The organism is Ruegeria sp. D6 (genome assembly GCF_056534365.1).
Map to the genome: position 1 here is coordinate 335,685 of NZ_JBQFPH010000004.1, position 44,375 is coordinate 380,059.

Sequence of the window (44,375 nt, forward strand, 5' to 3'; positions counted from 1 at the left end):
TTCGGATGAAAGCAAGCGTGAGTTTGTGATGGACCTTGGCGCCAAAGGCGTCATCAACCGCAAGGATTTCAACTGCTGGGGCCAGCTGCCCACGGTGAATACTCCGGAATATGCTGAATGGTTCAAAGAAGCCCGCAAGTTTGGCAAGGCCATCTGGGATATTACCGGCAAAGGTGTGAACGTCGACATGGTGTTCGAGCACCCCGGCGAAAGCACGTTCCCGGTGTCCACTTTTGTCGTGAAAAAGGGAGGTATGGTTGTGATCTGCGCCGGGACCACTGGCTACAATCTGACCTTCGACGTGCGTTACATGTGGATGCACCAGAAACGCTTGCAGGGCTCGCATTTTGCGCATCTCAAACAGGCCTCGGCTGCAAACCAGCTAATGGTCGAGCGCCGCTTGGATCCGTGCATGTCCGAAGTGTTCACTTGGCAGGATCTGCCTGAGGCGCACATGAAGATGATGCGCAACGAACACAAGCCGGGCAACATGTCGGTGCTGGTTCAGGCTCCGCATACAGGCATGCGCACCCTTGAAGAAGTATTGGCTGCCCGCGACTAACGGTCCCAGGCGAACAGCAGCTGCAACACCCGCTGGGCGCACACACGCCTTGCGGGTGTTCATCGTTTCTATCGATGATTATGTATTTTCAATGCTTTAAGAAATCGCCCCCCGCTATTTCTGGGGAGTAGAAAGCAGCGAGTAGGCCGAATTAGTCTGCACATGTTATGGTTGTGTTAACCCTTCGTTAACTATTTCGGGGACACCCTGATGGCGCAAAATGAGTGGATTTTGGACGTTCTGTCGGACCTCAACGCCTTTGCTGTGGCGAATGGGTTGAGCGCGCTGGCCGAGCAGCTTGACGACACAAGACTGATCGCCGCGGCCGAGATTGCGTCCTCAAAGGATGAGGCTTGCGCGCCCGCGAATGGGAAGAAAATTCGATTTGAGCCAGATCCTAGGGGATTTGGAAAGCACCAGCACGCTTGACGAGCTGACCAGCGTAGCAGTCCAGTTGCGGGACAAGCTGCAAATTGACCACATGACATATCATTGGGTTGATGGGGCCGGGGATCAATACGGGTTCACGACTTATTCGGATGCCTGGGATGAACGGTATCGAGACAGGAATTATCATCGTATTGATCCGGTTATTCTGGGTTGTTTTCAGCGATTTCACGCTGTGGACTGGAAACAGCTGAACTGGTCGGGCAAAGCAGTAAAGGCCTTCCTGCAGGACGCGCAGGAACATGGCGTCGGCAATCAGGGCTATTCGATCCCGCTGCGGGGGCCAGGCGGGCAATTCGCGCTGTTTACGGTCAACAACAGCTGTGATGACATCGCATGGCAGGCATTTGTCGAAACGTATGGCCGCGATCTCATATTGGTGGCGCATTTCCTCAATCGAAAAGCGCTGGAATTTGCAAAAGAACGGCAGCCGGACAACATGCGGGGGCTCTCGCCCCGCGAAATCGATGCAATGACATTGCTGGCGCTGGGGTATAGCCGAGCGCAGGTGGCGCACTCTCTTTCCATTTCTGAGCATACGCTCAGGGCCTATATCGAAAGCGCACGCTCAAAACTCGGTGCGCAAAATACGACTCATGCAATCGCCACTGCACTCAGTAGAGGATTAATAGTCGTTTAACGACCGTACGGTGGTCTCACCTTAAATTAACCACGTGTTCGTACCCCCTTTGTTCCAACTATGGACGATAAGGGGAACACGTCATGTTGCGTTATTTGTATGCCGATGAGCTGCATAAATTTCCGGAATTGGCCAGGGGGATGTTCAGGGATCGCGCGGATCAGTTCAAAACCCGCCTTGGCTGGGATGTTAAGGTTAATGAAAAGGGGGAAGAGCGGGATCAGTATGATGACCTGAACCCGCTCTATGTGATTTGGGAAGAGGCAGATGGCAGCCATGGCGGGTCCATGCGGATCCTACCGACGACCGGTCCGGTCATGGTGAACGACATATTCGGACATCTCACCGGAGGCAGTCCGATCCGAAGCCCACTAATCTGGGAGGTCACTCGCTTTTGCCTCTCGCGCAACGCCAGCGCTCATACTGCTGGGGCCATCATGCTGAGCGGCGGTGAGGTGATGGAAGGGTTTGGCCTGACCCACATAGCGGGGGTCTTTGATGCCCGCATGATCCGGATCTACCGTATGATCGGATCGTCTCCGGTGGTTTTGGGCACCGAAGGGAAAGGGCGCGATCAGATCTCGGTCGGCCTGTGGCCTTATTCAGCGGATGATTGCAACCGTGTAGCAGCGCGCGCAGGCATCCCGCGAGAGTTGTCGCGCCTGTGGTTCAAGACAGCATTTGGCCATGGCGCACAGCACCGGTTCGCTTTGTCGGCCTAAGCATACGGAAAAACCAATCCACATCTGGCAGCGCGCGGCGCGTCCCTGTAGGGTCGCGCCATGTCCTTGCCCCAAGTCACATTTTCCGAAGATCAGGCTGCCGCTTTTGATAACATTGCCGAGATGTTGCGAGGTGCTGGAGTAGACCTTGAAGACGACGCTCTGCTGAAACTGCCCGGCAACGGAAAGTCTGGTGTGATGGCTGTTATTGGCAAGGCTGGATCGGGCAAAACCCTGTTGCTGGCAGAGCTTTACAAAGCTTTGGCCGAGACGGGGGTCAACCTGATCTCGGGTGATTTCGAAAGCCGCAAATCCCGCGACAAGCGCAGCCTTGCGATCCTCGCGCCGACGAACAAGGCCGCCAGCGTATTGCGGCTGCGTGGGGTGCCCGCGACCACGATCCACCGTATCCTCTATACGCCTGTTTACGACCCTGAATACGAGCGGATCGCCGAATGGCTAGCGGGTAATGACGAACGGCCCGAGATCGAAGGGCTGACAGACGAAGCGCTGGACCGCGCAGCCGCGTTCTATGCCAACAACAAATCCATCCCCGGTGCGCTGGCCGCTGCTGGGTTGCGCGGTTCGGATTTCATCACCGGCTGGAAACGTCGGGAAGAGCCGCTGGATATCGGTTTTGTGGACGAAGCCTCGATGCTAGACGACCGGCAATTCGAGGATCTAAAGGAAATCTTTCCAACCTTGTTGCTATTTGGTGACCCGGCGCAGTTGGCGCCGGTTAACCAATCGGGCTCGATGGTGTTTGACGGGTTGCCAGAGCCGCGCAAGCAAATCCTGCATCGAGTACATCGGCAAACTGCGGATAACCCGATCCTAGACCTCGCCCATGCTCTGTCCGATCCGGCCATGGGGTTTGAGGATTTCGAACGTCTGATCGAGGACACTGCCCGAAAGGATGACCGCGTTGTCTGGGGACAGCGGGTAGAAGTTGATCTGATGGCGCGCAGCCCGGTTCTTGTCTGGCGCAATGCGACCCGAATCCGGCTGATTCAGGCGTTCCGCACCGTACATGGCGCGCCGGAAACTGAACTACTGGAAGGGGAACCGTTGATTTGTGACGGCATTGAGCTGCCGTTGAAGCACCGCAAAAAGCGACTGGACCTTGAGGCGCGCGGGCTGATCAAAGGCGCGCAGGTCATTTACCTTGGCCCTGGTCGCAAGCCGGGTTTTTCGCGGTTGCATGTGATGGGGGCCGAAGACCCTCAGGTCTCGGCGGCGTCGATCGTGCAGATTGAAAAGCCCGATGAGGAGGAGCCGTTCATTCCCTATGCTGCCCGTATGGGGGCAACGTTCCTGCATGGTGCCGCGGTGACGATCCATAAGGCGCAAGGGTCGCAATGGGACACGGTTCAGGTCTTTGCGCCAGACATCTACGCAGCCGCCCGCATGGGCCGTACTGAGGCCGGGCAACCTTTGTGGAAGCGCTTAGCTTATGTCGCCATAACCCGCGCACAGGAGAGGCTAATCTGGGTAGTGCGGAACCGCTTGTCGAAACCGACCCACCCGTTGCGTGTGGATGACCTGCGTGCGGTTGCGGCACCATCCCTGACATTGGAGGCGGAAGAGACATGAAGACGATCATAGTGACCGGTGCAAGCTCGGGCATAGGCCGCGCCACCGCCGAGCTGTTTCTGTCAGAAGGATGGACTGTCGGGCTTCTGGCCCGCAGCGCTGACAAACTTCATGCTATGACACAGCATAACGCCTCGGCGATCCCGCTGGTTGCCGATGTGACTGACCCGGATGCCGTTGCAAACGCCTTTACTGCATTCACCCGACAGACCGGGCGACTGGACGTGCTGTTCAACAATGCCGGGATTTTTGCCCCTGGTGGCACCATCGACGAGATCGCGCTTGAGGATTGGTACGGCTCGGTCAATGTGAACCTGAACGGCATGTTCCTATGTGCACGGGCTGCATTTGCTGCGATGCGGGCTCAGGCGCCGCAGGGGGGGCGTATCATAAACAACGGTTCAATCGCTGCTCATGTGCCGCGCCCGAACTCGGTGCATTATTCTGCGACGAAACACGCGATTACCGGTCTGACGCGCAGCCTGTCTCTGGACGGGCGGAGTTTTGGAATTGCCTGTGGTCAGATCGACATCGGAAATGCGCGCACCCCGATGGTGCAAGGGCTGGTCGATGAGGCGCTTGCCGAAGGCCGCGACCCTGATCCCACCATGGATGTCGGGGATGCCGCCCGCTCGGTACTGCATATGGCCGAACTGCCGCTAGAGGCGAATGTGCAGTTCATGACCGTTATGGCCACGACCATGCCCTATATCGGTCGCGGGTGACGATCAGTTCTCGCGCAGTAGGCGGAAGGCTGTCGAAGCGCCCCAACCGGCGGCAATCGCGATGGCCAGTGACATAAGCCCGTACCAAATGGGTTGTTCACGCGACATCGCGTACAAGAATCGCTCAAGCCCGACTTTGCGTACTCCGATCGAGGTTTCAAAGGTTGAGACCACCTTTCCGTCTCGCGTCAGGAAGATTCGGGCGCTGTAGTCGCCTTCGGTCAGGTCCGATGGCATGTCGATTGATGTGCGGAACAACGTCTGTTCGTCCACAGCCACTGTGTTTTCCCGGATCGAGTATAGCCCTTCATCTTCGCGGATGCGGATGACCGCCTCGGAAAAATCCTGTGCGCCCTGAATGCTCATGTCCGCACCGACCGACCGGATGGCACGCTCGATCGAAACCTTATAGCGTAGGTCTTCGGTCTGGGTCAGAACCTCGGAAAACGGGGCGCTGGTGGCAACGGCGTAGAAGCTTGGTGCCAGATCAACAACAAGGCTGTCGGTGTTCACCCAGATACCGAACCGTTTCTCTTTGCGGCGTACGGTGACAGGTTCGGATGGGCCGACCACCGATACGATGACCTCAAGCGGTGGACCGTCCGGGATTGGGGCTTCGCGCTTTACCGCGCCGAAAACCAGTATTTCGGACCCGTCAAAATTGGCGGTAATCGAGACGCGATCCTGACTTAGGCCCAGAACAACCTGTTCTTCGGCTGCGTAGGCTGGCAGGCAGATCAGACAAAGAAGAGCAATCAGGCGTAGCATCTTAGTGCCCTCCCGCATCGCCAAGCGAGTACAACTCGGCGGGTTGAAGCAGAAGATCAAGCGCCAGCTTGCCGCAGACAACAAGTACCAGAGCCGCCAACAAAACGCGCAGTTGTTCAGCCGGCATTCGGGCGCCGATGACTGTTCCGATTTGGGCACCAACTACCCCACCGACGAGCAGAAGAACCGCCAACACGACATCAACGGTATAGTTGGTGGTGGCGTGCAGCATCGTGGTGAAGGCGGTTACAAAGATGATCTGAAACAGCGAAGTTCCGACAACAACCTTGGTCGGCATGCCCAATAGATAGATCATCGCGGGCACCATGATAAACCCGCCGCCGACACCCATGATAGCAGACAGGACACCGACAAACAGGCCTACGACAAGCGGTGGAATGACCGAGATGTACAGGCCCGACGTCCGAAACCGCATCTTGAACGGCATGGCGTGCACCCAACCGCGCTGGCGTCGTTTCGGAGGCGGCGTGCCGCCTTTCCGCGTTTTTCTAATCGCGTTCAGGCTTTCGACAAACATCAGACTGCCGATGATGCCCAGAAATACGACATAGCAAAGTTTGACCAGCAGATCGACCTGTCCGAGGCTCTTGAGATAGTTGAAGACAACAACACCCAACGCAGCGCCTGTCAGCCCTCCGACTAAAAGGACTGTACCCATTTTAAGGTCCACGGTTCGGCGCCTGAAATGCGCCAGCACCCCAGAAAATGATGAAGCAACAATCTGGTTTGCCTCGGTTGCAACCGCCACTGCAGGCGGAATGCCGATGAAGAACAGCAGTGGGGTCATCAAAAATCCACCGCCAACGCCAAACATTCCAGACAGAATGCCCACCATTCCACCCAGTCCAAACAGTAGAAACGCGTTTACGGATACTTCGGCAATCGGGAGGTAAATCTGCATGGCTTCTTCTAGACAGGAGAGGCCGTACCACGCGGTGTGGCAAAGCCATTGGTAACATAAATCTCAACAGACGAAGCGCGCGTGCCAGGTGGGGCCATCTAGTTGTTTCCGTGGCTCAACCTGAAAATAGTCGATAGCATGGCTGCGGAACTGATGCGGGACACGTCCATACCCCCTTAGAGCGGTTGCGGCATACAAAATCAACTCTGTATGCCGCTTTGCAGCAAACAGGACTGAGGGGCAGTCCTGAACTGGCTCTATCAGCGTTCCTTTACATATGGTTCGCCGCCTGCGCGTGGCGGTATTGCCTTGCCGACGAACCCGGCAAGAATCACCACGGTCAGGATATAGGGCAGGGCGTCCATGACCTGCACCGGGATCACGACCCCGCCTAGATCGATGTTCTGGAACCGCAAGGCAATGGCCTGCAACAGCCCGAACAACAGGCATGCCCACATCGCGTGCCACGGACGCCATTTTGCAAAGATCAGAGCAGCCAGTGCGATAAATCCGCGCCCAGCAGTCATCTCTTTCACAAAGCCTGCTTGCAGCGCGGTGGCCAGGTAGGCACCTGCGATGCCGCAAAGTACGCCGCAAATCGCAACCGCTGCGTAGCGGAGACCTACAACCGAAACTCCAGCAGTATCCACCGCCGCAGGATTCTCTCCGACCGCGCGCAGACGCAGCCCGAACCGGGTGCGGAACAGAATCCACCAAGTCAGTGGCACCATAAGGAAAGCCACGTACACCAGAATGGAATGGCCAGACAGAAGCTCGGAATAGGCCATATGCAGGGGATTGGTTTCAGACATCAGCTCGGAAACTGGACGGCCTGTCAGTTCGGCGTCAGCCGGACCGATCGCATAAGGGAATTCTGCGGATTCAAACCGCCCTTCACCGAACAATGATGGCGTACGACCACCCTGCTTGAACCAGCTTTGGGCGACAAGAACGGTCATACCTGAGGCGAGAAAGTTGATCGCAACCCCCGAGATCAGCTGATTGCCCCGAAACGTGATCGACGCAAACCCGTGTAGCGCCGAAAGGACCAGAGATGCCGCGATCCCGGCCAGCAATCCCAGCCACACCGAACCGGTTACGGCGGCGACGGCAGCCGAGAAGAATGCTGACATCAGCATCTTGCCTTCAAGGCCGATGTCGAAGATGCCCGCGCGCTCGGAGTACAATCCGGCCAGACAGGCAAGCAGCAGAGGCGTAGCCAGTCGGATGGTCGAATCCAGAACCTGGATGAGTGTCAGGAAGAAATCCATCAGGCCGACCCCTTCCGAAGCGCCATGAACAGCTTTTCAAGCGGCATGCGCACCATGTTGTCCAGTGCTCCGGTAAACAGAATGACCAGCGCTTGGATGACCACGATCAGTTCGCGCGGAATCGATGTCCAAAGCGCCAGTTCGGCCCCGCCCTGATACAGAAACCCAAACAGAATAGCGGCTAGAAATACCCCGAATGGATGCGACCGACCCATCAGTGCCACGGCAATTCCAATGAAACCCGCGCCTTCGGTTGCGTTCAGCACCAACCGCTCGGCTTCGCCCATCACGTTGTTGACTGCCATCAGGCCCGCCAGAGCGCCCGAGATCAGCATGGCAATAATCGTGATACGTACAGGCGAGATACCAGCGTAGACGGCACCGGTTTCCGAATGGCCGTAGGCGCGGATTTCATAGCCCAGCCGAGTTCGCCAGATCAGCGCCCAGACAACAAAACACGCAAGGATTGCGACGAAGAACGAGATGTTGGCAGGCGCACCTCGGAAAACGATGTTTTCGGCGCTCGAGAACATCGACTGGAAAGTCGGGAGATGCACTGCCTCGGGGAAACGAGCCGTTGCTGGATCTTGCGACCCTTGCGGGCGCATGACGTTGACCAGCATGTAATTCAGGAAAGCGGCAGCAATGAAATTGAACATGATCGTGGTGATCACGATATGGCTGCCCCGCTTCGCCTGCAGATAGGCCGGGATCGCGGCCCAGGCTGCACCGAAGATCATCGAAGCAGCACAGGCGGCCAGCAAAGCTATTGTCCAATGCGGCCAAGGAACCGATAGGCAGACGATGGCAACGCCCAGTCCGCCCAGCATGGCCTGACCCTCGCCGCCGATGTTGAACAAGCGCGCGTGAAAGGCAACTGCAACCGCGAGTCCGGTGAAGATGAAGTTCGTTGCATAATAAAGTGTATAGCCCCAGCCGTAGGTTGACCCTAGGGCCCCAGTGACCATCAGATTTACCGCCTCAAGCGGATCCTCCCCGATGGCCAGGATCACGATTGCCGAAAGGATTGTGGCTAGAAGCAGACTGATTAGCGGGATCAGTACCACATCGGCCCATTTGGGCATTTTTTCCATGGTTCAGGCGGCCTCTCCTGCAACACCGGCCATCAGCAGGCCCAGTTCTTTTTCATCCGTCTCGGCGGGCAGACGCTCGCCCATGATATGTCCGTCAAACATAACCGCGATCCGGTCCGAGAGTGAGAAGATCTCTTCCAGCTCGACCGAGACCAGCAAGATTGCTTTGCCCTGATCCCTCAAGGCGACGATCTGTTTATGAATGAACTCGATGGCACCGATATCCACGCCGCGCGTGGGTTGGCCCACCAGCAGCAGATCGGGATTGCGCTCGATTTCTCGTGCAACGACGATTTTCTGTTGATTGCCGCCCGAGAAGCTTTTTGCCGTCAGCCAGCCATTGGGCGGGCGCACATCGAACTTCTCGATCTTGGCTTCGGTGTCGGCACGCAGGGCAGCGTTGTCCATGAACAGCCCGCGTTTGTAAGCAGGGTCGCGGTGGTAGCCGAACGCCACGTTCTCCCAAGCGTGAAAATCCATGATCAGACCTTCGCGCTGCCGATCCTCGGGGACATGAGCGATATGTCGGGCGCGCCGCGCTTGCCCGTCCGATCCGGGGCCGTGCAACGCCAGAGGTTCGCCGTTCAGTTTGATCGAGCCTACCCCGGGTCGCATACCGCCCAAAACTTCAAGCAGTTCGGACTGCCCGTTGCCAGCAACGCCCGCGATGCCAACGATCTCACCCGCGCGAACGGTTAGGTCGATGCCTTTGACACGCTCGACACCGGCCGAATCGGTGACACTGAGGTTTTCGATTTCCAGAACCGGTTTGCCCGGCTGTGCAGGCACCTTATCAACCTGTAGCAAGACCTTGCGGCCAACCATCAATTCGGCCAGTGCCTGCGGATTGGTGTCAGCTGTTTTGACGGTGGCGGTCATCTCACCGCGGCGCATAACCGAAACCGTATCGGTGTTCTCCATGATTTCGCGCAGCTTGTGCGTGATCACGATGATTGTTTTACCCTCGGACCGCAGCCGGTCGAGAATGCGAAACAGCTGGTCCGCCTCGGCAGGGGTAAGAACGCCCGTGGGTTCGTCCAGAATCAGAATTTCGGCCTTGCGGTAGAGCGCCTTGAGAATCTCAACCCGCTGCTGCATGCCCACACCGATCTCATCGATGCGTTTGTCAGGGTCGACGAACAGTTCGTATTCTTCCTCTAGGTCTTTCAGCTCTTTCCGGGCTTTCGCCAGCGACGGAGCCAACAGCCCACCGTCTTCCGCACCCAGAACGATGTTTTCCAGAACGGTGAAATTCTCGACCAGTTTGAAATGCTGAAACACCATCCCGATGCCCGAGGCGATCGCCGCCTGGCTGTCAGGGATGTCGGTCTTGGTGCCGTTGATCCAGATTTCGCCTTTGTCGGCTTTGTAAAATCCGTAGAGGATGCTCATCAGCGTGGATTTGCCCGCTCCGTTTTCACCGATGATCCCGTGGATCGCTCCGCGGGCGACGCTGATGGAAATATCTTTATTAGCCTGAACCGGCCCAAAGGCTTTGGAAATCCCTTTGAGTTCAATGGCGGGGACGGTCATATCTTGTCCTTGGGTTGCCGAAAGGGCCGCATGCGGCAGAGTGGTGCAGGGCGGAGGCCATGGCCCCCGCCCCCAGTTACATCAGAACTGCAGTGCAGGGCAGCTGTCGTTCTCGTAGTAGCTGACAACGCTTACGTTGCCATCGATGATGTCGCGACGGGCACTTTCAATGGCCGAGCTCATTTCTTCGCTCACCAGTTCCGCGTTGTTTTCATCCATCGCAACGCCAACGCCATCTTGTGCAAGACCCATGGTGTAAACACCGGTCTGGACGTCTTCGCCAGCTTTCATGGCGTCATATACCGCAACGTCCACACGCTTGAGCATCGAGGTCAGGACCTTGCCCGGGTGCAGGTGGTTCTGGTTGCTATCGACACCGATTGACAGGATGCCTTCGTCGGCTGCGGTTTGCAGAACGCCAACACCGGTACCGCCCGCAGCGGCGTAAATCACGTCAGCACCCTGGCTGATCTGTGCTTTCGTCAACTCCGAGCCCTTCACCGGGTCGTTCCATGCTGCAGGGGTGGTGCCTGTCATATTGGCAACAACGTTGATGTCCGGGTTTACGGACTTCGCGCCTTGTGCATAACCACAACCAAAGTGACGGATCAGAGGGATATCCATACCACCGATAAAGCCCACTGTGCCGGATTGGGACGCCATCGCCGCCATCATGCCGACCAGGTATGATCCTTCATGTTCGGCAAATCCGATCTGGCGAATGTTCGGGGCTTCCAGCCAGGTCACGTCGACCGCAACGAATTTGGTATCCGGATAGTCACCTGCCACTGCAGCCAATGGATCGGCCATGGCGAAGCCCATTGTGATAATCGGGTTTGCGCCCGCTTCGGCAAAGCGGCGAAGCGCTTGTTCGCGCTGCGCTTCCGACTGAAGCTCGATCTCGCGATAGCTTTTGCCGGTCTGTTCCGCCCAACGCTGAGCGCCATTATGCGCGGCTTCGTTGAACGATTTGTCGAACTTGCCACCCAGATCAAAGATAAGGGCCGGTTCTGCCATAGCAGCACCTGCTGTTAGTGCAACCGCAGCGGCTGCGCCCATCAAGGATTTCATAAATGTCATTTGTTACTCCCGTTGGCTGTTATCGGTCCGGGGCTTAATCCCCCGGTACCCACTCAGAGCGAGCATACCTGTTGTGATGGCGGGAATTGAAGCTGTTTGCAACAGCTTCGGTCAACACATTTTTGACCATATGGTCTAAAAAAGCGAATATTTTTCGCTCAAGGGGCGTTCCATGACGATCGCATCGGCGTTTGGGCCACTTTTGCGATGATAATAGGCTGCGCGATTGCCGCATGGCGTGTATCCGCTGGTTTGGTACAGAGATATCGCCGAATGGTTATCTGAGGCAACGTCCAGAAATGCACGGATTGCACCGAGTTCTCGTGCCTTGGCGTGCCAGTCTGCCATGATGCGCCGCGCCAGCCCGCCTCTTTGGTAGTCTGGGCGTGTCGCGATCGTGAGCAGCTCGGCCTCTTCACCGATCACTTGAATGAGGGCGAAAGACCGTTTGTCGCCAACAACATGGGTAAAGCGATTGGCGATCAGATTGCTGAATTCTTCAGCGCTCCACGGACGTGACTGTGTGAAGGCTGCGGCGTGGGTTTCTGCCATGTCCTGTGGTGTCATTCGTCCAAAAGCACCGGTGGTACATCGCTGGAAGGGGCCGCATCTGCAGGGCGGACATAAAGCGGAGCAGGTGGCGCTTGAACTGTCGTCCAACGACCAGCAGCCGCCTGGGCGATCGCACGAACCTGCTGTTCAGGGTCATCGCAGAAATACAATGGCCCAATATCGGACGCAGCATGACGTGAGGTCAGGTAAGGCAATTCCCCCTGAGGCTGCAGATAAACCTGATCGCGCGGTGCGACAATCGCCGGGAGATGCCCGTCGGGCGCAATTTCCGCAACTGCATCAAACCCCGACACCCCAACCGCCGGCACACCAAGCCCAAGCGCCAACCCGCGCGCTGCGGATACCGAGATTCGGATGCCGGTGAAATTCCCGGGGCCGATTCCGACGCCGATCGCGTCAAGGTGCCGCCATGTGCAATTGTTCCGGGTCAGGATTTCTTCAAGCAAGGGCATCAACCGTTCCGCCTGCCCACGAGTCATCGCCTCGGCGTGCGATGCGATAATCTTGCCCTCTCGCAGCAAAGCGGCCGCGCAATGCGCGGCCGATGTATCGAATGCCAAAATCGTCGGTTCAGACGGCAACAGGGCGAACCTCGGTCACTTCGGGGATGTAGTGACGCAACAGGTTCTCGATCCCCATTTTCAGCGTTAGGGTCGAGGACGGACAGCCCGCGCAGGCTCCCTGCATGTGCAGATAAACAACGCCGCGGTCGAAGCCGTGGAAGGTGATGTCACCGCCGTCCTGAGCCACAGCAGGACGCACGCGGCTATCCAGCAGATCTTTGATCTGGTTGACAATCTCTGCATCTTCGCCGGTGTGTTCAGCGTGGCCCGAGGCGGTCTCTGCGCCTGCGCCCATAACCGGTTGGCCGGACTGGTAATGCTCCATCACAGCGCCGAGAATTGCGGGCTTGATGTGATCCCACTGCACGTCATCAGATTTGGTTACCGTGACAAAATCGTTGCCGAAGAACACGCCTGTTACGCCGTTTACACCGAATATGCGTTTGGCGAGCGGAGATTTTTCTGCAGCGTCGGCGCTTGGAAAATCAGCGGTGCCTGCTTCCAGAACCGTCTGGCCGGGTAGGAATTTTAGTGTGGCCGGGTTGGGTGTGGATTCGGTTTGAATGAACATGGCGCGGCTCCGTCTAAGATGCACCTGATATGCGCGTCCGTGCGGGGGAAGTCAAGATTTGGAACCGTTCTAAATTGTGGCGGCGTAAGAAATCGCATCATCCAGACGATCATCACCCCAGAACAGCTCGTCCCCAATAACGAAACTCGGCGCACCAAAGATGTGTTTAGCCTTGGCCTGAGTAACTTGCTCGAACAAGGCAGCCTTGATCGCGGGGTCGCTTATCCGATCCATCAGATCAGTCGAAACGCCAGATTTGGTAAGGCACTCAACCAGAACCGCCGGATTCGATATATCACGACCGGAACCAAACTGCGCAGAATAGACAGTGCGTACAAAGGCTGCCCGTTGATCAGCTGGTTCGATCGCCAGCGCTAGCCTTGCTGCTTTCAAGCTGTTTTGCGGAAATGGCTCAGGCCGCCGAAAAGGTAAATCGCGCGCGGCGCAAAGCCGTTCCATGTCTCGCCACATGTACCGACCTTTTGCCGGGTAGAGGTTGAACGGCGAGTTGTTCCATCCCTGTTCAGCAAAGATCGGCCCCAGAAGGAATGGGTGCCATTCTATGGCAACTCCATATTCCGAAGCCGCCTGCTGGATACGCATCGCGCTGAGATAAGAATAGGTCGATGCGAAGTCGAACCAGAACTGCAGCTTCGCGGACATAAATTCACCTCAGGTGATGGCTTCCAGCTTCTCTTTGCTCAGATCGCCGGGCACGATAGTAATAGGAATGGGCAAACTTCCAGAGTTCCGGGTCAGTTGTGTCACCAACGGTCCGGGGCCTTTTTTGTCAGTACCTGCACCCAGAACCAATACGCCGATCTCGGGATCGGATTGGACATGTTCAATGATTTCGGCCACCGGATCGCCTTCACGGATTGCCAATTCGGGCTCGACACCCTGTTTGTCGCGCATCCATTTGGCGAACACCTCGAAATGGGCGTGAATACGTTCACGCGCTTCTTCGCGCATCACCTCGGCAACACCGATCCAGTGGTTGAATTCGTCCGGTGGAATTACCGAAAGAACCGTAACCCCGCCGCCAGTATGTGCCGCACGCATAGCGGCAAAGCGCATGGCGTTCAGGCATTCACGGCTGTCGTCCAGAACGACTAGGAACTTGCGCATGTTTGTCCTCGTTTGTTTTCGGGATCATGCCCCACAGGGTAAGCAGTGGCAACTGAAACAGAAAAGGAGCAGATCAGCAATTGCTTGCAGCCCAATCCCAGTACATCTCGCGTGTGCGACGGGCGATTGGGCCCACCTGATACTGGGTGTCATCCAGCGCGGTGATGGGCGTCACTTTGCTCATGTTACCGCTCATGAACACTTCGTCCGCGTCGTGAAAGTCATCGAAACTCAGCACGGTTTCATGCACGGTTACCCCGTCGGCGCGCAGGTTTTTAATATGCCGCGCGCGTGTAATCCCGGCCAAGAATGTCCCATTGGGGATTGGAGTAAAAACCTCACCATCGCGCGCCATGAAGATATTTGCGGTCGCAGTCTCGGCCACATGCCCCATCGCGTCGGCCACAAGGGCGTTTGAAAAGCCCTTGCTGCGTACCTCCTGCAACATCCGGGCATTGTTCGGATACAGGCACCCTGCCTTTGCGTTGACCACAGCGGATTCCAGAACAGGGCGGCGGAACCGAGTGGTTGTCAGCGTCGCCGAGGCGGTTTTGGGTGCCATTGGGATTTCTTCAAGACAGATGGCAAAGCCAGTGCTGTTTTCCTGAGGGACGATGGCGGTGTGATCCCCGTCGATGCCCCAATACATGGGGCGAATGTAAACGGCGGTGTCAGGTGCGTAACTCTGTAACCCTTCGTGAACCAGATCGACCATCTGTTCGGTTGTTACAGAAGGTGTCAGCATCAGCGCCTCGGCTGAACGGTTCACGCGGGCACAATGGGCATCCAGATCCGGGGTCATTCCATCAAAGTACCGGGCACCGTCAAACACCGATGAGCCCAGCCATGCGCCATGGTCAGCAGCGCGCATGATCGGTGCGTCCCCGTCATGCCATTGGCCGTTGAAATAGGTGCGGATGTTTTTACCGACTGCCATTGCGCCCTCCCTCAAGCTTCGGGGAAACCTAGGTTGGGGCTGACGCAAGGTCCAGCAGATTATCCATGGTGTTGAGGCAGCGCTTCGCGTTTGACCATGGTGCGCAAAGCGAAGTTTGATCGTAGGTTTCGAATGCCCGAAATTTTCATAAGCCGGTTTTCCAGAAATGCATCAAACGCATTGAGGTCTTTGGCAACCACGCGCAGCAGAATGTCGCGTGATCCGGTCATGAGGTAGCATTCCATCACCTCGTCGCAGCGACGAATGGCCTTTTCGAAGGAATCGATGGCGTTGCGATCCTGTTTCTCCAACTCGACAGACACAAAGATTGTGACGCCGAATCCAAGCCGCTCGGGGTCGACCTGTGCGGCGTAGCCGGTGATAATCCCGTCCCGTTGCAGCCGATCCAAACGCCGTGCGCAGGGTGTCGGGGACAGCCCGACATGCTCCGCCAAATCGATGACAGTCATACGGCCATCGTTTTGAAGGGCGCGGATTATCTTGGAATCGATATCATCCATGGCGAAAAACTCCACAAAAGTTTTCAATTTTAGATTTTAGCACCAAAAATTTCCCTGATATAGTGACAAAAGGGTGAAAATCACTCGACGATAGGTGGCAAACTCTCGGAAGCATTCCGGAGGAGAAGAATGGACATCACCATCGTAGACGCGCCAGAGCACGAGCGCGTGGTCGAATTCAAAGATAACTCACTTGGTCTATTGGGCTACATCGCGATCCACTCAACGCAACGTGGCCCCGCTGCGGGCGGTGTGCGCATGCGCCCTTATGGCCACCCAGCCGAGGCCCTGGACGATGCTTTGCGACTGGCAAGGGGCATGACGTTCAAGAACGCCGCGGCAGATCTGCCGCTCGGGGGAGGCAAGGCTGTCATTATCGGGGATCCTCATGAGGATAAATCACCTGAACTTTTGCAGGCCTTTGGGCGCGTGATTCAAGGTTTGAACGGTCTGTACTGGACGGCAGAAGATATGGGTATGACGCCTGCAGATATGGCGCATATCGGGTCTGAAACCGAATTTGTGGCTGGGCTGGCGGAAGGTGAGTTCGCCAGCGGTGATCCGTCTCCGATAACGGCGCGCGGGATATTCAATGCTATCCGGGTGACAGCGCAGCACCGGTTCAGGCTTTCTGGCCTTAAAGGCCTGACGGTATCGGTTCAGGGTCTTGGCCATGTAGGCGAGCATTTGTGCCAGTTGTTGCACGATTCTGGTGCGCAGTTAATCGTAGCTGACATCGACACCCGGCAAGCGGCCCGCGTGGCCGAACGGTTTGCGGCACGGGTCGTTGCACCCGATGCGATCTACGGCGTTGAAGCGGATATCTTTGCGCCTTGTGCGATCGGCGGCATCCTGAACGAAACGAGTATTCCATTACTGAAAGTCGGCGCTGTGGCCGGAGGGGCAAATAATCAGTTGTCCAGAGATCGGGACGCGCAGTTGCTCCACGAGCGTGGCATTCTTTACGCCCCTGACTTCGTCGCCAATGGCGGTGGTATCGTGAATGTGGCGACGGAAATCCTCCGTGTCGCAGAGCGTGAAGCTTGGGTCGCCGGTAGGTTGCAGGCGCTGGAGCAGACGATGGATCGCATCCTGACACGGGCCAAAGCCGAAGCGGTCAGCCCGCACGAAGTTGCGGAATCCATCGTGCACGAGATGCTGAGCCTGCAGGCGGCATAAGAGCCGACGGAACGAAACGCCGCCCGAGAAAGGGCGGCGTTCTTTTTCGATTGCGATCGCGTGGTCAGGACTTGCCCGCGCCGACCATCCCTACAATCTCGTAGGTCTGCTGCAGAATCGGGGCCGCGATTGCACGTGCCCGTTCAGCACCTCGGGCGAGAATCTGATCAATCTCGGCCTCTTCGCCCATCAGGCGCGCCATTTCGGTTGAAATGGGTGAGAGTTTCGAGACCGCAAGTTCTGCCAACATTGGCTTGAACTCACCGAATTGCTTCCCGCCAACCTCAGCCAGCACTTGTGCGGCCGTCTGGTCGCTAAGCGCGGCATAGATATTCACCAGATTGCGCGCCTCGGGACGGTCTTCAAGGCCATCGACCTCCGACGGCAAAGCGTCCGGATCGGTCTTGGCTTTACGGATCTTCTTGGCGATGGCATCGGCATCATCGGTCATGTTGATCCGCGTCATATCAGACGGGTCTGACGACGACATCTTCCGGGACCCGTCACGCAGGTTCATCACACGGGGCGCAGGCCCACCGATGACCGGTTCGGTCACCGGAAAGAAATCGACGCTATAGTCATGGTTGAACTTGATTGCGATGTCGCGCGTCAGTTCCAGATGTTGCTTCTGGTCTTCACCAACAGGCACATGGGTCGCGTGATAGACCAGAATGTCTGCCGCCATCAGCGCGGGATACGCGAACAAACCCAAGGATGCGTTCTGCGCATTCTTACCGGCCTTGTCCTTGAACTGTGTCATTCGCTGCATCCAGCCGATACGGGCGATGCAGTTAAAGATCCATGCCAGCTGAGTGTGCTCGGGCACCTGGCTTTGATTGAACAGGATGGATTTCTCGGGATCAAGACCAGCGGCAATGAATCCCGCGCAAACTTCGCGGGTCTTTTCACGCAGACGATCCGGATCTTGCCAGACAGTAATCGCGTGGAGGTCGACCATGCAGTAGACGGTCTCGTATTCCGGTCCCTGCATATCCACGAAACGTTTGAGTGCACCCAGGTAATTACCCAAGTGCAGGTTTCCTGAAGGCTGGATGCCGGAAAACACGCGCGGCGTGAATTGGGTCTCGGTCATCGAAGGAAACTCCTGTCTGGAAAAATCAGCCCCCGTCGCTTACCCATGAGGCCAAGGGACGTCAACAGCCGCGAAAGGCCAGCCCAATGAGCAGTGAGCATTATACACCGCCCGTGAACCCTCTGCCGCCGGTCGTGGTGGCGCTGGTTCTGTTCATCATCGGGATTGAACTGGTCTTCATGCTGGGCAGCCGAGGGTTGGTCGGTGGCCCGACTGCAGTTGGTTGGCGGCTAGACGCGCTGCAGCAATATACGTTTTCGCCCGATATTTTTGATTGGATGATTCAGAACGGACGCTGGCCGTTCGAACATGTGATCCGCTTTGTCACCTATCCCTTTGTTCAGGCCAATTTCACGCAAGCAGTGTTTGTCTGCGTGTTTGTGCTGGCGATGGGTAAGATGGTTGCCGAGGTCTTTGGCAGTTTCGCCATGCTGATCATATTCGTCTTGTCCGGTGTCGGCGGAGCGTTGGCCTATGCGGTGCTGTTGAACCCGCCATATCCACTGGTTGGCGGGTTTCCTCCGGTTTATGGGCTAATCGGTGCGTTCACTTGGCTGCTATGGCGCAAGCTTTCTCTGGTGGGTGAAAACCAATCGCGCGCATTCAGCCTGATCGCGGTTCTTATGGGCATTCAGTTGCTGTTCGGTCTGATCTTCGGTGGGACCTCGGATTGGGTCGCCGATCTGGGCGGTTTTGCCACCGGGTTTGGTTTGTCTTTCTTTCTGGCTCCGGGTGGATGGGCGCGTATTCTTAGCAAAACCCGGCGGGATTGATGCGCCTTAGCTACGGCGCAGCGCTGTTCGGAATTCCGAAATCCTGAAGGCCCCCAAGAGGTGCCCCAATAGGAAGTAGGCCACCGCCGCAGTTACAATGAGCACGATCAGCGCAAGGTAACGCCAGCCTGGTACGCCGAACGTCGAGCCGAAGAGGTTAATGGCCGTAAACAACACCACCCCCATGCCAGCCGATGCCGCCACGACCCGCCAGATCCGCTGTTTGAACCGGTCATCAAATCGGGCTTCGTCGCCCATTCTGCGCGCGCCGATTGCAAGCAGCGCAACCATGGCCCAGCCAGCAGTCGACGCTGCGATTGCGGGCGCAATCCACCCGAAAATGGGATAAAGCCCAAAGGCAAGCCCGGCATTCACCACCATCGCAACCACAGCGTATCGAAACGGTGATTTGGTATCCTCGCGGGCGAAGAACAACGGTTGCAGCAGCTTCTGCAGCATGAATGCGGGCAGCCCGATACCATAGATGGCCACGGCCAAGGCGGTCGCCGCTGTATCTTCGGCGCTGAACTGGCCACGTTGGAACAGGACCGAGACCAACGGGCCGGGGATGATCATAAAGGCGACTGTCGAAGGCAAGGTCAGCAGCAGAGTAAACTCTCCGGCTCTTGAAAAGGCGTTGCGTGCTCCATCTTTGTCGTCTGCGCGCAGGCGGCGCGACAGGTCGGGTAACAGCACGATGCCGACGGCAATGCCAACCACTCCGAGCGGCAGTTGATACAAACGATCTGCGGCAAACAACCAACTGACTGCCTTTTCGGTTTTTGATGCCACAAGCTGTCCGACTACAAGATTGACTTGCGTTACGCCCATCGCCAACGCCGCAGGAACCGCGATCCGCACCATGCGGCGCATTTCTGGGCTGAGCTTTGGCCGACCGAGCCGAATGCGAATTCCGGCGCGTTCAGTCGCAATCCAGACAAGCGCCAATTGCGCGATGCCTGCGACTGGGATGACCGCGATGAGCCAGCGTATGATGTCTCCACCAGATATCGCGCCAAAGATTAACGCGGAGCAGGCGAATATGTTCAGCAGCACAGGGGCGGCGGCTGCAGCGGCGAAGCGTCCGGTTGCGTTCAATACTCCGGAAAACAGCGCAGCGAGGGACATAAACAGGATGTAGGGGAACACGACGTAACCATAATCCACCGCCAGATCGAAGCGTTCATCACCATAGAATCCTTCGGCGGTTATCCAAACCAACGCGGGCATGAAGACCATCGCCAGACCGACTAGCGCCAACACCGCCACCGCCAACAGGTTAAACGCATCCTGTGCGAAACCTTCGGCGTCTTCGCCGCCTTCAAGGCGTTTTGAAAACATTGGAACAAAGGCTGCGTTGAATGCGCCCTCGGCAAAGAAGCGGCGGAACATATTGGGTAGTCGGAAGGCTGCGACGAAAGCGTCCATCACCGGTCCGGGCCCGATATAAGCGGTCAGCAGGATTTCCCGCAAAAAGCCCAGAATGCGGCTTGCCAAGGTCCAGAACCCAACGGTGAAAAAGCCCGAAATCAGGCGGATCGGCTTCATGATGCGGCCCGCTCGGCACCTTCGGTGATGGCCGCGCGCAGCTTGGCTTCCAACCCGCGTTGCTTGGCCTCAGAGTGGTATTTCAGGCCGAACATATCCTTGACATAGAACGTGTCGACCACCTGTTCTCCATAGGTGGCGATCACTGCGTTCGCGATATAGACATTGGCGGCTGCCATCGTGCGCGTCAAATCATATAGCAGTCCGGGCCGGTCGCGGGTGTCGACTTCGATGATCGTGTAAATCTCTGAACCTTCGTTGTCGAAGGTGATATGGGTCGGGACGTTGAAGGCGCGTTCGCGCTTCTTGATCTTGTCGCGGGATTTCAATGCGTCCCGTGCGACAACCTCACCCCTGAGTGTCTTGTGAATCATCTGGGTCAGCCGAGGCAGGCGCGTGGCCTCGAAGGGATGGCCCTCGGCGTCCTGAACCCAGAACGCATCAGTTACATATCCGTCTTTCGTCGTATAGCTGCGGGCATCAACCACGTTGGCTCCTACAAGGGCAAGTGCCCCCGCTATGCGAGAAAAAATACCCGGATGATCACCCATGGCAAAACACGCGCGGGTGGCGTCGCGATCCTCATCCGGATGCAGACGGATTTCTACGGCACCCGGATCGCCGCTGTCCTCCAGCGATTTCAACATTTCCGCGAATTCGACATGTGTCGAAAGGTTCAGTCCCTGCCAATACGGATCATAATGCCGCCCGGTTTCGGTTTTCAGGTCAGATTTGGACCAGTTTTCCAATTCGGCCCGCAACCGCTTTTTCGCCCCATCTCCACGATTGGCTCGGTTAAGCGCCTCCATCCCGGATTCCAGTGCGTGTTTGGTGTCAGCATGCAAAGCGCGCAGCAATGTAGCCTTCCAGTTGTTCCAGGTCGTTGGTCCGACACCGCGGATGTCACAGACTGTCAGCACCGTCAGCAAGTCCAGCCGTTTGACGGTTGCAACAGCTTTCGCGAAATCGCGGATTGTGCGCGGGTCTGAGATGTCGCGTTTTTGCGCCATATCGGACATCAGCAAGTGATAGCGTACAAGCCATTCGACGGTTTCCGAATCCGCCTTGCTCAGCCCTAGTCGTGGCGCCACTTTGCGCGCGATTTGCGCACCCAGAATCGAATGATCTTCGGGGCGTCCTTTGCCGATGTCGTGCAGCAACAGAGCCACGTATAGAACCTTTCGGCTAACACCACCCTCCAGGATGGATGACGCCAAGGGCAGTTCCTCGATTAACTCTCCTCGCTCGATCTGCGCCAAATTGACTATGCACTGGATCGTATGCTCGTCCACCGTATAGCTGTGATACATATTGAACTGCATCATCGCCACGATGTGCTCAAACTCGGGCAAAAAGGCTGACAGAACCCCCAACTCGTTCATGCGTCGCAGGGCACGTTCGGGGTTGCCGTGTTTCAGCATCAGATCAAGAAAGATGCGCCGCGCCTCTTTGTCGTTGCGCATCTCATCGTCGATCAGGTTCAGGTTGGCCGTTACCAACCGCATTGCGTCGGGATGGATCAGCATACCCGTGCGCAAACCCTCTTCGAACAACCGTAACAGGTTGACCTTGTCTGACAGGAACGTGTCAGGGTCCGCGATATCCAGACGGCCATGGACCACGCGGTAACCGGCCTTGACGCGGGGGCGACGGCGGAAAATACGTTCCAGCAAGGCCGCGCCCTTCATGTGCGAGGCTTCCAGTTTGGTCAGGAAAATCCGTGTCAATTCGCCCACACGGGTGGCTTCGCGGAAATAGCGTTGCATGAACACCTCGACGGCGCGCCGACCGGCGCGGTCTTGATATCCCATACGATCGGCCACCTCGACCTGCAGATCGAAGGTCAGTTGTTCCGTCGCGCGGCCCGTCACCAGATGCAAATGAGACCTGACGGCCCAGAGGAATTCTTCGGCTTGCGCGAACTCGTCAAACTCTTCGGGCGTAAAGAGGCCCATAGGGACCAGTTCGGCCACATCCGTTACGCCATAGATATATTTTGCGATCCAGTAGAGCGATTGCAGGTCGCGTAAGCCGCCCTTGCCCTCTTTGACATTGGGTTCGACCATATAGCGTTCACCCTGCTTCAGGTGCCGCTCATCGCGCTCTTTCAGCTTGGCTTCGATAAATTCCCGCTCGGTGCCTTTGAAAAGATCGGTCTTCAGGCGCGCTTCAAGTTCTTGCGCAAGGGGCTGATCCCCGACGAGATACCGTTGTTCCAGCATGGCGGTACGGATGGTGAAATCATCGGCCCCCAGACGCAGGCAATCTTTGATCGTGCGTGAAGAGTGACCGACCTTCAGCCGCAGATCCCAGAGAATATAGAGCATGGATTCGATCACGCTCTCGGCCCAGGCGGTGATTTTGTACGGCGTCAGAAAAAGCAGATCTACATCGGATGACGGGGCCATCTCACCCCGGCCATAACCTCCCACTGCCAGCACAGCGATTTTCTCGCCTTGCGTGGGATTTGCCAGCGGATGCAGATGCTCGCTGGCGATGCGCATTGCTGTCCCGACCATCTGATCCGTCAGATAGGTATAGGAATGCGTCAGCGGCAGTGCATCAAATGGGCGCTCGGCAAAGGCGTCCGCAATCGCCTTGCGGCCTGTCTTTTGCGCCTCTCGCAGAATGCGCACCGTCTCGGCGCGCAAGGCTGCGTTGTCCGAACTGATTTCAACAGCGGCGGACAGGTTGGCATTGACCTCGGCGTTGTTAAAAATCTCGTCAGCCGCGCAGATCAGATTGACATCGGGCGCAGAGCCCTGCGCCGGTCGATTAGAATCCGGCGCCAGAGAAGCTTTGTGGGGCAGGGTCAATCACAACCACCTGTTTGTTCTGGATCGTGGCAACAGCCAGACCGCGTTCGTTCGTACCGTTCGGCCGCAGGCGGAAAATACCGCCGACACCCTGAAAACCGGCGTTCTGGGTTAATGCTGCACCTGTCAACGCGTTCGATTTGCCCTGGCTAACCAAGGCTCCGATCGCAGCAATTCCGTCATAGGCAAGCCCGCTGATCGGGTGTGGTGCCTCACCGTAGGTGTTGTTGTAACGCTGGCGATACGCCTGTGCCTTTGCCGGATCGGGAAGTGCGAACCAGCCACCTTGTACGCCAGGCAATTCCAGCGTTTGGGCTGGAATGTCCCAACGTGTCAGGCCGATATACTGAGTTGTCGCAGGAGACACACCAGCCTCGGGCAACAACTGGCTGTAAAGCGGCAGCGCGCCTGCGGTTGTCGCGGTCAGGAAAATCGAATCTGCGCCGGTCGAATCGACCGTTGCTTTAATCGCCGAAACAGAATCGATCACGCCCTGCTGTGACCGGTCATATCCAACTGTGCCCGCATTGTTGACGCGGCTGTTGCTGAGCGCGGCAGCGATGGCAGACTGGCCTAGCTGGCCCGCTGAGTCATTGCTGTGCACAATGACAGTACTGTTTTTACCCTGCTGTCCGGCGTAGTTCACCAGCCTGTTGGCCGTGTTCTGGAAAGTGGGGCCAAGCACATAGACATTGCCGCCCGCAATGCTGGTGTTGTTCGAGAAGGACAGCACGTTCACATTGTTGTTTAGCACCGCAAGTCCTGCCGCGTTTGCGGCTTGTGCGTACACTGGCCCAAGAATGATCTTGGCCCCGTCCGCTACAGCTTGCTGTGCAACCGCCGAGGCCGTTCCGGCATTGCCGGCCGTGTCGTAGACGCGCAGATCAATCTTGACGTTCGGCAAATCCGCTATAGCCAGCCGCGCTGCGTTCTCAAGGCTACGGGCAAGGGCCGCATCGCCAGACTGAGGTGATCCGCTTGGGACCAACAGGGCCACCGGAACCGGGTCAGAGGTGTCGATCGAGGGGCCTCCGCTGATGCCGCCGACTTCACAGGCGGCCAGAAAAGCGGCCGAGGCCAGTACAATGGCGGATTTCGCCAGTTTGCGTGCGGGCTTGCAAACGGTAAACATCTAAAAGAAAACTCCCTGATCCGGCGTCTGAGGGCACCTTGGTCTATTGAACCGCGATAATAAACGTCACGCTGTGAGGGTCCAGCTTTGAATTTCCAAAAGATCAGATTGGCCACTGGGCTGTACTTTATTGCCACCCCAATCGGGACGGCACGCGATATTACGCTCAGGGCGCTCGATGTTTTGGCCTCGGCAGACATGATTGCTGCCGAAGATACGCGCAGCTTGCGACGTTTGATGGAAATCCATGGCGTGCCGCTCGAAGGGCGCCGCATATTGGCCTACCACGATCACAGCGGCGCGGGCGCGCGGGGCAAAATACTTGAGGCGCTGGAACAAGGGCAATCGGTGGCTTACGCGTCCGAGGCGGGAATGCCGCTGATCGCCGATCCCGGCTATGATTTGGGCCGTCAGGCGGCTGAGGCTGGGCACAACGTGACATGTGCACCGGGACCGTCTGCTGTTTTGACGGCGCTGACATTGGCGGGGCTTCCCACGGATGCATTTTTCTTTGCCGGGTTCTTGCCCAATGCCTCTGGCGCACGGCGTTCACGAATCGAATCCCTGCGCAGCGTCCCCGGAACGCTTGTCTTCTATGAATCGCCGAAGCGCGTGGCTGCCTGCCTCTCTGATCTCGCGGATATTTTGGGTGGAGACCGACAGGCGGCCCTGTGCCGTGAACTCACGAAGAAGTTCGAAGAAACGCGTCGTGGCACGCTCGCTGATCTGGCAACAGAGTACGAGGGCTTATCGGTTAAGGGCGAGGTGGTTCTGCTTGTGGATCGCGCCCATTCGCAATCTGTTAAGGACTCTGACGTAGAAGAGGCATTGATAAAAGCATTGCAAACGCATTCGGTGCGTGATGCGGCAGATCTGGTGTCAGAGATGTTCAGCCTGCCGCGCCGCCCGATCTATCAGATGGCTCTGAAGCTGGGAAAGGGATGATATGGCACAGAGATCCGTTCGGGGTTCTGTATCTTATCACGCTGGACAATCCGCCGAACTTTGCGTGGCCGCCGAATACGTGCGACGGGGTTATTCAATCGCAAGACGCAGGTGGTGCGGTGCTGGCGGTGAAATAGATCTGATCGCGCGCAACGCAGATGGGTTGGTCTTCATTGAGGTTAAGAAAAGCCGTAGTTTTGACCGTGCAGCCGCTCGGATTAGTCGCCGACAGATGGATCGAATTTGCGCATCCGCTGCCCAGTTTCTTGAACAGGAGCCTGCTGGTCAGCTGACGAATACTCGGTTTGATGCGGCACTGGTTGATGACACTGGAACTGTTCAAATCATCGAAAACGCCTTTGGTTTGGACTGACCCCCATTGAACCCGTCAAGCCTCTGCGCCATGTATCGAGCGTGGAATTGAGGGATACACCATGAAGATCGCCTTTCAGATGGACCCAATCGGGGCCGTGGATATCAACGCCGACAGCTCTTTCCGTCTGGCAGAAGAGGCTCAGGTGCGCGGCCACCAGCTGTTTTTTTATGGCCCGGATCAACTGGCTTACCAGGAAGGCAAGATCACGGCGCGCGGCCATGACATGACGGTGCAACGAGTCGCTGGCAACCCGGCAGTGTTGGGCCCTGAGCGTGAAGTGGACCTTGCTGAATTTGATGTCGTCTGGCTGCGCCAAGACCCCCCGTTTGACATGCACTACATCACCTCGACCCATTTGCTTGACCGGCTAAAGGGGCAGGCCCTGGTGGTTAACGATCCGTTTTGGGTGCGAAACTATCCCGAAAAGCTGCTGGTTCTGGATTTCCCTGAACTGACTCCGCCCACCACGATTGCGCGGGATTTGCGAACCATCAAGGCGTTCAAGGAAAAGCATGGCGATATCATCCTCAAGCCGCTTTACGGCAACGGAGGTGCTGGCGTATTCCGTCTTGATGCGAATGACCGCAACCTGACATCGCTACATGAGCTGTTCACCGGCTTTTCTCGTGAGCCTCTGATCGCGCAGAAATTCCTGCCCGATGTGCGCAATGGCGACAAGCGGGTCATACTTGTCGATGGGGAGCCAGTGGGCGCCATCAACCGGGTTCCGGCTGAGGGCGAGACCCGCTCGAACATGCATGTGGGCGGGCGCCCCGAGAAAATCGGCCTGTCCGAGCGAGATATGGAAATCTGCGCTGCGATCGGACCGTTATTGAAGGAACGTGGTCAGATCTTTGTGGGGATCGATGTAATTGGCGACTACCTGACCGAGATCAACGTGACCTCACCCACTGGTATTCAGGAGCTTGAGCGGTTCAATAGCGTGAACATCGCCGAGAAAATCTGGCAAGCGATTGAGGCGAAACTTTAAGCTCCTGCTTTGGCGCTGATGCGAAAGCTCAGCGCCTCGGCGACATGGGGGCGGCGCACATCCGGCTCACCTTCGAGATCGGCAATGGTGCGGGCCACGCGTAGGATGCGGTGAAAGGCGCGGGCCGACAGGCCAAAGCGTTCCGCGGCTTTCAGTAATAGTTCTTTGCCCTGGGCATCAGGGGCGGCGATTTCTTCCAGCACATTGCCTTCGACATCTGCGTTTTGACGGGTATTTGGCGTGTCGCGAAAGCGATCTGCTTGTATGGCGCGCGCCGCTTCAACCCGCTCTGCGACGGTCGCAGAGCTGTCGCCGGTAGGCGGCAGGTCGAGATCGGTAAATCCGACCGGAGGGACTTCGATGCGCGAATCGAACCGGTCCATCAACGGCCCTGAGATACGCCCCAAGTAATCCTCACCACAGACCGGCGCGCGTGAACAGGCGCGGGACGGGTCCGTAAGGTATCCGCATTTACACGGGTTCGCGGCGGCTACCAGCATAAAGCGGCATGGGTATTTCACATGGGCGTTGGCGCGGGCGACCATTACCTCGCCGGTTTCAATAGGCTGGCGCAGGGTTTCCAAAACGGTACGCGGAAATTCGGGGAATTCGTCCATGAACAGGACGCCGTTATGCGCCAGTGATATCTCTCCGGGTTTCGCGCCTTTGCCACCGCCCACGATCGCGGCCATCGAAGCGGTATGGTGCGGCTCGCGAAACGGTCTGGCGCGGCTGATGCCACCTTCGTCCAGTAAGCCGCAAAGCGACTGGATCATCGATGTCTCTAAAGCTTCGACCGGGCTCAGAGGCGGCAAAATACTCGGCAGACGCGCCGCCAGCATGGATTTGCCGGAACCCGGTGTCCCGATCATGATCAAATGATGCCGCCCGGCGGCGGCGATTTCCAAGGCGCGTTTGGCGCGCTCTTGCCCCTTCACGTCCCGCAGGTCCCGTGCATTGGGTGATAGTTTCACTTCGCCCGGTGTCGCAGCGGGCAGCGCAGACTGACCGGTAAAGTGCCGCACCACATCCCCAAGCGAGCCCGCTCCGATCACCTGAGTGGCGTCAACCCACGCGGCTTCGGCGCTAGAGGCGCTGGGACAAAGCAAGCTGCGATCATCGGCGGCTGCAGTCATGGCAGCGGGCAGCGCGCCGACGACGGGTACCAGAGAACCATCCAAAGACAACTCGCCCAACGCGACAGCGCCCTCAGCAGCATCCGCTGGAATGATTTCCAACGCAGTCAACAAAGCGACGGCGATAGGCAGGTCGAAATGGCTGCCCTCTTTGGGCAGATCGGCAGGCGAAAGGTTAATCGTGATCCGTTTCGACGGCAGCGCGATCGCCATCGAACTTAGCGCGCTGCGTACCCGGTCCCGTGCTTCGGAGACTGCCTTGTCCGGCAATCCCACGATGGAAAAGGCCGGAAGGCCCGGTGAGACGGCGCATTGCACCTCGACCGGGCGGGCATCGACCCCTTGAAAGGCAACGGTGTGAGCACGGGCGACCATGGCAATCCTGTCCTTGGTTAACAGGACGTTGCTGCCATGGCTGCAGTTTAAGAATCGTTAACGTCAGCAACCATCGCCGTAAATTTCGGCCACGCCTCAGGGTCAGAAACGGTCTTGTCTCGGCAAAACGGATTACAAAAGCCCCAAATCTTGCCATCGAGTTCCAGATAGTCTTGTACAGGCTTGCCGGAATAGGGGCAGGCTGTGTTGACCGAGGGGCCTGTGCTGACTGCCAATGCCCCTGAATCCCCGCCAATTGGCCAGCTGTGTGCGGGAAGGTCTTGCGGATACGGGAAGGGCTCATACGCGACCGTCATGCCCATGGCGCGCCATTGTCGAACTGCGATATCAGAGAGCAGGTGCATGCAGTATGCACGATTGACCTCGGACACGGGCAGGCCATAGCCGACAATCCGTGCAGCGACCGGCGTGTAGAAAACATCAGCCAGAGAATAGGCACCAAACAGCGGGCCCGACGCGGCACCAGAGACTTTCCGGGCATGGGCCCAGAGGGTTTCGATCCGCTGCAAATCGGCGATCGTATCAGCTGAAGGGTGGAACCCTTCCCAGCAATGTTTCAACTGCATGGGGCATTGCCCCCGCAGCGCTGTGAAACCGGCAACCATTTCAGCACAAAGCCACCGGGCTGTGGCGCGCGCGGCGGGGTCTGACGGCCAAAGCCCTGCTTCGGGGTGGCGTTCTGCCAATGTCTCTGCCATCGCGAGGCTTTCGCCGACCACGGTTCCATCTGGAAGACGCAGCGCAGGAACAAGGCGCACCGGGGCCAGTGGTTCCATATCCGCCGCCATGGTGCCGGAATATAGGCCAATCATGTGGGTGCGGTATGGCAGGCCGAATTTCTCAAGCATCAGCCATCCGCGCATGGACCAGCTGGAGAACAACCGGTCACCGATAAAGAGATCATATGTCATGCGGCAACGATGTCGGACAGAGGCCCATCGGTAAATCAGAGATTTGTGCGCACACTTATCACGGTCGGTGATTAATCCGACCTACAGTCCAACCATCGCTATGGCGCGTGATCTCGGTGACGGACAGGTTGTCGATGCGGTGACCAAACGCGTTTTGGGCGTCCACGTCCAGAGCGCGTTGGACCTGAGTCAGGATCACTCCGAAATGGGCGACCAGGACTAGGTCACATCCGGTATGGGCCGCGATCAGGGTGTCGACGACCCTATCGACACGCGCGCGGACCTCATTCCAGCTTTCCCCGTTTGGAGGCCTGACCTCGCCCGGATTATCCCAGTAGGCAAAGCAAAGCTCGGGGTCTTCCGCCTCGATCTCGGCGAAGGGGCGCATCTCCCAGTTGCCGAAATTGATTTCGCGCAGATCGCGGTTGTGCGGAAGGCGGAGGCGCGTGCCTTGAATGGCGCTGGCCGTATCGCTGGCGCGTGACAAGTCTGATGAGATTACGACGGCATTGGAAGGCAGATGCGCATCAAGCCGTGCAATCGCGGCCTCATCACTCAAGTCGGCAGGAAGGTCGGACCAGCCTACCATAGTTTTAGCATGGGTGGGGCCGTGCCGTACCAAATGCAGGCGCGTCATAGGGGTTGCCCTTTGAGAACCAGCGGCAGCCCGGCCGTAACCTGCACCACCCGATCTGCCTGCGCAGCCAGAGCGATGTTCAGCCGTCCCTGCGCCTCGCGGAATCGACGGGACAAGGCGTTGTCGGGGACGATCCCGTGGCCGACTTCGTTTGATACCACGACGATCTGGGCGGCACAGGTCTTCATCGCCTCAAGCAGTCCGGCCTGTGCTTCCTCTAGGTTATTCTCTGCCAGCAGGTGATTTGTTAGCCACATGGTTGCACAATCGATCAGGCAAATCTGATCATTCGTCAGCTTGGCGAGTTCCGGCAATAGATCAAATGGCGCTTCGATCGTCGTCCACCCGCTGCCGCGTTGTGCAATATGTTGCCTGATTTTTAGGCGCATCTCGTCATCAAACACTTGTGATGTCGCAAGGTAAACGCGGCTTTTCCCAGTTGAAACAGCAAGTTGCTCCGCAAAAGCAGATTTTCCGGATGCCGCTCCGCCCAAGATAAAGGTTAAATCGGCATGCACTTTTATTACCTTTCTGGTGATCCACCCGGTTTTGTCCTGCGTATCGACCACAAGTCGGCAAGGCAAGCCCGGCCCATCGCCTGTGATAAAAGGGGAGAATTGCATGGCACTCGACAACGCACATGATTTTTCGATGTCCCGGCAGGCAATGAAGGCCGAGCTGCTGGATGCGGAGACTGAATTGAAACTGGCCTATGCCTGGCGCGACGAACGCGATGAGCAGGCGCTGCACCGCCTCATTACGGCTTATATGCGGCTGGCGATATCAATGGCGGCGAAATTCAAACGCTACGGCGCGCCGATGAATGATCTGATTCAGGAGGCGGGACTGGGCTTGATGAAAGCCGCCGACAAGTTCGATCCGGATCGGGGTGTGCGGTTTTCAACGTATGCAGTGTGGTGGATCAAGGCCAGCATTCAGGATTACGTGATGCGCAATTGGTCGATGGTGCGCACTGGTTCGACCTCTTCCCAGAAATCGCTGTTCTTCAACATGCGTCGGGTACAGGCGCGTCTGGAGCGCGAAGCCGCGACTGAGGGGCTGGAGCTGGATCGCCATCAGTTGCATCAGAAGATTGCCGCCGAAATCGGAGTCCCGCTGCGTGATGTCGAGATGATGGAAGGCCGTCTGGCAGGGTCCGATTTCTCGCTGAATGCGGTGCAGTCTGCAGATGAGGACGGGCGCGAGTGGATTGATGCGCTGGAAGATGACAGCGAACAAGCCGCCGAGGTAGTAGAGAACAGCCACGACAACCAGCAACTGCGCGAATGGCTGGTGGCGGCGATGCAAGCTTTGAACGATCGCGAGCGGTTTATCGTTCGCGAAAGAAAACTGCGTGAGCCTGCCCGGACGCTGGAAAGTCTTGGGAAAGAGCTTGGCCTGTCGAAAGAGCGTGTGCGCCAGCTCGAGGCGGCAGCGTTCACAAAGATGCGCAAGAACCTTGAAGCGCAATCGCGCGAGGTGCAACACTTCTTCGCATGAAACCTCTTGCGATTCTTACAGCTTTTGTGTTGCTCGCCACTTTGCCTCAAACGGTTCGAGCTGCTGAATTTATCCCTCAGGACGTGTTGGCCGACATGCGGGCCGCGGATGTCGTCATTCTGGGCGAGATACATGACAACCCTCAGCATCATCTGGTCCAAGCCGAAGCAGTTGAGGCAATCACGCCCACGGCGGTTGTCTGGGAGATGGTGACCGAAGAAGGTGCTCAGCGGTTGGCTCAAAAAGCGGCAACCAATCCCGAGGAGCTGTCCCGAATTCTGCGCTGGGCAGAATCCGGCTGGCCGCCTCTCAGAATGTACTACCCCATTTTTCAGGCCGCGGATGTGCCGGTTTATGGCGCGATGGTTCCGCGTGAAGCGGCCCGCGCTGCTATGGAACGCGGGGCGGCCACAGCGTTGGGGGCTGATGCGGCCAGATATGGATTGACTGTACCCCTGTCGGATGAAGATCAAGCCGCACACGAGGCTGATCAACTGGCGGCACATTGCGACGCATTGCCCGCTGAAGTTCTACCGCAGATGGTAGCCATTCAACGTCTGAGGGACGCTGTGTTGACCCGAGCCATTCTGCGCGCCACCGACGAAACTGGTGGGCCTGTCGCGGTTATCACTGGCAATGGCCATGCCCGTAAGGATCGCGGAATTCCGACTTTTCTGTCGCGACTGCGCCCCGGTTTGAAGGTCTTTGTACTGGGACAATCCGAAGATGGGGTCGTGAGCGGGGATTTTGATGCTGTTATCGATAGCCCCACAGTCGAACGAGAAGACCCCTGCAAAGCCTTTGAGATGCAGAATTAACTGCTGGAACTGCCCGCCAGCGTTGCCTAATGTCAGGGCCGACCGGGAGGGGAAGGGCGAGCCATGCTGTCATCGAAACGTATTCTGCTGATCATCGGTGGTGGAATCGCGGCCTATAAGTCGCTGGACCTGATCCGGCGGTTGCGGGAACGTGGTGCAGCGGTCACGCCGGTTTTGACCCGTGCTGCCGAAGAATTCGTAACTCCGTTATCCGTGTCTGCCCTGGCCGGTGAAAAGGTCTATCGAGATCTCTTTGATCTGACCGATGAAGCGGAGATGGGTCATATTCAGCTTTCCCGTTCGGCTGATCTGATCGTGGTTGCTCCGGCAACGGCCGATCTGATGGGTAAGATGGCAGGCGGGTTAGCTAATGATCTGGCCTCGACCCTTTTGATGGCGACCGATACGCCGGTTCTGTGTGCGCCTGCGATGAATGTCCGCATGTGGGAGCATCCCGCAACCCGGCGTAACCATGCGCAACTGGAAGCAGACGGCGTGCGTTTTGTCGGCCCCAACGAAGGCGATATGGCTTGCGGTGAATACGGTCCGGGCCGCATGTCGGAGCCACTTGAAATTGTCGCTGCGATCGAGGCGCAGTTCGGGGATGGGCCTTTGGCTGGCAAACGTATTCTGGTGACCTCGGGCCCGACACATGAACCAATTGATCCGGTACGTTACATCGCCAACCGATCGTCGGGCGCGCAGGGGACAGCTGTCGCACGCGCGCTATCTGCGCTGGGGGCCGATGTTACATTTATCACGGGTCCGGCTGACGTGCCTCCTCCAGACGGCGTGAAGGTCGTGAGTGTAGAGACCGCGCTGCAAATGTCGGATGCGGTCGACGCAGCGCTTCCGGTGGATGCGGGGGTATTTGCAGCTGCAGTGGCCGATTGGCGGGTATCCAGTGCCTCGGACCGGAAGCTGAAGAAAAGCCGCGACGGGGTGCCCGCGCTAGAGTTTGCCGAGAATCCCGACATTTTGAAGCGCATCGCGCGAATGGGAAATGGCAGGCCCGTTTTGGTGGTGGGTTTTGCCGCCGAAACAGACAACGTGATCGAACATGCTACGGCCAAACGTGCCCGCAAGGGCTGTGACTGGATAGTTGCGAATGATGTCAGTCCCGCGACAGGTATCATGGGCGGTTCTGAGAATGCGGTGATTCTGATCTCAGAGCAAGGTGCCGAAGAATGGCCGCGTATGGGCAAGGATGATGTGGCAAAGCGGTTGGCAGCCAAGATCGCCGGCGCGTTGACCAGATAGCAGCCATAAAGACAAGAGGTACAGGTATGGTGGCAATTCGCGTGATCCGAGAGGAGGGGGCTGACCCGTTGGTGCCATTGCCTTCATACGAAACCGCGGGTGCTGCCGGGGCGGATGTGCGCGCCAATCTGCCGGATGGTGAGTCTGTTATTCTTGAACCGGGCCGTCGTGCGCTGATACCGACAGGCCTTAGGATCGAAATTCCGCAGGGGTTCGAGGTTCAGGTGCGTCCACGATCGGGCCTAGCCTTGAAACACGGGATCACCTTGCCCAACACTCCGGGTACAATCGACAGCGACTATCGCGGGCCGTTGGGCGTGATCGTGATGAATGCGGGTCAGGACCCCTTCGAGATTACGCATGGCGAACGTATCGCGCAACTGATCGTCGCACCGGTGGTGCAGGCCATGTTCCAGGACGTTGAGGCTCTGACCGAGACTGATCGCGGCGCGGGTGGCTTCGGCTCGACCGGGCGCGGCTGATGCTACTGGTTCTGATCCTTGCCACCGGGCTTTGGGGTGTCGGCTATATCGCCGGGGTGTCGCGCAGCGCGCGTCTGGTTTCCATTGGCGCGCTCCTGATAGGCGTGATTATTGCTCAACTTCTCCTGCCTGAGGGAAACCCGTTGCGTCAGGCGACCGGTGGGTCGGCAGCGATGTGGCTGATCCTCGCTGGAGCGGCTGTGCTGGTGCTGCTTTATGGGCGGGGTTTGAAGGCGTTGCGAAATCGCGCCGCGTCCGGCCAGACGTCGGAGCCCGCCAAGCCATCCGAACAGTTCAGCGAGACCGAGCTTGAACGCTATGCCCGCCACATCGTTCTGCGTGAACTGGGCGGTCCCGGCCAAAAGCGAATGAAACAGGCGCGCGTGCTGGTAATCGGTGCGGGGGGGCTCGGCGCGCCCGCCCTGCAATATTTGGCTGCCGCCGGAGTGGGAACAATCGGCGTGATCGACGATGACGTGGTCGAGAACGCCAACCTACAGCGGCAGGTGATCCACCGCGACGCAGATATCGGCATGCCCAAAGTGTTCTCGGCCCAGCAGGCGATGGTGGCGCAGAATCCCAACGTGGTCGTCTTGCCGTACCACCGTCGCCTGACCGAAGAGATTGCAGCAGATCTGTTTGCTGATTTTGATCTGATCCTCGACGGCACTGACAATTTCGACACCCGCTACCTTGCAAACCGTACGGCGGTTGCACTGGGAAAACCCCTGATATCTGGCGCGCTGTCGCAGTGGGAAGGGCAGCTCAGCGTCTTTGACCCTGCCACCACCGGCCCATGTTATCAGTGCATTTTCCCCGAAGCACCCGCCCCCGGCCTTGCGCCTTCTTGCGCCGAGGCTGGAGTAATCGGCCCACTGCCGGGTGTGGTCGGCTCGATGATGGCGGTTGAGGCGATCAAGGTGATCACCCGCGCCGGGCAGGCATTGCGAGGTGAGATGTTGATCTACGATGCGCTATACGGCGAAAGCCGCAAGATCACCCTAGCACGCCGCACCGATTGCCCGATTTGTGGGTCAGCACACTAACGCCGCCTCAAATTTTCGGGTAGCTCTGGATCATTTCGACGGACGGTCTTAGCTATGAGGTCAAAGGAGACCTCAATGACCAATCCGATCCTTTCTGACTGGAACACGCCCTTCGAAATCGCACCGTTTGACACAATCTCGGATGATGATTTTTCCCCCGCGCTGAAACAGGCGATGCACGCACATGATGCCGAGATTGAGGCGATAGCAGCGAGTCCGGATACGCCCACATTCGCCAATACGATCGAAGCGCTGGAGGCTGCAGGCGAGCAGATGGATAAGGTTCTGTCGGTCTTTTTCACCGTTGCAGGTGCGGACAGCAACCCCAAGCGTGAAGAACTGCAACGCGAATTTTCGCCCAAGCTGGCGGCACACTACTCGCGCATCTCATCAAACAAAGCACTGTTTAAGCGCGTGGCGGATTTATGGGACCGGCGCGATAATCTGGACCTGACCGATGAACAGGCGCGCGTTTTGATGCTGTCTCATCGCGGGTTCGTGCGGGCGGGGGCGGCGTTGACCGGCGCCGACGATGCAAGAATGCAAGAGATCAAGGCCCGTTTGGCGTCTCTGGGCACGTCCTTCACGCAGAACTTGCTGGCGGATGAACGCGACTGGTTCATGGACTTGACCGAAGAAGATCTGCAAGGCTTGCCGGATTTTGTTATCGATGCAGCGCGCGCAGCGGGTCAGGAAAAGGGGGCGGATGGCCCGGTGGTGACCCTCTCTCGGTCGATTATCGTGCCCTTTCTGCAATTCTCGCCCCGCCGGGATTTGCGTGCAAAGGCTTATCGCGCGTGGACTGCACGGGGGGCAAATGGAGGTGAGACCGACAACCGCGAGATTGCGGCGGACATCCTGCGCCTGCGCGAAGAACGCGCCAAGCTGCTGGGGTATGCCAGCTTCGCCGCCTACAAGCTTGAGACCGAGATGGCCCGCACACCAGATCGCGTGCGAGAGCTGCTGCTGGATGTGTGGGAGCCCGCCAAATCCCGCGCCGACGCAGATGCCGAGGTGCTGACGGCAATGATGCAAGAGGATGGCGTAAATGGCCCGCTGGAGGCGTGGGATTGGCGCTACTATGCCGAGAAACGCCGCAAGGCCGAACATGATCTCGATGAAGCGGCGCTGAAGCCGTACCTGCAACTGGACCGGATGATCGAGGCGTCTTTCGCCTGCGCCACACGGCTGTTCGGGCTGGAGTTCGCGCCGCTTGATGTGCCGCTCTATCATCCCGATTGCCGTGCGTGGGAGGTGACCCGTGACGGGCAGCATATTGCGGTGTTCATCGGTGACTACTTTGCACGCGGATCGAAACGGTCGGGTGCATGGTGCAGCGCAATGCGCGGGCAGGCGAAATACCCGAAAGAACAGGCTCCGGTCGTGATCAACGTCTGTAACTTTGCCAAAGGTGAACCAGCGCTTTTGTCCTATGATGACGCCCGAACGTTGTTTCACGAGTTCGGCCATGCCCTGCACCAGATGCTGTCCAATGTGACCTATGAGAGTATCTCGGGCACCTCGGTGGCGCGTGATTTCGTTGAACTGCCCAGCCAGCTTTACGAACATTGGCTGGAAGTGCCCGAGGTATTGGCTGAGTTCGCCACGCATGCCGAAACGGGCGCACCGATGCCGCAGGAGATGTTGCAGAAGGTGCTACAGGCCGCCAATTTCGATCAGGGGTTCCAGACGGTGGAATATGTTGCCTCGGCCCTGGTCGATCTGGCGTTTCATGAGGGGGCTGCCCCCGCTGATCCGATGGAGAAACAGGCCGAGGTGCTGGCCGAAATCGGCATGCCTCGGGCCATTGGAATGCGCCACGCCACCCCGCATTTCGCCCATGTCTTTGCGGGCGACGGTTATAGCGCAGGTTACTACAGTTATATGTGGTCCGAAGTCATGGATGCCGACGCCTTTGCGGCCTTTGAAGAAGCAGACGGTGCGTTTGATCCCGAACGCGCCAAGGCACTGGAGGAACACATCCTGTCAACTGGCGGATCCCGCGAGGCGGAAGAGCTGTATCTGGCCTTCCGTGGACGTCTGCCTGGCGTCGAAGCCTTGCTGAAAGGCCGCGGGCTGATCGCGGCCTAGTACCCAAGCTTTCGGTCGACGAGGTGGAGAAAGGGTTCACCCGCTTCACCTCGGCGAATGTTCTCGCAGATCACCTGAGCCGCGGTAACAGGTCTGGTTTCCGAGGCGATATGCGGCGTCACCGTCACATTGGGATGTGCCCAATAGGGATGCTCGGTCGGCAGGGGTTCGGTGCGGAAGACATCCAGCGTGGCGTGCCCGACCTGCCCTGAATTCAGCGCGGCCAGCAGGGCCTCATCATCGATAAGCGGCCCGCGACCCGGGTTGATGATCTTGGCCCCTTCCGGCAACAGCGCCAGTGTTTCGGCGTTGAGCGTGTTTTCGGTCGCCGGAGTATCTGGCAGCAGCAAAACCACTATCTCGGCCTGAGACAGTGCATCGCGCAGCCCGTTCTTACCATGCAGACAGGTCACGCCGGGAATAGTCTTGGCGGTACGGCTCCAACCGATGACATGGAAATTCAACGCTGCCAACGCGTGGGCCGATGCTTCACCCAATGCGCCCAAACCCAAGATGCAGACGGTGCGTTGCTGGGCCAGTGGTGGCGCATCAGGTGTCCAGACCCCATCCTGTAGCGTAATGTGTTGGTCCATCCCAAGGTGATAGCGCAGCACATGGCCCACCACCCATTCCGTCATGCCTTGCGTTAACCCCCCGTCAACCATACGCGCCAGTGGAACGGTCAAGGTTTCATTGCCCGAGATTTTCTCAACCCCCGCCCAGAGGCTCAGCACCGCCTTGAGCCGTGTGAAGGGCGTGAAATCCTGTACCCCTCCGTTCGGGGCGTAAACGATGTAGTCGACCTGATCTGCTGGGATGTCCGTGGCCAGATGAAAATCTAGCCCTGCGTCCGACAAATATTGATGCATCAGAGCTTCATACTCGGGCCACAACTCAGGGCGCGCGGAAAACAGGACATTCACGGGCATGGGAAACCTTTCAGCGGGGACGATGTATATGGGCGCTTTGAACGATGCCAAAGGCGGCCATCAGGACCAGCATGGCCGAGCCGCCATAACTGACCATCGGCAGCGGTACTCCGACCACTGGGGCCAGCCCCATCACCATCGACATATTGACGGCAAAGAACAGGAAGAAATTCAGCGCGATCCCAAGTGTCACCAGAGACGAGAAACGATCCTTGGTCGACAGCGCCGTGACCATGCAGAAGATCAGGATCAGACCGTAAAGGATCAACAGTGTGATGCCGCCGACAAAGCCGAACTCTTCGGCCAAGGTGGTGAAGATGAAATCGGTGTGTTTTTCGGGCAGGAAGTTAAGACGTGATTGCGTTCCCTGCATGAAACCGCGCCCATTCCAGCCCCCCGAACCCAGAGCGATCTTCGATTGCGTGATGTGATATCCCGCTCCCAACGGATCGGTTGAAGGATCCAGAAACGTATCGATGCGTCGGAACTGGTAATCTTTGAGCAACTGCCATTCAGTCCCTCGGCTGTTGAACACCGCAGCAATCAGGCCAACCCCCGCTGCAATCACGGCAGCGAAATAGGCCCAATGCACCCCGGCAAGGAACATCAGACCACCACCAGCAGCCAATAACAGGATCGATGTGCCTAAGTCGGGCTGGCGCAGCACCATGAATGTAGGGATCAGGATCAGAATGACCGGGATAATCACCCAGAGCGGGCGCGAGGTTTTGTGCGCCGGCAGCCAGTCGTAATAGGCGGCCAGCACCATCACCAACGCCACTTTCATTACTTCTGAGGGTTGCAGCCGCATGAAGCCCAGATCAATCCAGCGCTGCGCCCCCATGCCGATCGTTCCAAACAGTTCGACCACGATCAGTAGACCGATCGCGCCCAGATAGGCCACAACCGACATGTTCCGCCAGAACCAGATAGGCACAAGCGCGATGATAAACATGGCTGCCAAGCCCAGACCGAACCGTTCCATTTGCGGTTCCGCCCACGGCATCCAGGATCCACCCGCGACCGAGTAGAGCATCAGGAACCCCGCGCTTGCCACGCTGATCAGCAACAGGGTGAGCGGCCAGTTCATATAAAGGAACTTGCGAAACCCCGACGGCGTGGATTTGACGGCATATTCAAGATAGCTCATGCGCGGTCCTTCTCGTCAGGACGCGCTTTGGGGCGACGGTCACCCTCCAGCCGTTTCTGTTGTTCTTTGATGCGCTCTCGGTCTCCGGCCGGATACGCCTCGAGCGGTGGCGTGCCATCGTAGAGTGCCTGCAGCATGATATCGCGCGCCACTGGGGCCGCGGCTTTGGAGCCGCCGCCGCCGTGTTCCACCACCACAGCCACAGCGTATTTCGGATTGTCATAGGGGGCGAAGCTGACGAACAGGGCATGGTCTCGGCGCTCCCATGGCAGGTCTTCGTTTCGGATCACACCTGCGGCGCGTTCTGCCTTGGTAATATTGCGCACCTGACTGGTGCCGGTTTTGCCTGCCATGCGGAACTCATCGGCGATGATGCGACTGCGATACGCGGTGCCACGCCTGTTATTCGAGACTGTGAACATGGCTTTGCGCACTTGCTCAAGGTTGTTGCGGTTCACCTGCAGCGGTTCACCCGCGCCCGAGGGCTGCTCAACCCCATTGATTGATCGAACAAGGCGTGGTTGCACGGCGCGACCTGTCGCCAAACGCGCGGTCATCACGGCCAATTGAAGCGGTGAGGCAAGCATGAACCCCTGACCGATCGACGCGTTTGCGGTGTCGCCTACCAGCCAGTCCTGTCCGTGAACCCGCTGCTTCCATTCCTGATTGGGGGCAAGCCCGGCGGCAACGGCAGACATCGGAATGTCATGTTTGATACCCAGTCCGAAGGTGCGTGCCATCTCGGAAATCCTGTCGATCCCGACACGTATTGCCACGTCGTAATAGTAGACGTCGCAACTGCGCTTCAGCGAGGTTTCAAGGTCAACCGTCCCGTGCCCGCCGCGTTTCCAGCAGTGAAAGCGGCGGCTGCCCACTTTCATGTGACCCGGACAGTACACTGTACTGGATGGGCCGATCACCCCGGCTTCGAGCGCAGCCATGGCGGTGATCATTTTGAAAGTCGATCCAGGAGGGTAGGTGCCCTGTACTGTCTTATTGGCAAGCGGGCGATACTTGTCCTGCGTCAGCATCTGGTAGTCCGCCACCGAGATCCCACGCACGAACAGGTTCGGATCGAAGCTGGGGGCCGAGCTGATGGCGCGAATGTCGCCGGTTTCGCAATCGATCACGACCGCAGCGGCGCTTTCCCCAGCCAATCGCGCCTGCGCGTATTGCTGCAGATTGGCGTCGACTGACAATTGCAAATCTGCCCCGGCTTCGCCGACCTGGCGGTCCAGCTCGCGCATCACCCGGCCTGTGGCGTTGACCTCAACCCGCTTGGCGCCCGCCTTACCGCGCAATGTGATCTCTTGCTTGGCTTCCAGCCCGACCTTACCGATCTGAAACCTTGGAATACGTAGTACCGGTTCAGGGTCTTCAATTTGGCTTAGATCGTAATCGCTGACCGGGCCGACATAGCCAACAACGTGGGCAAAATCCTCGTAACGTGGATACTGGCGCGTCATGCCGACCTCGGGCGTGACGCCAGGCAATGCAGGGGCATTGACTGCGACTTTTGAAATATCCTCCCAAGTTACCTGATCAGCCAGTGTGACCGGCAGAAACGGGGCCGATCGACGCATCTCGGTTTTGGCACGTTCGATCTCATCCTCGGTCAATGGGATCAGTTCCGAAAGCTTGGCGATAACCTTGTCGATATCGCCTGCATCCTCGCGCACGATGACGATGCGATAGGACTGAGAGTTTAATCCTATGATCTGCCCGTTCCGGTCATATATCCGGCCCCGGGTTGGTGGGATCAGACGGATGTTGATCCGGTTTTCTTCGGCCAGCAGACGGTATTCATCCGCTTGATCCACCTGCATGAACCGCATCCGGGCTGCCAGCCCCCCGACAAAGGCCGCTTGTAGCCCACCGAGGATCAAGGCGCGGCGCGGCAAACGTTTGTAAGCAAGGCCCTTGGGCTTTGATTTGCGCTGCTTCATGGCCGCACCCGTGGCATCGTGCTGTCGGCAACAGATTTGCGCCTTACGCCAAACACAGTTTGGCTCATCAAAACCATCACAGGATAGATTGCGATTGTCAGAATAACTTGCACCACTACCGGTCCCAGAGTTGCCTGTTGCACCGAGAGGATAGCAAGAATGAGGCGATTGAGCACAAACACAACCGTGATCACGGCCCCGACGGTTGCCCATTCGCCCACAAACCCGCTGTCTTTCATGCCAGCTGCAGTGGAATGAAGATAGGCTGCACCCAGAACCACTAACGCAGCAAGCAACCCGGGTGGGCGTTGCAACAGCAAATCGGCCATGAACATGACCATGGCAATGATCAGGATCGGAATATATTCCGGCCGCCGCAGCACCCATGCGTAGGTAAGAGCGATCAGTATGTCAGGAAAGGGCAGGCGATCAGGTTTTGTATCCAGCGGCAACAGGTGCAGAAACACCACAAATACCGCCAGAGCGACATAGAGACCGCGCTTGGCCCACAGATCTGAGACCGACCTATCCATCATTGACCTCGGATGGAGTCAAGGATGCTTCGGGTTGACGGGGGCCGACGATATCACCGGATTCCGTGATCGGTGGGGCCGACTGATAGCGTAGTACGCGCAGAAACTCGAGCCGCTCGAAATCTGCCGACAGCCGCACGCGCAACCTGCCACCGGGATCAACCGTGATTTGACCGATCAGCAAGCCACCGGGGAACACACCGCCATCGCCCGACGTGACAACCCGGTCACCAGGGCGCACGAGTTCCCGGTTTTCCAGAAACTCCACCGCAGGGGCTGAAGTATTGTCTCCTGCGATCAGCGCTGTCTGCCCCGAAGGTTGGATTGTCGCCGGGATCGCGCTTGAGGCATCGGTCATCAGAATTACGCGGGCGGTATCGGGGCCCACGCCCGAAATACGTCCGACCACGCCGATCCCATCCATCGTGGCCCAGCCATCCACTATCCCGTCACGCTCGCCTACGTTCAACAGCACAGATTGCCTGAAGGGTGAGCCGCTATCGGCCATCACAACTCCTGTGACATAGGTCAGGCGCGGATCGAGCCGTACGTTGTTGAGATCCAGCAGGCGGGCGTTTTCCTGTTCCAGCTGCAGCGCGGCCTCTTTCCAGGCGCGCATCAGGCGCAGCTCGCTGCGCAATTCCTGGTTCTGCTCGCTCAGCCGCTGATAGCTTTGGAAATCACGAGACAGGTTCACCAGCGCAGTGACCGGAACCATCGCCCACTCCATCGAGGGGACAACCGTGTCCACCACCTGCGCGCGGAACCGTTCGACGCGCGGGCTGTCAATGCGCCAGACGAGGAAAATACCAAGCAGGCACAGAACAACGATCCCCAGAAGCAATCGGCGCAGGGGTGTCGTGTATTCATCGCGCTGTGATCGGTCCTTTGCCACAGGTTACCTTCCCGTGCTGCTCGTGCCCGAGTTCTCACCCCATCAGGGTGCGCGCCTTAGCTTTCGTAGTCAATCGCGTGGCGCAGTTGTTTTTCGTATTCGAGTGCTTTGCCCGTGCCCAAAGCCACACAATTCAGGCTTTCATCGGCAATCGACACGGCCAGACCGGTCTGTTCGCGCAGAGCAAGGTCAAGGTCACCTAGCAAAGCTCCGCCTCCGGTCAGCATAACGCCCCGGTCCACGATATCGGCAGCCAGATCGGGCGGCGTGGTTTCCAGAGCTGTCATTACCGCCTCGCAAATCTGCTGCACGGGTTCAGACAGCGCTTCGGCCACCTGGGCCTGACTGATCTCGATTTCCTTCGGTACACCATTTAACAAGTCGCGCCCGCGAATATGCATCGACTGGCCACGTCCATCGTCTGGCATCCGTGCGGTACCGATGGTGGTCTTGATCCGTTCCGCAGTTGATTCACCCACCAGCAGGTTCTGTTGACGCCGCAGGTACGAGATGATCGCCTCATCCATCCGGTCGCCACCAACGCGGACCGAGCGGGCATAGACGATGTCGCCCAGCGACAGAACCGCGACCTCGGTGGTACCGCCGCCGATATCGACAACCATGTTGCCGGTCGGATCGGTTATCGGCATCCCCGCGCCAATCGCAGCCGCAATTGGTTCGGCAATCAGGCCCGCGCGGCGCGCTCCTGCGGACAGAACCGACTGGCGGATTGCGCGTTTTTCAACCGGGGTTGCGCCATGAGGGACGCAAACGATAATCTTGGGTTTCGAGAATGTCGAGCGTTTATGTACCTTGCGGATAAAATGCTTGATCATCTCTTCGGCGGTGTCGAAGTCCGCGATGACGCCCTCGCGCATCGGACGGATGGCTTCAATGGAGCCGGGGGTCCGGCCCAACATCAGCTTGGCGTCCTCGCCAACAGCAAGGACTTTCTTGACCCCATCCTTGACGTGGTAGGCAACGACCGAGGGCTCAGACAGGATCACTCCGCGCCCTTTGACATAAACCAGCGTGTTCGCTGTTCCAAGGTCGATAGCCATGTCCGCTGTGAACAGGCCGCCCAGATTGCCAAAGATGCCCATATTTCCCTGATCCCGTTTGTCAGAATTTCCACTGCCCGCGACTCGACGGTTCCGGGACGGATGCCTTATAGGGTGCCAACTCGCCCGGTTAAAGGGCTGATTCCGCGACAATCAGCACCTTTCCGCCTTATTGATGGAGACTTTAGAAGGCATAATGCTCTCATATCAACACATTTACCACGCTGGAAATCTGGCTGATGTGCAAAAGCACGCTTTATTGGCGTGGACGCTGCGTTATTTGACCCAAAAGGACAAACCCCTCAGCTATATCGAAACGCACTCCGGGCGTGGACTATATCACCTTGACGCGGCTGAGGCGGTTCGAACGGGTGAAGCTGTCGCCGGGATCGGGCGCGTCAGGCGCGAAGGTTGGTTTGATTCCGATCATCCAATGGCGCGGGTGCTGGATACCATACAGGCCAGTCACGGCGTGCAAGCGTATCCCGGTTCACCTCTGATTGCGGCCAACCTGCTGCGAAAACAGGATAGCCTGCATTTCGCCGAGTTGCATCCGCAGGAACATACGGCACTTTCACTGGCGCTGTCTCCTTTCGGGGCGAAGGTCTATCGGCAGGATGGGTTTGAGTTGGCCCAATCGTTGCTGCCTCCGACCCCGAGGCGGGGCATGATGCTGATCGATCCCAGTTATGAAGTGAAAGCTGAGTATGACCGTTTGCCTGGGGTGATCGCGAAGCTGCACCGCAAATGGAATGTGGGTGTGATCGCACTTTGGTATCCAATCCTGACGGACGCACGTCACAAGGCTATGATTTCGTCTCTGAAATCCGCTGGATATCCCAAAACAATTTGCCATGAGGTCACGTTCCCTCCGGCGCGGGAAGGTCATCGCATGGTCGGATCAGGTATGTTCATGTTGAATGCGCCCTTCGGGATCGAAGACGAAATGCGCCGCTTGTCGGCGCTGTTCGCTCAGCTTTGAAAAGCAAGAATTAAACAGGGAAGGCTCCCGCTCCGTTTGCCTGCATCAAAGATGCCGTCAAACGCGTTGGGCCCGGCAGCGCGCCAGAGGCGCCCTGCC

General features: G+C 57.9%; 44 protein-coding genes (1 of these 44 only partly in view). 17 read left to right on the top strand and 27 right to left on the bottom strand.

What is annotated here, in order from left to right:
• The 5 genes from ccrA to ACR0A1_RS15805 form a co-directional block, all read left to right on the top strand.
• Window positions 1–562: the end of a crotonyl-CoA carboxylase/reductase gene (ccrA, locus tag ACR0A1_RS15785; protein WP_170395824.1), read on the top strand. Its footprint begins 725 nt before the window's first position; 562 of the gene's 1,287 nt are visible here — the last part of the coding sequence; its start codon lies beyond the left edge, outside the window; it ends in the stop codon at window positions 560–562.
• Window positions 563–929: 367 nt separating this feature from the next.
• Window positions 930–1,649: a helix-turn-helix transcriptional regulator gene (locus tag ACR0A1_RS15790; protein ID WP_170395826.1), complete on the top strand. Its 720-nt coding sequence runs from the start codon at window positions 930–932 to the stop codon at window positions 1,647–1,649.
• Window positions 1,650–1,732: 83 nt separating this feature from the next.
• Complete coding sequence (locus tag ACR0A1_RS15795; protein ID WP_170647111.1) at window positions 1,733–2,371, top strand: acyl-homoserine-lactone synthase; 639 nt, start codon at window positions 1,733–1,735, stop codon at window positions 2,369–2,371.
• Window positions 2,372–2,431: 60 nt separating this feature from the next.
• Window positions 2,432–3,964: an AAA family ATPase gene (locus tag ACR0A1_RS15800; RefSeq protein ID WP_170566301.1), complete on the top strand. Its 1,533-nt coding sequence runs from the start codon at window positions 2,432–2,434 to the stop codon at window positions 3,962–3,964.
• Complete coding sequence (locus tag ACR0A1_RS15805; RefSeq protein WP_480868296.1) at window positions 3,961–4,689, top strand: SDR family oxidoreductase; 729 nt, start codon at window positions 3,961–3,963, stop codon at window positions 4,687–4,689. The genes ACR0A1_RS15800 and ACR0A1_RS15805 overlap by 4 nt, the downstream gene beginning before the upstream one ends.
• A gap of 3 nt (window positions 4,690–4,692) precedes the next feature.
• On the opposite strand, the gene ACR0A1_RS15810 is transcribed toward ACR0A1_RS15805, so the two are convergent.
• The 13 genes from ACR0A1_RS15810 to ACR0A1_RS15870 form a co-directional block, all read right to left on the bottom strand.
• A complete protein-coding gene (locus ACR0A1_RS15810; RefSeq protein WP_170395832.1) occupies window positions 4,693–5,457 on the bottom strand; it encodes a TIGR02186 family protein in 765 nt (254 codons plus the stop codon).
• Window position 5,458: 1 nt separating this feature from the next.
• Window positions 5,459–6,379 carry a sulfite exporter TauE/SafE family protein gene (locus ACR0A1_RS15815; RefSeq protein ID WP_170395834.1) on the bottom strand — a complete coding sequence of 307 codons (921 nt, stop codon included), beginning with the start codon at window positions 6,377–6,379 and terminating at the stop codon, window positions 5,459–5,461.
• Window positions 6,380–6,639: 260 nt separating this feature from the next.
• Entirely contained in the window at window positions 6,640–7,650 is a 1,011-nt protein-coding gene (locus ACR0A1_RS15820) for an ABC transporter permease (RefSeq protein WP_170408321.1), read from the bottom strand.
• Window positions 7,650–8,744, bottom strand: a complete 1,095-nt coding sequence (locus ACR0A1_RS15825; RefSeq protein ID WP_170513031.1) for an ABC transporter permease — start codon at window positions 8,742–8,744, stop codon at window positions 7,650–7,652. The genes ACR0A1_RS15820 and ACR0A1_RS15825 overlap by 1 nt, the downstream gene beginning before the upstream one ends.
• A 3-nt stretch (window positions 8,745–8,747) precedes the next feature.
• Window positions 8,748–10,277, bottom strand: a complete 1,530-nt coding sequence (locus ACR0A1_RS15830) for an ABC transporter ATP-binding protein (RefSeq protein WP_170395839.1) — start codon at window positions 10,275–10,277, stop codon at window positions 8,748–8,750.
• An 81-nt stretch (window positions 10,278–10,358) separates the two neighbouring features.
• The gene (locus tag ACR0A1_RS15835; RefSeq protein ID WP_170395841.1) at window positions 10,359–11,357 is read right to left on the bottom strand and encodes a BMP family lipoprotein; all 999 of its coding nucleotides are present in this window, start codon (window positions 11,355–11,357) and stop codon (window positions 10,359–10,361) included.
• A gap of 135 nt (window positions 11,358–11,492) precedes the next feature.
• Entirely contained in the window at window positions 11,493–11,909 is a 417-nt protein-coding gene (locus ACR0A1_RS15840; protein WP_480868299.1) for a GNAT family N-acetyltransferase, read from the bottom strand.
• Window positions 11,910–11,920: 11 nt separating this feature from the next.
• The gene (tsaB, locus tag ACR0A1_RS15845; protein WP_480868301.1) at window positions 11,921–12,511 is read right to left on the bottom strand and encodes a tRNA (adenosine(37)-N6)-threonylcarbamoyltransferase complex dimerization subunit type 1 TsaB; all 591 of its coding nucleotides are present in this window, start codon (window positions 12,509–12,511) and stop codon (window positions 11,921–11,923) included.
• Window positions 12,501–13,064, bottom strand: a complete 564-nt coding sequence (locus tag ACR0A1_RS15850) for a NifU family protein (RefSeq protein WP_170395847.1) — start codon at window positions 13,062–13,064, stop codon at window positions 12,501–12,503. The genes tsaB and ACR0A1_RS15850 overlap by 11 nt, the downstream gene beginning before the upstream one ends.
• A 69-nt stretch (window positions 13,065–13,133) precedes the next feature.
• Window positions 13,134–13,727, bottom strand: coding sequence for a 2-hydroxychromene-2-carboxylate isomerase (locus tag ACR0A1_RS15855; protein WP_170818607.1), 594 nt, complete (start codon window positions 13,725–13,727; stop codon window positions 13,134–13,136).
• 9 nt (window positions 13,728–13,736) lie between these two features.
• Window positions 13,737–14,192, bottom strand: a complete 456-nt coding sequence (locus tag ACR0A1_RS15860; protein WP_074736907.1) for a universal stress protein — start codon at window positions 14,190–14,192, stop codon at window positions 13,737–13,739.
• A gap of 73 nt (window positions 14,193–14,265) precedes the next feature.
• Window positions 14,266–15,129 (bottom strand): branched-chain amino acid aminotransferase, encoded by an 864-nt coding sequence (locus ACR0A1_RS15865; RefSeq protein ID WP_480868304.1) that lies wholly within the window; start codon window positions 15,127–15,129, stop codon window positions 14,266–14,268.
• Between the two features lie 59 nt (window positions 15,130–15,188).
• Complete coding sequence (locus ACR0A1_RS15870; protein ID WP_170423751.1) at window positions 15,189–15,650, bottom strand: Lrp/AsnC family transcriptional regulator; 462 nt, start codon at window positions 15,648–15,650, stop codon at window positions 15,189–15,191.
• A gap of 129 nt (window positions 15,651–15,779) precedes the next feature.
• Here ACR0A1_RS15870 and ACR0A1_RS15875 point away from each other — a divergent pair, with 129 nt between their 5' ends.
• Window positions 15,780–16,829, top strand: coding sequence for a Glu/Leu/Phe/Val family dehydrogenase (locus ACR0A1_RS15875; RefSeq protein WP_480868306.1), 1,050 nt, complete (start codon window positions 15,780–15,782; stop codon window positions 16,827–16,829).
• A gap of 64 nt (window positions 16,830–16,893) precedes the next feature.
• On the opposite strand, the gene trpS is transcribed toward ACR0A1_RS15875, so the two are convergent.
• On the bottom strand, window positions 16,894–17,922 hold the full coding sequence (trpS, locus tag ACR0A1_RS15880) for a tryptophan--tRNA ligase (RefSeq protein ID WP_170647105.1): 1,029 nt from the start codon (window positions 17,920–17,922) through the stop codon (window positions 16,894–16,896).
• Window positions 17,923–18,008: 86 nt separating this feature from the next.
• Between trpS and ACR0A1_RS15885 the strand changes: the two genes are divergently transcribed.
• The gene (locus ACR0A1_RS15885; protein WP_480868308.1) at window positions 18,009–18,695 is read left to right on the top strand and encodes a rhomboid family intramembrane serine protease; all 687 of its coding nucleotides are present in this window, start codon (window positions 18,009–18,011) and stop codon (window positions 18,693–18,695) included.
• 6 nt (window positions 18,696–18,701) lie between these two features.
• On the opposite strand, the gene murJ is transcribed toward ACR0A1_RS15885, so the two are convergent.
• Genes murJ through ACR0A1_RS15900 form a run of 3 tightly spaced genes read right to left on the bottom strand, consistent with a single transcriptional unit; the run spans window position 18,702 to window position 24,191 of the window.
• Window positions 18,702–20,243 carry a murein biosynthesis integral membrane protein MurJ gene (gene murJ / locus ACR0A1_RS15890; RefSeq protein WP_480754153.1) on the bottom strand — a complete coding sequence of 514 codons (1,542 nt, stop codon included), beginning with the start codon at window positions 20,241–20,243 and terminating at the stop codon, window positions 18,702–18,704.
• Window positions 20,240–23,059 (bottom strand): [protein-PII] uridylyltransferase, encoded by a 2,820-nt coding sequence (locus ACR0A1_RS15895; protein WP_170395863.1) that lies wholly within the window; start codon window positions 23,057–23,059, stop codon window positions 20,240–20,242. Before ACR0A1_RS15895 ends, murJ begins: the two co-directional genes overlap by 4 nt.
• Window positions 23,019–24,191, bottom strand: a complete 1,173-nt coding sequence (locus tag ACR0A1_RS15900; protein ID WP_170612915.1) for a penicillin-binding protein activator — start codon at window positions 24,189–24,191, stop codon at window positions 23,019–23,021. Before ACR0A1_RS15900 ends, ACR0A1_RS15895 begins: the two co-directional genes overlap by 41 nt.
• 87 nt (window positions 24,192–24,278) lie before the next feature.
• Here ACR0A1_RS15900 and rsmI point away from each other — a divergent pair, with 87 nt between their 5' ends.
• From rsmI to gshB, 3 genes are all read left to right on the top strand, one after another.
• The gene (gene rsmI, locus ACR0A1_RS15905; protein WP_480868311.1) at window positions 24,279–25,136 is read left to right on the top strand and encodes a 16S rRNA (cytidine(1402)-2'-O)-methyltransferase; all 858 of its coding nucleotides are present in this window, start codon (window positions 24,279–24,281) and stop codon (window positions 25,134–25,136) included.
• 1 nt (window position 25,137) lies between these two features.
• Complete coding sequence (locus tag ACR0A1_RS15910) at window positions 25,138–25,509, top strand: YraN family protein (RefSeq protein ID WP_223117558.1); 372 nt, start codon at window positions 25,138–25,140, stop codon at window positions 25,507–25,509.
• Window positions 25,510–25,570: 61 nt separating this feature from the next.
• A complete protein-coding gene (gene gshB / locus ACR0A1_RS15915) occupies window positions 25,571–26,503 on the top strand; it encodes a glutathione synthase (RefSeq protein ID WP_480707143.1) in 933 nt (310 codons plus the stop codon).
• On the opposite strand, the gene ACR0A1_RS15920 is transcribed toward gshB, so the two are convergent.
• The 4 genes from ACR0A1_RS15920 to cobU are packed head-to-tail and all read right to left on the bottom strand — an operon-like array spanning window position 26,500 to window position 30,101.
• Entirely contained in the window at window positions 26,500–28,014 is a 1,515-nt protein-coding gene (locus tag ACR0A1_RS15920) for a YifB family Mg chelatase-like AAA ATPase (RefSeq protein ID WP_480868313.1), read from the bottom strand. The genes gshB and ACR0A1_RS15920 overlap by 4 nt on opposite strands.
• 47 nt (window positions 28,015–28,061) lie before the next feature.
• Complete coding sequence (locus ACR0A1_RS15925; RefSeq protein ID WP_480868315.1) at window positions 28,062–28,946, bottom strand: glutathione S-transferase N-terminal domain-containing protein; 885 nt, start codon at window positions 28,944–28,946, stop codon at window positions 28,062–28,064.
• Window positions 28,947–29,004: 58 nt separating this feature from the next.
• Window positions 29,005–29,583, bottom strand: a complete 579-nt coding sequence (locus ACR0A1_RS15930) for a histidine phosphatase family protein (protein WP_480868316.1) — start codon at window positions 29,581–29,583, stop codon at window positions 29,005–29,007.
• A complete protein-coding gene (gene cobU / locus ACR0A1_RS15935) occupies window positions 29,580–30,101 on the bottom strand; it encodes a bifunctional adenosylcobinamide kinase/adenosylcobinamide-phosphate guanylyltransferase (RefSeq protein WP_170514161.1) in 522 nt (173 codons plus the stop codon). Before cobU ends, ACR0A1_RS15930 begins: the two co-directional genes overlap by 4 nt.
• A gap of 103 nt (window positions 30,102–30,204) precedes the next feature.
• Here cobU and ACR0A1_RS15940 point away from each other — a divergent pair, with 103 nt between their 5' ends.
• The 6 genes from ACR0A1_RS15940 (at window position 30,205) to ACR0A1_RS15965 (ending at window position 36,780) form a co-directional block, all read left to right on the top strand.
• Window positions 30,205–31,083, top strand: a complete 879-nt coding sequence (locus ACR0A1_RS15940; RefSeq protein WP_170423772.1) for an RNA polymerase factor sigma-32 — start codon at window positions 30,205–30,207, stop codon at window positions 31,081–31,083.
• A complete protein-coding gene (locus ACR0A1_RS15945) occupies window positions 31,080–31,901 on the top strand; it encodes a ChaN family lipoprotein (protein WP_480868318.1) in 822 nt (273 codons plus the stop codon). Before ACR0A1_RS15940 ends, ACR0A1_RS15945 begins: the two co-directional genes overlap by 4 nt.
• A 63-nt stretch (window positions 31,902–31,964) precedes the next feature.
• Window positions 31,965–33,161, top strand: a complete 1,197-nt coding sequence (gene coaBC, locus ACR0A1_RS15950) for a bifunctional phosphopantothenoylcysteine decarboxylase/phosphopantothenate--cysteine ligase CoaBC (protein ID WP_480868320.1) — start codon at window positions 31,965–31,967, stop codon at window positions 33,159–33,161.
• A 26-nt stretch (window positions 33,162–33,187) separates the two neighbouring features.
• Window positions 33,188–33,643: a dUTP diphosphatase gene (dut, locus tag ACR0A1_RS15955; RefSeq protein ID WP_170423776.1), complete on the top strand. Its 456-nt coding sequence runs from the start codon at window positions 33,188–33,190 to the stop codon at window positions 33,641–33,643.
• Entirely contained in the window at window positions 33,643–34,689 is a 1,047-nt protein-coding gene (locus ACR0A1_RS15960; RefSeq protein ID WP_480868322.1) for a HesA/MoeB/ThiF family protein, read from the top strand. Before dut ends, ACR0A1_RS15960 begins: the two co-directional genes overlap by 1 nt.
• 75 nt (window positions 34,690–34,764) lie before the next feature.
• Window positions 34,765–36,780: a M3 family metallopeptidase gene (locus tag ACR0A1_RS15965; RefSeq protein WP_480868324.1), complete on the top strand. Its 2,016-nt coding sequence runs from the start codon at window positions 34,765–34,767 to the stop codon at window positions 36,778–36,780.
• On the opposite strand, the gene ACR0A1_RS15970 is transcribed toward ACR0A1_RS15965, so the two are convergent.
• Genes ACR0A1_RS15970 through ACR0A1_RS15995 form a run of 6 tightly spaced genes read right to left on the bottom strand, consistent with a single transcriptional unit; the run spans window position 36,777 to window position 43,336 of the window.
• Window positions 36,777–37,709: a 2-hydroxyacid dehydrogenase gene (locus ACR0A1_RS15970; RefSeq protein ID WP_480736981.1), complete on the bottom strand. Its 933-nt coding sequence runs from the start codon at window positions 37,707–37,709 to the stop codon at window positions 36,777–36,779. The genes ACR0A1_RS15965 and ACR0A1_RS15970 overlap by 4 nt on opposite strands.
• A 10-nt stretch (window positions 37,710–37,719) precedes the next feature.
• Entirely contained in the window at window positions 37,720–38,859 is a 1,140-nt protein-coding gene (gene rodA, locus ACR0A1_RS15975) for a rod shape-determining protein RodA (RefSeq protein ID WP_170395892.1), read from the bottom strand.
• Entirely contained in the window at window positions 38,856–40,805 is a 1,950-nt protein-coding gene (gene mrdA, locus ACR0A1_RS15980) for a penicillin-binding protein 2 (RefSeq protein ID WP_480868325.1), read from the bottom strand. Before mrdA ends, rodA begins: the two co-directional genes overlap by 4 nt.
• On the bottom strand, window positions 40,802–41,338 hold the full coding sequence (locus ACR0A1_RS15985; protein WP_170597301.1) for a rod shape-determining protein MreD: 537 nt from the start codon (window positions 41,336–41,338) through the stop codon (window positions 40,802–40,804). The genes mrdA and ACR0A1_RS15985 overlap by 4 nt, the downstream gene beginning before the upstream one ends.
• Window positions 41,331–42,233 (bottom strand): rod shape-determining protein MreC, encoded by a 903-nt coding sequence (gene mreC / locus ACR0A1_RS15990; RefSeq protein WP_170408296.1) that lies wholly within the window; start codon window positions 42,231–42,233, stop codon window positions 41,331–41,333. Before mreC ends, ACR0A1_RS15985 begins: the two co-directional genes overlap by 8 nt.
• A gap of 56 nt (window positions 42,234–42,289) precedes the next feature.
• Complete coding sequence (locus ACR0A1_RS15995; RefSeq protein ID WP_039523195.1) at window positions 42,290–43,336, bottom strand: rod shape-determining protein; 1,047 nt, start codon at window positions 43,334–43,336, stop codon at window positions 42,290–42,292.
• Window positions 43,337–43,490: 154 nt separating this feature from the next.
• Between ACR0A1_RS15995 and ACR0A1_RS16000 the strand changes: the two genes are divergently transcribed.
• Window positions 43,491–44,276, top strand: a complete 786-nt coding sequence (locus tag ACR0A1_RS16000) for a 23S rRNA (adenine(2030)-N(6))-methyltransferase RlmJ (protein ID WP_480868328.1) — start codon at window positions 43,491–43,493, stop codon at window positions 44,274–44,276.
• Window positions 44,277–44,375 lie beyond the last annotated feature (99 nt).

Excerpts from the sequence above, each read along its gene's own strand:
- ACR0A1_RS15790 (WP_170395826.1), top strand. The coding sequence starts at position 930 with ATGGGAAGAAAATTCGATTTGAGCCAGATCCTAGGGGATTTGGAAAGC.
- ACR0A1_RS15795 (WP_170647111.1), top strand. The coding sequence starts at position 1,733 with ATGTTGCGTTATTTGTATGCCGATGAGCTGCATAAATTTCCGGAATTG.
- ACR0A1_RS15800 (WP_170566301.1), top strand. The coding sequence starts at position 2,432 with ATGTCCTTGCCCCAAGTCACATTTTCCGAAGATCAGGCTGCCGCTTTT.
- ACR0A1_RS15805 (WP_480868296.1), top strand. The coding sequence starts at position 3,961 with ATGAAGACGATCATAGTGACCGGTGCAAGCTCGGGCATAGGCCGCGCC.
- ACR0A1_RS15810 (WP_170395832.1), bottom strand. The coding sequence starts at position 5,457 with ATGCTACGCCTGATTGCTCTTCTTTGTCTGATCTGCCTGCCAGCCTAC.
- ACR0A1_RS15815 (WP_170395834.1), bottom strand. The coding sequence starts at position 6,379 with ATGCAGATTTACCTCCCGATTGCCGAAGTATCCGTAAACGCGTTTCTA.
- ACR0A1_RS15820 (WP_170408321.1), bottom strand. The coding sequence starts at position 7,650 with ATGGATTTCTTCCTGACACTCATCCAGGTTCTGGATTCGACCATCCGA.
- ACR0A1_RS15825 (WP_170513031.1), bottom strand. The coding sequence starts at position 8,744 with ATGGAAAAAATGCCCAAATGGGCCGATGTGGTACTGATCCCGCTAATC.
- ACR0A1_RS15830 (WP_170395839.1), bottom strand. The coding sequence starts at position 10,277 with ATGACCGTCCCCGCCATTGAACTCAAAGGGATTTCCAAAGCCTTTGGG.
- ACR0A1_RS15835 (WP_170395841.1), bottom strand. The coding sequence starts at position 11,357 with ATGACATTTATGAAATCCTTGATGGGCGCAGCCGCTGCGGTTGCACTA.
- ACR0A1_RS15840 (WP_480868299.1), bottom strand. The coding sequence starts at position 11,909 with ATGGCAGAAACCCACGCCGCAGCCTTCACACAGTCACGTCCGTGGAGC.
- ACR0A1_RS15850 (WP_170395847.1), bottom strand. The coding sequence starts at position 13,064 with ATGTTCATTCAAACCGAATCCACACCCAACCCGGCCACACTAAAATTC.
- ACR0A1_RS15855 (WP_170818607.1), bottom strand. The coding sequence starts at position 13,727 with ATGTCCGCGAAGCTGCAGTTCTGGTTCGACTTCGCATCGACCTATTCT.
- ACR0A1_RS15860 (WP_074736907.1), bottom strand. The coding sequence starts at position 14,192 with ATGCGCAAGTTCCTAGTCGTTCTGGACGACAGCCGTGAATGCCTGAAC.
- ACR0A1_RS15865 (WP_480868304.1), bottom strand. The coding sequence starts at position 15,129 with ATGGCAGTCGGTAAAAACATCCGCACCTATTTCAACGGCCAATGGCAT.
- ACR0A1_RS15870 (WP_170423751.1), bottom strand. The coding sequence starts at position 15,650 with ATGGATGATATCGATTCCAAGATAATCCGCGCCCTTCAAAACGATGGC.
- ACR0A1_RS15875 (WP_480868306.1), top strand. The coding sequence starts at position 15,780 with ATGGACATCACCATCGTAGACGCGCCAGAGCACGAGCGCGTGGTCGAA.
- trpS (WP_170647105.1), bottom strand. The coding sequence starts at position 17,922 with ATGACCGAGACCCAATTCACGCCGCGCGTGTTTTCCGGCATCCAGCCT.
- ACR0A1_RS15885 (WP_480868308.1), top strand. The coding sequence starts at position 18,009 with ATGAGCAGTGAGCATTATACACCGCCCGTGAACCCTCTGCCGCCGGTC.
- murJ (WP_480754153.1), bottom strand. The coding sequence starts at position 20,243 with ATGAAGCCGATCCGCCTGATTTCGGGCTTTTTCACCGTTGGGTTCTGG.
- ACR0A1_RS15900 (WP_170612915.1), bottom strand. The coding sequence starts at position 24,191 with ATGTTTACCGTTTGCAAGCCCGCACGCAAACTGGCGAAATCCGCCATT.
- ACR0A1_RS15910 (WP_223117558.1), top strand. The coding sequence starts at position 25,138 with ATGGCACAGAGATCCGTTCGGGGTTCTGTATCTTATCACGCTGGACAA.
- gshB (WP_480707143.1), top strand. The coding sequence starts at position 25,571 with ATGAAGATCGCCTTTCAGATGGACCCAATCGGGGCCGTGGATATCAAC.
- ACR0A1_RS15920 (WP_480868313.1), bottom strand. The coding sequence starts at position 28,014 with ATGGTCGCCCGTGCTCACACCGTTGCCTTTCAAGGGGTCGATGCCCGC.
- ACR0A1_RS15925 (WP_480868315.1), bottom strand. The coding sequence starts at position 28,946 with ATGACATATGATCTCTTTATCGGTGACCGGTTGTTCTCCAGCTGGTCC.
- ACR0A1_RS15930 (WP_480868316.1), bottom strand. The coding sequence starts at position 29,583 with ATGACGCGCCTGCATTTGGTACGGCACGGCCCCACCCATGCTAAAACT.
- ACR0A1_RS15940 (WP_170423772.1), top strand. The coding sequence starts at position 30,205 with ATGGCACTCGACAACGCACATGATTTTTCGATGTCCCGGCAGGCAATG.
- ACR0A1_RS15945 (WP_480868318.1), top strand. The coding sequence starts at position 31,080 with ATGAAACCTCTTGCGATTCTTACAGCTTTTGTGTTGCTCGCCACTTTG.
- coaBC (WP_480868320.1), top strand. The coding sequence starts at position 31,965 with ATGCTGTCATCGAAACGTATTCTGCTGATCATCGGTGGTGGAATCGCG.
- dut (WP_170423776.1), top strand. The coding sequence starts at position 33,188 with ATGGTGGCAATTCGCGTGATCCGAGAGGAGGGGGCTGACCCGTTGGTG.
- ACR0A1_RS15960 (WP_480868322.1), top strand. The coding sequence starts at position 33,643 with ATGCTACTGGTTCTGATCCTTGCCACCGGGCTTTGGGGTGTCGGCTAT.
- ACR0A1_RS15965 (WP_480868324.1), top strand. The coding sequence starts at position 34,765 with ATGACCAATCCGATCCTTTCTGACTGGAACACGCCCTTCGAAATCGCA.
- ACR0A1_RS15970 (WP_480736981.1), bottom strand. The coding sequence starts at position 37,709 with ATGCCCGTGAATGTCCTGTTTTCCGCGCGCCCTGAGTTGTGGCCCGAG.
- rodA (WP_170395892.1), bottom strand. The coding sequence starts at position 38,859 with ATGAGCTATCTTGAATATGCCGTCAAATCCACGCCGTCGGGGTTTCGC.
- mrdA (WP_480868325.1), bottom strand. The coding sequence starts at position 40,805 with ATGAAGCAGCGCAAATCAAAGCCCAAGGGCCTTGCTTACAAACGTTTG.
- ACR0A1_RS15985 (WP_170597301.1), bottom strand. The coding sequence starts at position 41,338 with ATGGATAGGTCGGTCTCAGATCTGTGGGCCAAGCGCGGTCTCTATGTC.
- ACR0A1_RS15995 (WP_039523195.1), bottom strand. The coding sequence starts at position 43,336 with ATGGGCATCTTTGGCAATCTGGGCGGCCTGTTCACAGCGGACATGGCT.
- ACR0A1_RS16000 (WP_480868328.1), top strand. The coding sequence starts at position 43,491 with ATGCTCTCATATCAACACATTTACCACGCTGGAAATCTGGCTGATGTG.